Source organism: Burkholderia sp. Ac-20379 (genome assembly GCF_017104645.1).
Taxonomy (GTDB): domain Bacteria; phylum Pseudomonadota; class Gammaproteobacteria; order Burkholderiales; family Burkholderiaceae; genus Burkholderia.
In genome coordinates this window covers 1-40,755 of the sequence record NZ_JAAGPF010000029.1, presented here as the reverse complement: position 1 = coordinate 40,755, position 40,755 = coordinate 1, and the positions used below count along the sequence as shown (strand labels likewise).

General features: G+C 67.6%; 35 protein-coding genes and 1 pseudogene. 22 read left to right on the top strand and 14 right to left on the bottom strand.

Annotated features, from left to right (window positions below; genetic code table 11):
• Positions 1-39: 39 nt before the first annotated feature.
• Entirely contained in the window at positions 40-246 is a 207-nt protein-coding gene (locus G3N92_RS06410; RefSeq protein ID WP_339385823.1) for a hypothetical protein, read from the bottom strand.
• Positions 247-397: 151 nt separating this feature from the next.
• On the opposite strand from G3N92_RS06410, the gene G3N92_RS06405 reads away from it, so the two are divergent.
• Entirely contained in the window at positions 398-1,174 is a 777-nt protein-coding gene (locus G3N92_RS06405; RefSeq protein ID WP_206126615.1) for an SDR family oxidoreductase, read from the top strand.
• A gap of 484 nt (positions 1,175-1,658) precedes the next feature.
• On the opposite strand, the gene G3N92_RS06400 is transcribed toward G3N92_RS06405, so the two are convergent.
• The 4 genes from G3N92_RS06400 to G3N92_RS06385 form a co-directional block, all read right to left on the bottom strand.
• Positions 1,659-2,702: a lysozyme inhibitor LprI family protein gene (locus tag G3N92_RS06400; protein ID WP_206126614.1), complete on the bottom strand. Its 1,044-nt coding sequence runs from the start codon at positions 2,700-2,702 to the stop codon at positions 1,659-1,661.
• 111 nt (positions 2,703-2,813) lie between these two features.
• Complete coding sequence (gene bamA, locus G3N92_RS06395) at positions 2,814-5,129, bottom strand: outer membrane protein assembly factor BamA (protein ID WP_206126613.1); 2,316 nt, start codon at positions 5,127-5,129, stop codon at positions 2,814-2,816.
• A 66-nt stretch (positions 5,130-5,195) separates the two neighbouring features.
• Positions 5,196-5,594 carry a hypothetical protein gene (locus G3N92_RS06390; RefSeq protein WP_206126612.1) on the bottom strand — a complete coding sequence of 133 codons (399 nt, stop codon included), beginning with the start codon at positions 5,592-5,594 and terminating at the stop codon, positions 5,196-5,198.
• A gap of 339 nt (positions 5,595-5,933) precedes the next feature.
• Complete coding sequence (locus G3N92_RS06385) at positions 5,934-6,863, bottom strand: LysR family transcriptional regulator (RefSeq protein ID WP_206126611.1); 930 nt, start codon at positions 6,861-6,863, stop codon at positions 5,934-5,936.
• 144 nt (positions 6,864-7,007) lie between these two features.
• On the opposite strand from G3N92_RS06385, the gene G3N92_RS06380 reads away from it, so the two are divergent.
• Both G3N92_RS06380 and G3N92_RS06375 read left to right on the top strand, forming a co-directional pair.
• The gene (locus G3N92_RS06380; protein WP_206126610.1) at positions 7,008-8,273 is read left to right on the top strand and encodes an MFS transporter; all 1,266 of its coding nucleotides are present in this window, start codon (positions 7,008-7,010) and stop codon (positions 8,271-8,273) included.
• A gap of 61 nt (positions 8,274-8,334) precedes the next feature.
• Positions 8,335-9,231, top strand: a complete 897-nt coding sequence (locus G3N92_RS06375; RefSeq protein ID WP_206126609.1) for an amidohydrolase family protein — start codon at positions 8,335-8,337, stop codon at positions 9,229-9,231.
• Positions 9,232-9,241: 10 nt separating this feature from the next.
• Here the strand turns inward: G3N92_RS06375 and G3N92_RS06370 are convergent, their stop codons facing one another.
• Entirely contained in the window at positions 9,242-11,863 is a 2,622-nt protein-coding gene (locus G3N92_RS06370) for a GH92 family glycosyl hydrolase (protein WP_241014618.1), read from the bottom strand.
• Between the two features lie 411 nt (positions 11,864-12,274).
• Between G3N92_RS06370 and G3N92_RS06365 the strand changes: the two genes are divergently transcribed.
• Entirely contained in the window at positions 12,275-13,531 is a 1,257-nt protein-coding gene (locus G3N92_RS06365) for an MFS transporter (RefSeq protein WP_206126608.1), read from the top strand.
• Between the two features lie 21 nt (positions 13,532-13,552).
• Here the strand turns inward: G3N92_RS06365 and G3N92_RS06360 are convergent, their stop codons facing one another.
• Both G3N92_RS06360 and G3N92_RS06355 read right to left on the bottom strand, forming a co-directional pair.
• Positions 13,553-14,269 carry a YceH family protein gene (locus G3N92_RS06360; RefSeq protein WP_206126607.1) on the bottom strand — a complete coding sequence of 239 codons (717 nt, stop codon included), beginning with the start codon at positions 14,267-14,269 and terminating at the stop codon, positions 13,553-13,555.
• Between the two features lie 130 nt (positions 14,270-14,399).
• Positions 14,400-15,308, bottom strand: coding sequence for a LysR family transcriptional regulator (locus G3N92_RS06355; RefSeq protein WP_206126606.1), 909 nt, complete (start codon positions 15,306-15,308; stop codon positions 14,400-14,402).
• A 121-nt stretch (positions 15,309-15,429) separates the two neighbouring features.
• On the opposite strand from G3N92_RS06355, the pseudogene G3N92_RS06350 reads away from it, so the two are divergent.
• From G3N92_RS06350 to argE, 9 genes and pseudogenes are all read left to right on the top strand, one after another.
• Positions 15,430-16,341 (top strand): annotated as a pseudogene (locus tag G3N92_RS06350) (NAD(P)-dependent oxidoreductase); the annotation flags it as partial.
• A gap of 52 nt (positions 16,342-16,393) precedes the next feature.
• Positions 16,394-17,902: an aldehyde dehydrogenase family protein gene (locus tag G3N92_RS06345; protein WP_206126604.1), complete on the top strand. Its 1,509-nt coding sequence runs from the start codon at positions 16,394-16,396 to the stop codon at positions 17,900-17,902.
• A gap of 46 nt (positions 17,903-17,948) precedes the next feature.
• On the top strand, positions 17,949-19,283 hold the full coding sequence (locus G3N92_RS06340; protein WP_206126603.1) for a DUF3100 domain-containing protein: 1,335 nt from the start codon (positions 17,949-17,951) through the stop codon (positions 19,281-19,283).
• A 70-nt stretch (positions 19,284-19,353) separates the two neighbouring features.
• On the top strand, positions 19,354-20,541 hold the full coding sequence (locus G3N92_RS06335; protein WP_206126602.1) for a M20 aminoacylase family protein: 1,188 nt from the start codon (positions 19,354-19,356) through the stop codon (positions 20,539-20,541).
• Positions 20,542-20,905: 364 nt separating this feature from the next.
• A complete protein-coding gene (locus G3N92_RS06330) occupies positions 20,906-22,228 on the top strand; it encodes an NAD(P)/FAD-dependent oxidoreductase (protein ID WP_206126601.1) in 1,323 nt (440 codons plus the stop codon).
• Entirely contained in the window at positions 22,228-22,659 is a 432-nt protein-coding gene (locus G3N92_RS06325) for a RidA family protein (RefSeq protein ID WP_206126600.1), read from the top strand. The genes G3N92_RS06330 and G3N92_RS06325 overlap by 1 nt, the downstream gene beginning before the upstream one ends.
• 45 nt (positions 22,660-22,704) lie before the next feature.
• On the top strand, positions 22,705-23,142 hold the full coding sequence (locus G3N92_RS06320) for a RidA family protein (RefSeq protein ID WP_206126599.1): 438 nt from the start codon (positions 22,705-22,707) through the stop codon (positions 23,140-23,142).
• A gap of 10 nt (positions 23,143-23,152) precedes the next feature.
• On the top strand, positions 23,153-23,830 hold the full coding sequence (locus G3N92_RS06315) for a DUF1028 domain-containing protein (RefSeq protein WP_206126598.1): 678 nt from the start codon (positions 23,153-23,155) through the stop codon (positions 23,828-23,830).
• Positions 23,823-25,025, top strand: a complete 1,203-nt coding sequence (argE, locus tag G3N92_RS06310) for an acetylornithine deacetylase (RefSeq protein WP_206126597.1) — start codon at positions 23,823-23,825, stop codon at positions 25,023-25,025. The genes G3N92_RS06315 and argE overlap by 8 nt, the downstream gene beginning before the upstream one ends.
• A gap of 92 nt (positions 25,026-25,117) precedes the next feature.
• On the opposite strand, the gene G3N92_RS06305 is transcribed toward argE, so the two are convergent.
• Positions 25,118-26,041, bottom strand: a complete 924-nt coding sequence (locus tag G3N92_RS06305) for a LysR family transcriptional regulator (RefSeq protein WP_206126596.1) — start codon at positions 26,039-26,041, stop codon at positions 25,118-25,120.
• Positions 26,042-26,693: 652 nt separating this feature from the next.
• Between G3N92_RS06305 and G3N92_RS06300 the strand changes: the two genes are divergently transcribed.
• Positions 26,694-28,109 carry a cytosine permease gene (locus tag G3N92_RS06300; RefSeq protein ID WP_206126595.1) on the top strand — a complete coding sequence of 472 codons (1,416 nt, stop codon included), beginning with the start codon at positions 26,694-26,696 and terminating at the stop codon, positions 28,107-28,109.
• 56 nt (positions 28,110-28,165) lie between these two features.
• On the opposite strand, the gene G3N92_RS06295 is transcribed toward G3N92_RS06300, so the two are convergent.
• Positions 28,166-28,618: a helix-turn-helix domain-containing protein gene (locus G3N92_RS06295; RefSeq protein WP_206126594.1), complete on the bottom strand. Its 453-nt coding sequence runs from the start codon at positions 28,616-28,618 to the stop codon at positions 28,166-28,168.
• A 213-nt stretch (positions 28,619-28,831) separates the two neighbouring features.
• On the opposite strand from G3N92_RS06295, the gene G3N92_RS06290 reads away from it, so the two are divergent.
• Both G3N92_RS06290 and G3N92_RS06285 read left to right on the top strand, forming a co-directional pair.
• Entirely contained in the window at positions 28,832-29,977 is a 1,146-nt protein-coding gene (locus G3N92_RS06290) for an MFS transporter (protein WP_241014620.1), read from the top strand.
• Between the two features lie 53 nt (positions 29,978-30,030).
• Entirely contained in the window at positions 30,031-30,918 is an 888-nt protein-coding gene (locus G3N92_RS06285) for an EamA family transporter (RefSeq protein ID WP_206126592.1), read from the top strand.
• A gap of 83 nt (positions 30,919-31,001) precedes the next feature.
• Here G3N92_RS06285 and G3N92_RS06280 read toward each other — a convergent pair whose 3' ends face one another.
• Complete coding sequence (locus G3N92_RS06280; RefSeq protein WP_206126591.1) at positions 31,002-32,108, bottom strand: class I SAM-dependent methyltransferase; 1,107 nt, start codon at positions 32,106-32,108, stop codon at positions 31,002-31,004.
• A 715-nt stretch (positions 32,109-32,823) separates the two neighbouring features.
• Between G3N92_RS06280 and G3N92_RS06275 the strand changes: the two genes are divergently transcribed.
• Together G3N92_RS06275 and G3N92_RS06270 are read left to right on the top strand one after the other, a co-directional pair.
• Positions 32,824-33,996: an iron-containing alcohol dehydrogenase gene (locus tag G3N92_RS06275; RefSeq protein ID WP_206126590.1), complete on the top strand. Its 1,173-nt coding sequence runs from the start codon at positions 32,824-32,826 to the stop codon at positions 33,994-33,996.
• A 104-nt stretch (positions 33,997-34,100) separates the two neighbouring features.
• Positions 34,101-35,630, top strand: coding sequence for an aldehyde dehydrogenase family protein (locus tag G3N92_RS06270; RefSeq protein ID WP_206126589.1), 1,530 nt, complete (start codon positions 34,101-34,103; stop codon positions 35,628-35,630).
• 97 nt (positions 35,631-35,727) lie between these two features.
• Here G3N92_RS06270 and G3N92_RS06265 read toward each other — a convergent pair whose 3' ends face one another.
• The 3 genes from G3N92_RS06265 to G3N92_RS06255 form a co-directional block, all read right to left on the bottom strand.
• Positions 35,728-36,105, bottom strand: a complete 378-nt coding sequence (locus G3N92_RS06265) for a hypothetical protein (protein ID WP_206126588.1) — start codon at positions 36,103-36,105, stop codon at positions 35,728-35,730.
• A 26-nt stretch (positions 36,106-36,131) separates the two neighbouring features.
• Entirely contained in the window at positions 36,132-36,968 is an 837-nt protein-coding gene (locus tag G3N92_RS06260; RefSeq protein WP_206126587.1) for a cytochrome c, read from the bottom strand.
• 88 nt (positions 36,969-37,056) lie between these two features.
• Positions 37,057-37,941 (bottom strand): LysR substrate-binding domain-containing protein, encoded by an 885-nt coding sequence (locus G3N92_RS06255; RefSeq protein ID WP_206126617.1) that lies wholly within the window; start codon positions 37,939-37,941, stop codon positions 37,057-37,059.
• Between the two features lie 162 nt (positions 37,942-38,103).
• Between G3N92_RS06255 and G3N92_RS06250 the strand changes: the two genes are divergently transcribed.
• The 4 genes from G3N92_RS06250 to G3N92_RS06235 form a co-directional block, all read left to right on the top strand.
• The gene (locus tag G3N92_RS06250; protein ID WP_206126586.1) at positions 38,104-38,646 is read left to right on the top strand and encodes a sugar ABC transporter; all 543 of its coding nucleotides are present in this window, start codon (positions 38,104-38,106) and stop codon (positions 38,644-38,646) included.
• A 6-nt stretch (positions 38,647-38,652) separates the two neighbouring features.
• Positions 38,653-38,979, top strand: coding sequence for a hypothetical protein (locus tag G3N92_RS06245; protein WP_206126585.1), 327 nt, complete (start codon positions 38,653-38,655; stop codon positions 38,977-38,979).
• Positions 38,980-38,997: 18 nt separating this feature from the next.
• Positions 38,998-39,843, top strand: coding sequence for an MBL fold metallo-hydrolase (locus tag G3N92_RS06240; protein WP_206126584.1), 846 nt, complete (start codon positions 38,998-39,000; stop codon positions 39,841-39,843).
• Between the two features lie 153 nt (positions 39,844-39,996).
• The coding region (locus G3N92_RS06235; protein WP_206126583.1) for a GAF domain-containing protein at positions 39,997-40,755 on the top strand (759 nt) is incomplete at its 3' end.

Here is a 40,755-nt window from a genome sequence, read left to right as displayed (position 1 = left end):
CCGGGCAGTGCCCGTGGCGCGCGGCCGGCGCGCCGCGGCTCAGTGGGCCGCGAGCCACTCGTCGATCGAATCCTTGGCGCGCTGTTCGATCATGCTGATCACCATCAGCACGTCGATCTTCAGGCGCGAGATCGACAGTTCGACGTTCGGCAGCGCGACGTCGCGATGCGCGTCGTCGATGCCGTGGATCTTCGCGATGCAGTGCCACTGCGTGCCGGTATCGTCCGGCAAGGTATCCGTGGTCACGCGAAATCCACGATGCTCGAAAGACATAGCTCCTCCTGGTTCCCTACGGTATGCAAGCGTATCGAAAGCCCGTGGCGGCTCGCTCGCCATGCTGCGCGATGCCGCGGGTTGCGCCATGCTAGCACCTTCGCCACCACCAGGAGACTCGCAGATGGAATCGACAGCCAATCAAGCGGCCACGCCGCGCATCGCACTCGTGACGGGCGCCGGCAGCGGCATCGGCCGCGCCGCGGCCAACCGCCTGCTCGACGACGGCTTCACCGTGGTGGCGGCCGGCCGCCGGCCCGAGCCGCTGGCCGAATTCGTCGAGGCGGCGAAGGCGCGCGGCCGCGAGGCGCTGGCCGTGAGCGTGGACGTGCGCGACGCGGCCAGCGTCGACGCGCTCTACGCCGAGATCGAGCGCACCTACGGCCGGCTCGACGTGCTGTTCAACAACGCCGGCATCAACGCGCCGGCCGTGCCGATCGACGAACTGAGCGTGGAGCGCTGGCGCGACGTGATCGACACCAACCTGACGGGCGTGTTTCTGTGCGCGCGCGGCGCGTTCGCGCTGATGCGCCGCCAGTCGCCGCGCGGCGGCCGCATCATCAACAACGGTTCGATCTCGGCGCACACGCCGCGGCCGTTCACGTCGCCGTACACGGCCAGCAAGCATGCGGTGCTCGGCCTCACGCGCAGCATCGCGCTCGACGGCCGCGCGTTCGACATCGTCTGCAGCCAGATCGATATCGGCAACGCGCTGACGGAGTTGTCGGAGCGCATGCAGCGCGGCGTATTGCAGGCCAACGGCACGATGGCGTCCGAACCGATGTTCGACGTCAAGCATGTGGCCGATGCGGTCGGTTATATGGCGAGCCTGCCGTTGTCGGCCAATGTGCTGAACATGACGGTGATGGCGAGCAATATGCCGTTCGTCGGGCGCGGTTGAATATCGCGCAATGCGGAATTAATGCAGGCGGCGAGAATGAATGGCCGATCGACTGGCGATTCAATTTGAATTGGAACTAATTTAAACAGGTGCCTGGGTAAAAAGATCCGCGCCGCCGGCGGCGCGGATCGCCAAGGCACTGGATATTTCGGCGGAATACGGGCCGACGAAATGTCCTTGCGACGCATAGGCAGCATCGCGTCGGCGATATTCGCACGACGCAATGAAAAAAACCATGAAAGATTTAAAAGTTTACGCGTGCCGATTATGCGCAAACGATTGCGCGCCGGATGCGGTAAAAAATCCGTTATTGCGGCGCAACGCAATAAACAATCGGGATAATCGAGTCGAGATTTTATTCCAGCCGTTTACTGTCGGAATTGACGGGTTCAATGGCCGGATTTTTGTTTAGACGATATTCCAAAAAAACAGAATGACGGATTGAAACGGCGCCCGGCGCGATCGTGCCGGGCGCTGGCTGCCGTCACGGCATCATGTTCACGACGACGGTTTCGCCGGGGCAGGTCTGGGCATTCGCCTCGGCGATGGTTTTCGGCAGGCGGCCGCGATCGGCCGGCACGTTGGTGTAATAGCGCATCCGGGTGGGCGCGGGCGGCATGCCCGGATCCCACACGGCGGCCCACAGGTGGCCGCTGTCGTCGCTCATCAGCACCGATTTGGTGTCGCAGGCCAGGCCCTGCACGAACATCGCGGTCACGCGCGCGCCGTTGCGGTCGAGGTTGTCGGCGCCCGTATCCACCACGCCGGCCGTGCCGACCATGGTGGCGTAGTCGCGGCCGAGCAGCTTGTGCAGCGCCGCGTCCTCGGCCACGCTGCGTGCGACGCCGAGCGACAGCAGACTCGGCGCGGCGTTCGGATCCTTCGCGGCGGCGACGTAATCGCCGTCGTAGTAGACGCCGACGCCCGCGCCGCAGGCGAACGCGTCGCCCTTCTGGCTGACGCTCAGGCGGTTCAGCACGCGCCGGAACGTCAGCACGCAGCCCCGCGTATCCATTTTCTGGTTGCCGACGTATTGCGCCGTGTCGGGCGCCGAGAACGTGGCGGTTTCGGACAGCGCGCCCGAGTTCGCCCCGGCCGCCGCGTCGAAGCTGAACAGGAAGTGCTGGCCGGTCACGTGCGTGATGTCGATCGATGCGCCGTGCTGGCCGCTCGAATCGACGCGCTGCCAGCGCGTGCCCCAACGGAACGGCGTGTTGGCGTGGCGTAGCACGACCAGGCGGTCGGCGTAGGCGTTGCGTAGGCAGGCGTCGTCGGCGCAGGCGTCGCGGGTGGCGAGCCAGGCGCGCTGGTCGGCCCGCCAATCGGGCGTGGCGGGCGCGCGCGCGTAGAGGTCGCGCAGGGTGTCGTCCTGCTTCGAGAGCAGCGGATCGGCGCAGATGCGCTTTTCGGTGGGCGTGGATGCCTGGCGGCAATCGAAGCTGGCCGCGCGCGCGGCGCCGGGCAGGACGGCGAGGGCGGCGATCAGCAGCGCGCCGAGCCACGACGCCCGTTCGGTCGAAGTGTTCATACGTCTCCGTGGGGTAGGCGGCGCAGGCCGGCGCCGCGGGTCCGCTCGCGGACCGCCGGCTATCCTACGCGAAGCCGCGCGGCTGCGGGAGACGGATGTGGCGCCGCCGTGTCAGAACGACGTGCCGATCTGGAATTGGAACTTCTGGTACTGATCGCCGGTGTGCTTGACGATCGGGAAGCCGAGGTCGAGCTTGAGCGGGCCGATCGGCGAGATCCATTCGAGGCCCGCGCCGTAGCTGTAGCGCAGCCCGTTCGCGCCCACGCTGTTGCCCTCCGAGCCCCACACGTTGCCGCCGTCCACGAACGTGAACACGCGCAGCGTGCGGTCGTAGCCGGTGCCGGGCAGCGGCACGGTCAGCTCGATGTTGCCGACCAGCATCTTCGAGCCGCCGATCGGGTCGCCGGTGGTGGCGTCGCGCGGGCCGAGCGAACTCGATTCGTAGCCGCGCACCGAGCCGATCCCGCCCGCGTAGTAGTTCTTGAAGATCGGATACGGCTTGCCCTCGAGGCCCTTGCCGTAACCGCCCTGAAAGTTCAGGCCGAGGATGAAGCCGCGCGCGAACGAGTAGTAGTACTGCGCTTGCACGTCGCTCTTGACGTAGGTGGTGGTGGCGATCGGCGTGCCGTATTCGGCGTTCGCCTGCAGCATGTAGCCCTTGCTCGGGATCAGCGTGCTGTCGCGGTTGTCGCGCGACCAGCCCACCGTCACCGGCACGTTGTTCGACACGCGGCCGAACGAATTCACGTAATCGATATAGCTTTGCGGCGTGGTCGAATCCACGTCGAGCCGGTTCTGTTCGAGGCCCGCGCCGAAGAACACCATGTCCGTTTCGGAGAACGGAATGCCGAACTTCATCGACGCGCCGTAGGTGATCACGCGAAAGCTCGTATCGGTCGTGCTCGAATAGTAGAGCGGCTCGCTGGTGCGGTAGTACACGTCGGTGATGCGGCGGATGCCGTCGATCGTGAAGTACGGATCCACCTGTTCGACGGCCAGCGTGCGATACGTGGTGGCCGTGTTCAGCGTGACCGAGAGGCTCGTGCCCGAGCCGAACACGTTGTCCTGCGACACGCCGGCCGAGATGATCGGCCCTTCGCCCGAGCCGTAGCCGAGGCCGAGCGTGATCGAGCCGGTGGGCTTCTCGGTCACCTTCACGTTCACGTCCACCTGATCGGTGGTGCCGTCCACCGGCTCGGTCGAGACATCCACGTCGGTGAAATAGCCGAGCCGGTTCACGCGATCCTTCGACAGCGCGAGCCGGCTCGAATCGAACCACGCGCTTTCCATCTGGCGCATTTCGCGGCGGATCACCTCGTCGCGCGTGCGCGTGTTGCCCGAGATGTTGATGTGGCGGACGTACACGCGATGGCCCGGATCGACCACCAGCGTGAGGCCCACCTTGTGCGTGGCCTGATCGATCTCGGGCTGCGCGTTGACGGTGGCGAACGCATAGCCGTAGGTGCCGAGCCGGTCGACGATCGCCTTGGTGGTGGCCTGCAGCTTCGAGGCCGAGAAGCGCTGGCCGGCCTTGATGCCCACCAGCTTCTGCAGTTCGGGCTGGCGGTCGAGCAGGTTGCCGGCCAGCTTCACGCTCGAGATCGTGTACGGCTCGCCCTCGTGCAGCGTGATCGTCAGGTACATGTCCTTGCGATCGGGCGAGATCGACACCTGGGTCGAATCCACGTTGAATTCGAGGTAGCCGCGATCGAGGTAGTACGCGCGCACGTTCTCGAGGTCGCCCGTGAGCTTGTCCTTCGAATAGAGATCGTTGCGCGTGTACCAGGAGAACCAGTTCGGCGTGGACAGCTGCATCTCGTCGAGCAGCGTGCTCGACGAGAACGTGTTGTTGCCGATGAAGTTGATCTGGCGGATCTTCGCGCTCGGGCCTTCGGCCACCGAGAACAGGATCGACACGCGGTTCGCGTCGACCGGCGTGATCGTGGTGGTCACCTCGGCCGCGTAATAGCCGCGCGTGAGGTACTGGCGCTTCAGTTCCTGCTCGGCCTTGTCCACCAGCGATTTGTCGTAATAGCGGCCCTGCGACAGGCCCACGGTGCGCAGCGCCTTGGTGAGGTTGTCCTTGTCGAATTCCTTGATGCCCGCGAAATCGATCGACGAGATCGCCGGGCGCTCCTGCACCTGCACCACCACCACGCTGCCTTCGGTCGCCACGCGCACGTCGTTGAAGAAGCCGGTCGCGTAGAGCTTGCGAATGGCTTCGGAGGCCAGATCGTCGGTGAACGTGTCGCCCTGCTTGATCGGCAGATAGGCGAACACCGAGCTGGGCTCGATCCGTTTCAGGCCCTCGATGCGGATGTCGGAGACGGTAAACGGATCGGTGGCCCAGGCGGACACGGAGGTCGCGCCAAGGCCGGCGACCGTCAGGATCCGCAGGCGGCGGGACGACAGGGAAGATGCATTCATGCGGATGACGGAAAGGCGGGGAAACCGCGGGCGGGATGAAGGGCGGAAGCGCACGGCGGCGCGCGTTTATTGCAGCGCGCCGGCTGCGCGCGGCAGGGCGGAGGCGGGGCCGCTGGCGAGCGCGAGCACGTCGGCCATCTGGCCCGCGAGCGCGCGCCCGACCTGGAACGACAGCTCGGCGCCGCCGGGCAGGCGGAACGACAGGATCAGGTCCGTCGCGCCGCTCGCATCGCGGCCGACGGTCCACGCCTCGCATGGCATCACGAACTTGACGCCGCGCTGCTTGTGGCGGATGCGCTCCGACGAACCGATCGCATTCGACAGCGCCGCGAGCAGCTCGTGCATCACCGAGCAGTGCAGCGCGAGGCGATCGGGCTGGTTGCTGTTGAGCATCAGGTACTGGCCGTCTTCGGTCAGCTCGAAGCCGTGCAGCGCATCGATCGAATAAGCCTGAGGCGGCGCCATGTTCGCGCTCCGGTGGGAAAACGGAAGCGAGTATCGCGTCGGGCGCGCGGCGACGGGTTACCCCGTGTTTACTGCAAGTTTCTTTCCGGCGGCTGACTGGGCGGGGCGGCGCGCAAGCGAGACGCGACAAGGCTTGCGAGGGCATCGCGGTGCGGGCGATGTGTGCTGCCGCCCTCGAACGCGCGTTCGAGACGAAGGCAATTCGTTCGGAAGCCGAAAGGAATGTCGGCGAACGGAAACACCCGTGTTGCCGGATTTTTTCGCGGCGTTACGACGATTACGGCCGTTACGGTTATGACGGCCGCGTCAGGCGCGAGCGCGCGATGCGATGCGGCGCGGTCAGCGAGGTTTCTTGCGCGAGGCCGGCGGCGGCGTCGCATCCGCATCGCGCTCGAGCAGCGCGGCGAAGCGGTCGGCCAGCGTCGGGCGCGAACGGTTCGGCCACACGGCGCTCAGCTCGAAAAACGGCAGCGTGTCGCCGTCGCGAATCTCGCACACGCGCACGCCGCTGAACTGCAGCGCCTTGACCGAGGCTGGCAACAGCGATGCGCCGCAACCGGCCGCCACGCACGCGAGCACCGTCAGCGAGCGATTCGCGTCCTGCACGATCTCGGCCTCGCAGCCGGCCTTGCGGAATGCGCTGAGGATGCCCGCGCGCACCACCGGCAACTGTCCGTGCGGAAACCACACGAGCCCGATGCGCGCGAGATCGGCCAGCGCGAGGCGGCCGTCCGGCCCGAGCGGATGCGTGTCGTGCACCACGGCCTGCAGGCGCTCGCGCGCGATCAACTGCTCGTGCATGCGCCCGCGCACCACCACCGGCGTGTGCAGCAGGCCGATGTCGATTTCGCCCGATTCGAGCGCGCTGGCCTGCTCGGCGTTGCTCATCTCGCGCAGCGTCAGTTCGACGTTCGGCACGGCGGCGCGCAGCGCGGCGATCGCCTTGGGCAGCACCTCGAACAGCGCCGCCGACACGAAGCCGACCGTGAGCCGCCCGCCGCGCTGCGCGCCGATATCGCGCACGCGCCGCTCGGCCGCCTCGATGCGGGCCACGCTCAGGCGGATGTCGTCGACGATCGCTTCGCCGGCCGGGGTCAGTGTCGCGCCGCGGCGCGTGCGCGAGAACAGCTTCACGCCCAGTTCCCGTTCGAGCCGCGTGATGGCCTGGCTCAGCGCGGGTTGCGCGAGGCCGAGCCGGTCGGCCGCGCCGGTGACGCTGCCGGCGTCGGCCACGGCCAGGAAGTATTTGAGGATGCGCGCGGATTCCATAACGCCATGCAATGAAAGATCAACGTTTTCATAGTGTACGACGCATGCAAGGCGCGCCAGAATGCGGGCTATCAATCAATCGCGGCGCCGGAACCACCGGGCCGCCGGGCCGGCGCGACGCGCGGCCCGCATCAGGAGACGGTCATGCGCTGGTATCGGGACATCACCCCCGCCGAGAAACGAACCTTGTGGGGCTGCTTTGCCGGCTGGGCGGTGGACGCCGCCGATACGCAGATCTTTTCGCTGGTGATCCCGACGCTGCTGACCGTCTGGGGCATCAGCAAGAGCCAGGCAGGCCTGATCGGCGGCGCGACGCTGGTGGCGGGCGCGCTCGGCGGGCTGCTGGCCGGCGTGCTGTCCGATCGCGTGGGGCGCGTGCGCGCGCTGCAGATCACCGTGATCTGGTTCTCCTTCTTCACGTTCCTCAGCGCGTTCGCGCAGAACTTCGACCAGCTGCTCGCGCTGAAGGCGCTGCAGGGCATCGGCTTCGGCGGCGAATGGACGGCCGGCGCGGTGCTGCTCAGCGAAACCGTCAACGCGAAACACCGCGGCAAGGCGATGGGCATCGTGCAGAGCGCCTGGGGCTTCGGTTGGGGCGGCGCGGTGCTGCTCTATACGGCGATCTTCTCGTTCGTCTCGCAGGAATGGGCGTGGCGGCTGCTGTTCGCGATCGGCCTGGTGCCCGCGATGCTCGTGCTCTACCTGCGCCGCAACGTGGTGGAGCCGCCGCGCGAGCCGCTGCCGGTGGACGCGAACGGCCAGCGCCAGGGCGTGCTGGCGATGGCGGCCGGCATCTTTTCGCCGGCGGTGCTGCGCACCACGGCTGTCGGCGGCCTGATCGGCCTCGGCGCGCACGGCGGCTACTACGCGATCACCACCTGGCTGCCCACCTACCTGAAGACCGAGCGCCACCTGTCGGTGCTCGGCACGGGCGGCTATCTGGCGGTGGTGATCGTGGCGTTCATCGTCGGCTGCTTCGTCAGCGCGTGGCTGCAGGATCGCATCGGCCGGCGCTGGAACGTGATCGTGTTCGCCGTGTGCTGCGCCGTGATGGTCAACATCTACACGTTCCTGCCGATCGGCGACACCGCCATGCTGCTGCTGAGCTTCCCGCTCGGGCTGTTCTCGGCCGGCATTCCGGCCACGCTCGGCGCGCTGTTCAACGAACTGTATCCGCAAGGCGTGCGCGGCACCGGCGTGGGCTTCTGCTACAACTTCGGCCGCATCGTGTCGGCCGGCTTTCCGGTGCTGATCGGCCACATGAGCGGCTCGATGTCGCTCGGCGCGGCGCTTGGCATCGACGCCGGCGTGGCCTACGGGCTGGTGGTGATCGCCGCGCTGATGCTGCCCGAGACGCGCGGCCGGCGCATCGCCGCGCCTGCGCCCGCGGTGGCCGAGGCGCGCCGTTGATCCGCCGCACCGCCGACCCGCGCCTGCCCCGATTTTCTTCCTAATCCCGATCTTGCCGACGATGAGTCTTTCCCTGCCCGACGATTTCGCCCTGCGCGCCGAGGCCGGCCTGTCGGCTGCCGGCGCCGCGTGGCTTGCCGCCGACGCGCCGCCGCCAGCCGGCGTCGACACGCACGCGCACCTGTTCGTGCGCGGCCTGCCGCTGGCCGCGCAGCGCCGCCATGCGCCCGACTACGATGCGACGCTCGACGCCTACGTCGCGCATCTGTCCGCCCACGGCCTGTCGCACGGCGTGCTGGTGCAACCGAGCTTTCTCGGCACCGACAATCGCTGGCTCGCGAGCGTCGCGCGCCGCTATCCGCGGCGGTTTCGTGGCGTGGCGGTGGTCGATCCGTCGATCGGCGACGCGGAGCTGGCCGCGCTGGCGCAGTGCGGTATCGTCGGCGCGCGGCTGAACCTGATCGGCCTGCCGCTGCCCGACCTGCGCAGCGGGCCCTGGCCGCGCTTTCTCGCGCGCATCGACGCGCTCGGCTGGCATCTCGAGATCCATCGCGGCGCGGCCGATCTGCCGGTGCTGATCGACGCGTTGCTGCCGCACTGCCGCGCGCTCGTGGTCGACCATTTCGGCCGGCCCGACCCGGTGGCCGGCGCGCGCGATCCGGGCTTCCGCGGCTTGCTCGAACGGGCCGGCAGCGGGCGCGTCTGGGTCAAACTGTCGGCCGCGTATCGCAGCGTGCACGCGGGCGACGGCGCGGCGCTCGGAGCGACGCTGGCCGCCGATCTGCTGGCCGCCTTCGGGCCGCAGCGCCTGGTGTGGGGCAGCGACTGGCCGCACACCGAGCATCGCGAGCGGGCCGATTACGCGGGGGCCGCCGGCGCGTTGCGGCGCTGGGTGCCCGACGACGCGCAGCGCCGCACGATTCTGGTCGACTCGGCGCGCGAGCTGTTCCGGCTGTAACGCAGGCGCCTCAACGCGACGCCGTCGCCTTCGTATAGTCGGCCGCGGGCCCCGACGGCGGCGCGAGCGACGGATCGGCCGCCCAGTCCGTCGGCGTGGCCGACAGCGTGTAGCGCAGCGTGCCGCCACCGGCGATCGCGGCCACCGGCAGCCACGAGCCGCGGTACGTCGTGCCGTTCAACTGCACCGATTTGATATACGGCTTGTCGTTGAGCAGCGCCTCGTCGTCGGCCTCGATGCGCAGCTTCTTGCGGCCGTCGTCGAGCCACACCGTCATGCCCTTGAACTGCGGCGTGGACATCGCCAGCCCCGGCGCCGACGGCACCACCGGATACAGCCCCAGGCTCGCCCACAGATAGAACGTGGAGGTGGCGCCGACATCGTCGTTGCCCGGCAGCCCGCCCGGCGTGTCGAAGAACGTCTGCTTCATGACGATCGGGATCACGCGCTGCGCGAGCTGCGGCTTGCCGGCCCAGTTGTAGGCCCACGGCGTCTGCAGCGACGGCTCGTTGCCGATGTAGAGCGTGTTGCCGTTCTCGCCGCTGTTGAGCGTGGCCGCGCTCGGCAGCGGGCCGTTGAACGGATCGCCCTGGTTCAGCCCGAACAGCGTGTTCAGGCGCGCGACGGCCGCCGCGTTGCCGCCCAGCGCGGCGATCACCGACGCGTAATCGTGGCCGATCGTCCACAAATAATTCGGTTCCTTCGATTCGTGGAAGCCGCCGTTGTCCGGGCCGCTGAACACCCATTGGCCGCTCGCGTCCTTCGGCACCAGGCCGCTCGACTCGCCGCCGTTGTAGTTCAGGCTGGCCGGAATGTTCGCGTTGAACAGGTGCGCCCAGGCCCGAGCGCGCTGGTGCAGCGTGGTCACGCTCTGCGCATCGCCGGGCTCGCCGAGCGCGGCCAGGAAGTTGCCGATCGATTCGTCGGTGGTGCCGAGTTCGAGCGTCATCGAGCCGGGGTGATGGTTCGAGGTCGAATCAGTCGTCACATAGCCGTACTTCAGGTAGGCGTCGGCGATCGGGCTGGCGCCCACGCTGTCGTCCACGCTCGGCATGTTGTTGCAGGCGCCTTCCACGAACGCGCTGCCGGGGCCGCCGGTGCCGAACGCCGATTGCAGCATGACGCTGCGCGCCGCGCCGGTATCGAAGCCGCGCGCGCCGAACGCATAGGCCGCCGCGATCACGTTGGGCGCGTGGTCGCCTTCCATCGGCTTGGTGTCGTCGCTGCCGTCCACCCAGTGCGGGAACGCGCCGCATTGCTTCGCGTCGGCCACCAGCGATTGCATCATGTCGCTCGTCTCGGACGGGAACAGCAGGGCCTGCAACTGCGTTTCCGAACGATACGTGTCCCACAGCGAGAAGCCCGCGTAGTGCGTGCGATAGGCGCTCGGGTTGCCCGGCACTGCGTACTGCGAAACATTGGCGACGGCGCGCGCCGGGGCCGTGTCGGCCGCCGCGTTCAGATCGGTTTCGCGCATGCTGCGATAGTCGCCGTTCACGTCGCTGTACACGGTCGGGCCGGCCATCGCGTGATAGAGCGCCGTGTAGAACTGCGTGACGTAGCGTGTCGCGCGTTGGGCCGTGGCGCCGTCGAGGCGCGCGATCGCGCCGGGCTCGGCGAGGTCGAGCTGGATCGTGTTGAGGCGGCGGTTCCACACCGCCTGCTGCTCGGCTTTGACCCGATCGAACGACCAGCCGGGATTTTCCGTCGCGAGGTTCAATTGCGCGTTGGCCACGCTGACCGAGGAGATCCCGGCCTTCATCTGCACCACCGCGCCGCGATGTGCGGGCGTGCGGAACACGAGCTTCGCCACGCCGTCGGCGACCGTCGTTTGGGCCGCGTCGAGCGGCGTGTCGAACGCGATCGAGAAATACACGGGCTTGTACCAGGTGCCGCCGCAGAACGCGCCCACCACGGTTTGGCCTGTCACGACGTTGCGGGCCGTGTCGACCGACACGTTCACGAGGCCCGGCGCGACGCCGCTTTTCATGCCGTTGCTGCGCGTGGCGTCGAGCGTCAGCTCGGGCGAGGCGGCGCCCGACGGATAGCTGAGGCGGGCCATGCCGGTGCGCGTGGTGGCGGTGAATTCGTTGACGACGCCGTTGCCCGTCTTCACGCGGTAATAGCCGGGCGCGGCGCGTTCGTCGGCGTGCGAGAACGTCAGCGCGCCGCCGCCGGGGATCAGCGCCACCGCGCCCTGGCCGCGGCAGCCGGGGCCGCTCAGGTGCGTGAGGCTGAAGAAATCGATGCGGCTGTCCGAGTAGTAGTAGCCGCCCGAGCCGTTGCCCCAGGGCTGGTCGCTGCCCGGCGTGTCGGGGCCGAAGCTGACCATGCCGAACGGCGTTTGCGCGCCGGGGTTCAGGTTGCCGGGGTACAGGCCGCCCGCGTCGGGCGCGCCGGTGCCGATGAACACGTTCACGCGTTGCGTGAGGTTCGCGATGTCGATGCGGCCGCCGTGTTCGTGGCCGGGGCCGGGCCGGCCCGCCGCATCCGGGGCGGTGCCGCCGCCGGCGGCGATCTCGCTGGCGATCGAGGCCGGCGATGCGCCGCCGCTGTCGTCGTTGCAGCCGCCGAGCGCGGCGAAGGCGGCGAGGCACGCGCCCGCCAGGGCCCACTTCAGGGTCATCCGCATCCTTGTCTCCAGGGTGTTGTCGAACGCGATGCCGGTGCGGCGCGCTGCGCGGCCACGGCCGGAAGGTTTTTGTCAGCCCGAGTGTGCGCCGCGCAACGCCATGTCCGCTATTTGGAAAAATCCCTGATTTTTTGGTGATTTAGCTAAACAAATGCGATGTTTATGGATTCCGAAATGATGTCGGGAGGGGTATCGAGAAGTGGCTGAAACGCAGGCGGAGAAACGATTTTGCGTCGGGCCACGAGGCGCAATCATTGCCTGGTTGTTTTTAATTCGATTCGAAATGGCCGAATGAAAATCCGTCAATGCGAATCGGCCTGAAGCGAACCGCGCCGGTGGCGCCGATTCTGTCGCGGTATGCTTCGATCCGCGCGCGCCGCGCATCCGATCCGAACCCACTACCGAACCGCCATGTCATCGAAGTTTCCCGCCGCCGCCGAGGCCGCGTCCCCCGCCGCCGAACCTGTCACGCGCTACGCCTGGAAGGCGCTGGCCGGCGCCGCGATCGGCTATGCGATGGACGGCTTCGATCTGCTGATCCTCGGCTTCATGCTGCCGGCGATCTCGGCGTCGCTGCGGCTCGACGCGGGGCAGGCCGGCGCGCTGGTGACCTGGACGCTGATCGGCGCGGTGGCCGGCGGGCTGATCTTCGGCGCGCTGAGCGACCGTTTCGGCCGCGTGCGCGTGCTGACCTGGACGATCGCGCTGTTCGCCGTGTTCACCGGCCTGTGCGCGCTGGCGCAGGGCTTCACCGACCTGCTCGTCTATCGCACCGTGGCCGGCATCGGCCTGGGCGGCGAATTCGGCATCGGCATGGCGCTCGCGGCCGAGGCGTGGCCCGCGGCGAAACGCGCGCGCGTCTCGTCCTACGTGGCGCTCGGCTGGCAATGCGGCGTGCTGCTGGCCGCGCTGCTGACGCCCACGCTGCTGCAATGGATCGGCTGGCGCGGCATGTTCGCGGTCGGCATGCTGCCCGCGCTGGTGGCCTGGCAGTTGCGCAACCGCCTGCACGAGCCGGAGCCGTTCGTGCAATCGCGTCGTCCCGAAGCGGCCGTGCCGAGCCTCGGCGCGCGCTTCCGGATGCTGTTCGCCGACGCGCGCACGGCCCGCACCAGCACCGGCATCGTGATCCTCTGCGCGGTGCAGAACTTCGGTTACTACGGAATCATGATCTGGCTGCCGACTTTCCTCGCGAAGCGGCTCGGCTTCTCGCTGACGAAATCGGGCCTGTGGACCGCCGTGACGGTGCTCGGCATGATGGCGGGCGTCTGGATGTTCGGCCAGCTCGCCGACCGCATCGGCCGCAAGCCGACGTTCCTCGTCTACCAGGCGGGCGCGGTGGCGATGGTGATCGTCTACGCGCAGTTGAGCGATCCGGCCGCGTTGCTGTGGGCCGGCGCGCTGATGGGGATGTTCGTGAACGGGATGGTGGGCGGCTACGGCACGCTGATGTCGGAAGCCTATCCGACCGCCGCGCGCGCCACCGCGCAGAACGTGCTGTGGAACCTCGGCCGCGCGATCGGCGGCTTCGGGCCGATGGCGGTGGGCGCGCTGGCGGCGCGCTATTCGTTCACGGTGGCGATCGCGGCGCTGGCCGCGCTCTACGTGCTCGACATCGTCGCCACGCTGTGCCTGATTCCGGAGATGAAGGGGCGCGCGCTCGACTGAGACGCGCCCGGTTCACTGTCGTCAGGCAGCCGAACCGGCGTCGATGCCGAGTTCGCCGGCCATCCGCTCGACCAGCGCGCGCAGCCGCGCCACTTCCTCGGCCAGGCGGTCGTGATCCTCGCGCAGCGCCTCGAATTCGGCCGCGTTTGCGCCGCCGCCCGCCGCACCGCCTTCGCTCGACGCGCCCGATGCGGTGGCGTAGGCGGCCAGATCGACCTCGCCGCTCAGCAGATGCATCCAGCGGTTCTCGCGCGCGCCGGGCGCGCGCGGCAGCTTGACCACCAGCGGCGTCGTGCGTTCGGCCAGCTCCTCCAGGAAGCTCTCGACCGACGACACATCGGCGAAGCCATGCAGCCGCGCCGAATTCAGGCGCAGCTCGGCGGCCGTCTGCGCGCCGCGCAGCAGCAGCACCGTGAGCAGCGCGACGGCCTGGCTCGGGATGCCGAGCACGCGGTTCAGGTTGTGCTCGAAGCGCGGCACGCGGCTGCTGCTGCCTTCGAACACCAGGCTCACGCCCTTCAGTTCCTCGATCGCGTTGAGCACCTCGGCTTCGCTGACGTTCATCACGGGCGCGCGCGCCGTCTTCTGGTTGCAGCCGGCCGTCAGCGCGTTCAGCGAGAGCGGGTAGGTGTCGGGCACGGTGTGCTGCTTCTCGTTGAGCACGCCGACGATGCGGGCTTCGAGGGCGGTCAGGGCGCGCAGCGCGCGCGGGGCGGGGGCTTCGTTGGGCGTGGTCATCGGCTGGCGGTTTGGGAAGTCTGGAAATCGGATGCGGCCTGCACCGGATGATATACGCTCGCGGCGCGTGGGCGAACCGGTATCCGGATGGCGTCCCTCGCCGCGCTGTCCGGCGGGCCGGGCAGGGCGTTCACCGGAACGCGCGCATCTGCCCCGTCATCATCTGCAGCATCTTGTTGGCCGCCACCGAGAGCTTGCGGCCCACGCGCGTGACCATGTGCGCCTCGGCGTTCTCGAGGATCGGGTGGGCGATGTCGATCGCGAACAGATCCTTCGCCTGCAGTTCCGCCGCCACGGCGAACGCCGGCATCACCGCGATGCCGAGCCCCGATTTCACGAACTCCTTGAGGATCGCGAACGAATTGGTGGTGACGATCGGCCCAAGCCGCACGCGCTCGGCGTATTCGACGGCCTCCAGCATCTGCCGCGTGCCGTACGACGGATGGGTGGCCGCGAGCGGATAGGCCGCGAGCTGCTGCACCGACAGCACCTTGTTCGCGCGGCGCGGGAAATCCGGCCCGACGATCGCCATCATCGGCTGCCGCTTCGAGGCGCGCGACACCAGCTTGTGCTCGGTGGGCGGGTTGTAGACGAGGCCGATCTCGCCCTCGTCGTTCGAAATCTTGCGGATCACGTCGTTGGTGCTGCCCACGTCGAGATTGACGTGGATGCCCGGATATTGCCGGCAGAACTGCTGCATCGGCCCGGCCAGCAGGTCCGACACGAAGCCCTCGCCGAGCACCAGGCTCACCTCGCCCGTCTTCAATCCACGCAGCTCCTGCAGGCGCGAGATCAGATCGTCGCGGTGCGCCAACTGCTCGCGGAAATACTCGATCACGCAGCGCCCCGCCTCGGTGGGCGTGACGCCGCGCGCGTGCCGCTCCACCAGCGTGGCGTCCAGCTCCTTCTCCAGCAGCCCGATCTGGCGGCTCACCGCCGACGGCGCCACGTCGAGCCAGTCGGCCGCCGCGCGGATCGTGCCGCAGCGCACCGCTTCGTAGAAATAGACGATCCGGCTGTCGGTGAGGGTGTCGGTCATGGGGCGGGCATCCCGATTCGAGTGTTCGAAAAATTAGAACACTAGCAATATTGGCGGTGATTGATTATACGGCTCGCCCGGACGACTATCGAGCCAATGCAAGGCGGCCGCGAGCTGGCGTTCCGCCCCTCACCAACAGCAATCGGGAGTTCGTCGGATGAAAACGGTAGGCGTGATCGGCTTGGGCAACATGGGGCGCGGCATGGCGGGTTCGCTGCAGCGCGGCAATTACGCGGTGCTCGGTTTCGACGCCGCGCCGGGCGTGGCCGATGCGCTGGCCGGGCAGGGCGTGGTGACGGCGCGCGCCTCGGTGGCGGAAATCGCTCGCGACGCCGACGTGCTGCTGCTGTCGCTGCCGACCTCGGCGATCGTCGAGGCGGTGGTGCTCGGCGAAGGCGGCGTGCTGGCGAACGCCAAGCCCGGCACGATCGTGGTGGACACCACCACGGCCGATCCGGACAGCACGCGCCGCGTGGCGGCGGCGCTGGCCGAGCGCGGCATCGGCTTCGTCGACGGCCCCGTCAGCGGCGGCCCGAAGGGCGCGGCCACCGCCACCATGACGATGGTGCTGGGCGGCTCGGACGCCGACATCGCGGCGGTCGAGCCGATCCTCGCCGTGATCAGCGCCAAGCGCGTGCATGTGGGCCCGGTGGGCGCAGGGCACGTCACCAAGCTGCTCAACAACCTGCTGACCGGCGTGCATCTGCTGGTGGCGAGCGAAGCGGTGCGCACCGCGCGCGCGGCCGGCGTCGATCCGGAAAAGCTCGTGGAAGCGCTGAACGGCGGCTCGGGCCGCAACAGCGCCACGCTCGTCAACTACCCCACCTGGATCTTCAACGAGACGTTCGATTCGGGCTTCACCATGAAGCTGATGCGCAAGGACGTGCGCCTCGCGCTCGGCCTGCTCGACCAGTTCGACAGCGTCGCGCCGGTGGCGCGCGAGGCCGCGCGGCTGTGGGCGGCCAGCGAGGAATACGTGGGCGACGCGGAGGATTTCAACCGCATCGTCGATTTTCTCGACCCGGCTGCCTGAACCCCGCCACTTCCCCAGTCATCGCCCGACGCACCCGACACGGAATACCGACATGACCCAGCACGCAGACCAATTGCTCGCCGCCTTCGCGCACTTCTTCCCCGGCGCGACCACCATCGGCTCGTATATCGACGGCGAACTCGTCGCCGGCCAGGGCGACACCGTCCAGTTGTACGACGCCGCCACCGGCGAGGCCACGCTCGCCTACCGCGACGCGGGCGCCGATGTGGTGGCCCACGCCGCCGAGAGCGCGCGCCGCGCGCAGCGCGAATGGTGGGCGCTGACCCACGCCGCCCGCGGCCGCGTGATGAACGAGGTGGCGCGCACGATCCGCGGCGAGGCCGAGGCGATCGCCCGGCTCGAATCGCTCGGTTCGGGCAAGCCGATCCGCGATTGCCGCGGCGAGGTGGCGAAGGTTGCCGAGATGTTCGAGTACTACGCGGGCTGGACCGACAAGTTCTACGGCAACGTGATCCCGGTGCCGACCTCGCACCTGAACTACACGCGCCGCGAGCCGGCCGGCGTGGTGCTGCAGATCACTCCGTGGAACGCGCCGGTGTTCACCTGCGGCTGGCAGATCGCGCCGGCCGTGGCGATGGGCAACGGCGTGCTGCTCAAGCCGTCGGAGCTGACGCCGTTCACGTCGATCGTGGTGGGCCTGCTCGGCGAGCGCGCCGGGCTGCCGCGCGGCCTCGTCAACGTGCTGGCCGGCTTCGGTCACACCGTCGGCCAGGCGGCGATCGCGCATCGCGTGGTCAGCAAGGTGGTGTTCGTCGGCTCGCCGGCCACCGGCGCGCGCATCGCCGAGGCCGCCGCACGCCGCGTGGTGCCGTGCGTGCTGGAGCTGGGCGGCAAGTCGGCCAACATCGTGTTCGCCGACGCCGACCTCAAGCGCGCCGCGCTGACGGCCCAGGCCGCGATCTTCGCCGGTGCGGGCCAGAGCTGCGTGGCCGGTTCGCGCCTGCTGGTGCAACGTTCGGTGTACGACGAATTCGTCGCGATGGTGGCGGCCGGCGCGAAGAAGATCCGCGTGGGCGCGCCGCTCGACGACGCCACCGAAGTCGGCCCGATCAACAATCGCAAGCAGTACGAACACGTCATGCAGATGATCGCGCGCGGCGTGGAGGCCGGCGCGACGCTGGCGGCCGGCTCGGCCGAACTCGGCAACGGCGGCTATTTCGTGTCGCCCACCGTGCTGGCCGGCGTGACGAACCAAATGGACGTGGCGCGCACCGAGATCTTCGGGCCGGTGGTGGCGGCGATTCCGTTCGATACGGAGGACGAAGCGATCGCGATCGCCAACGACACCGATTTCGGCCTGGCCGGCGCGGTGTGGACCACCGACGTGGCGCGCTCGCACCGCGTGGCCGCGCAGGTCAACGCCGGCACGTTCTGGGTCAACGGCTACAAGACCATCAACGTGGCCTCGCCGTTCGGCGGCTATGGCATGAGCGGCTACGGGCGCTCCAGCGGCGTCGAGGCGCTGTACGAATACACGCAGACCAAGAGCGTGTGGGTCGAGACGGCCGAAGCGCCGCCGACCGCCTTCGGTTATCTGTAATACCGGCCCGCGTACGACGGAAGCCGGACTCAAAGGGGAGGTCGCGATGGAACACGCACTGGGAATCGAACGCCGCGAATTCGGCGGCGCGGGCGCGGCGAAGGTCATGCTGTATGCCGCCGGCATTCTGCTGATCGCGCAATGGATCGGCTCGTTCACGTTCAAGATCGGGCCGGGCAAGGTGGTGCTGCTGCCGATGATCTGGGCGCTGCTGCTCGGCGCGGCGCTCGGCCTCGCCAGCGCGCGCTGGAAGAGCAGCGCGCGGCTCGACGTGTCGAACCAGTTCTTCGCGGCGGCCGTGCTGCAGCCGGCGCTGCTGCTGTTCGTCTCGAAGCTCGGGCTGATGGTGGGCAGCGCGCTGCCGAAGCTCGCGGCGGCCGGCTGGGCGCTGGCGTTCCAGGAGTTCGGTCACTTCGTCGGCACCATCCTGCTGGGCCTGCCGCTTGCGCTGCTGCTCGGCATCAAGCGCGAGGCGATCGGCGCGACGTTCTCGGTGGGCCGCGAGCCGAGCCTCGCGATCATCGGCGAGAAGTACGGCATGGATTCCGCCGAAGGGCGCGGCGTGCTGGCCGAATACCTGACCGGCACCGTGTTCGGCGCGGTGTTCATCGCCGTGTTCGCCGGCTTCGTGTCGAGCCTCGGGATCTTCGATCCGCTCGCGCTGGCGATGGGCTCGGGCGTTGGCTCGGGCAGCATGATGGCGGCCGCATCCGGCGCGATCGCCGCGCAGCAGGATCCGGAAACCGCGAAATCGGTGATGGCGTTCGCGGCGGCCAGCAACCTGATCACCACCACGCTCGGCACCTACTTCACGCTGTTCATCTCGCTGCCGCTGGCCGTGTTCGGCTACCGCGTGCTGGAGCCGATCATCGGCCGCACCACCAAGGCCTCCGCGCAACCGGAAGCCGATCGCCCGGCGCTCGGCGACGTGCAGACCGAAGCGCCCGCGCTCGGCTACGGCGGCAAGCTGATCGCCTGGATCGTGACGGCCGCGATGGCGCTGGTGTGCGACTGGATCGCGCACGGCACCACGCCGCTGGTCGGGCTGCCCGGGATCGCGATCATGGTGGGCGCGACGATCGTCGGCGATGCGCTGGCCACGCTGACGGGCCGCCGGATTCCGGCCGTCTGCTGGGTGTCGGTGGTGGCGATGTTCCTGACCTCGCCGTGGTGCCCGCTGGCGCCGCAGATCGCCGCGTTCGGTTCGCACAACGATTTTCTCGGCGTGACCACCCCGATGCTGGTGTTCGCGGGCCTGTCGATCGCCAAGGACATCCCGGCGTTCCGCCGCCTCGGCTGGCGCATCGTGCTGGTGTCGTTCGTGGCCAACGCCGGCACGTTCATCGGCGCGACGCTGGTGGCTCAGTTGTTCCATATCTGATTTCGTTCACCTGTATCGCCGGGCCGCCTTTGCGCGGCGCCGGCGATTGTCTCGACGGCGCTCTCCCCGCATGAAACTGATCGATTCCATCGTCGCGCACGCCGACGAACTGCAGACGATTCGCCGCGATATTCACGCGCACCCCGAAGTCGGCTTCGCGGTGAACCGCACCGCCGACCTGGTGGCCGAGCGGCTCGAAGCGTGGGGCTATGCCGTCACGCGCGGCGTGGGCCAGACCGGCGTGGTCGGCACGCTCAAGCGCGGCGGCGGCACGCGCGCCATCGGCCTGCGCGCCGACATGGACGCGCTGCCGGTGCAGGAGGCCAATACCTTCGCGCACCGCTCGACCGTGCCCGGCGCGATGCACGCCTGCGGCCACGACGGCCACACCGCGATGCTGCTCGGCGCGGCGCGCCATCTGGCGCAGCACGGCGGCTTCGACGGCACCGTGCAGCTGTTCTTCCAGCCGGCCGAGGAGGCGGGCGGCGGCGCGCGCGCGATGATCGAGGACGGCCTGTTCGAGCGGTTCCCGGTGGAGGCCGTGTTCGGGCTGCACAACTGGCCCGGCATTCCGGCCGGCGATTTCGCCGTGCGGCCGGGGCCGCTGATGGCGTCCACCAGCCTGTTCAAGATCACGCTGCGCGGCGCCGGCTGCCACGCGGCCATGCCGCACCTGGGCCGCGACCCCGTGTTCGCCGCCGGACAGGTGCTGAACGCGCTGCAGGGCATCGTCACGCGCAACCGCAATCCGATCGACGGCGCGGTGCTGTCGGTCACGCAGATCCACGCCGGCGAGGCGCTCAACGTGGTGCCGACCGACGCGTGGCTCGGCGGTACCGTGCGCACCTTCTCCGACGCCACGCTCGACCTGATCGAGACGCGCATGCGCGCCGTGGCCGCCGCGACCGCGTCGGCGTTCGATTGCGAGTGCGAGGTGTGGTTCGAGCGGCAGTATCCGGCCACCGTCAACGATGCGGCGCAGACGGCGCTGGCTGTCGAGGTGATGCGCGAACTGGTGGGCGACGCGCACGTGAACGCCGCGGCCGATCCGACCATGGCCGCCGAGGATTTCTCGTTCATGCTGCGCGAGAAGCCCGGATGCTACGCATTCCTCGGCAACGGCAGCGGCGACCACCGCGTGCACGGGCACGGCGGCGGGCCGTGCCTGCTGCATAACGCCAGTTACGACTTCAACGATGCGTTGCTGCCGGTGGGGGCGAGTTATTTTGTCCGGCTGGTGGAGCGGTTTTTGGGGTGATAGCAGGCAGGGTTCACGCGACGGCCGGGTTTGTCCCGGCCGTTTCCTTTTGAGCGTTCCGCCAGAAAAAGCGCGCCAAAATTCTCCGTTTTCGCCCCTGCCGAGGCGCGCCGAAGGCCGTCCGTCGGCTTCGCGCATGGCCTTCCCGGCCAGCCTCGTTCCCCGCCGCGCCGCGCGGGGCAACGCTTCCCGCCCGCTCGCAACTTTTTCCTAACCAGCGACCACAAAAAACATCATTTCGCTAACCCCGGCCTCTGAACAGAATTCCAGGCATGCCATTCGCGGCGCGCCATGCCGCGAACCAGAAACTGAACCCGGGCGCAGTTGGCGTGCCGGGTCGAACCGCTTTTCAAAGGAACGCGCGATGACAGTCGGGAACACAGTCGTAGACACGCTGGTGGTCGGCGCCGGCCAGGCCGGCGTGGCGATGAGCGAACACCTGAGCCGCCTCGGCGTGCCGCATCTGGTGCTCGAACGCGACCGGATCGCCGAGCGCTGGCGCACCGGCCGCTGGGATTCGCTGGTCGCCAACGGCCCGGCCTGGCACGACCGCTTCCCCGGCCTCGAATTCGAAGGGCTCGACCCGGACGCGTTCGCCTCGAAGGACAGCGTGGCCGACTACTTCGAAGCCTATGCGAAGAAATACGACGCGCCGATCCGCACCGGCGTGGAAGTCACCAAGGTGGTGCGCAACGTCGGCCGCCCCGGCTTCACGGTCGACACCAGCGACGGCACGATCGAGGCGACCCGCGTGGTGGTGGCCACCGGCCCGTTCCAGACACCGGTGATCCCGCCGATCGCGCCGTCCTCGCCGGATCTGACGCAACTCCACTCGGCCGGCTACTACAACCCGCAGCAACTGCCGGCCGGTGGCGTGCTGGTGGTGGGCGCCGGCTCGTCGGGCGTGCAGATCGCCGACGAACTGCAGCGCGCAGGCCGCGACGTCTACCTGTCGGTCGGCCCGCACGACCGCCCGCCGCGCGCCTATCGCAACCGCGATTTCTGCTGGTGGCTCGGCGTGCTGGGCAAGTGGGACGCCGAGGCGGCCATGCCGGGCCGCGAGCACGTGACGATCGCCGTCAGCGGCGCGCGCGGCGGCCATACCGTCGATTTCCGCCGCCTCGCGCATCAGGGCGTGAATCTCGTCGGCCTGACCCAGTCGTTCGACGGTAACGTGGTGCGCTTCCAGGACGACCTGGCCGCCAACATCGCGCGCGGCGACGAGAACTACCTGTCGCTGCTCGACGAAGCCGACGCCTACATCGCCCGCAACGGCCTCGACCTGCCCGAGGAGCCGCAGGCGCGCGAGATCCCCGCCGATCCGGCCTGCCTCACGCAGCCGCTGCGCGAGCTGGATCTGGCCAAGGCCGGCGTCACGTCGATCATCTGGGCGACCGGCTACGCCACCGATTACCGCTGGCTGCAGGTGGACGCGTTCGACGCCAAGGGCAAGCCGAAGCATCAGCGCGGCGTGTCGGCCGAGCCGGGCGTCTATTTCCTGGGCCTGCCGTGGCAGTCGCGCCGCGGCTCCAGCTTCATCTGGGGCGTCTGGCACGACGCCAAGCACGTGGGCGACCACATCGCGATCCAGCGCCAATACCAGACCTACCGCGACAGCACGCAGCGCGAAGCGGCCGCCGCCGCCGCGCCGCAAGCGGCCCAAACCAGCGAAATCGGAGTGAACTGATGCCCACGCATACCCGTATCCGGATGTTCAACACCAAGGACACCTATCCGAACCAGTCGCTCGACAACGACCTCTGCCAGGCCGTGCGGGCGGGCAATACCGTGTACGTGCGCGGCCAGGTCGGCACCGATTTCGACGGCAACCTGGTGGGCCTCGGCGATCCGCGCGCGCAGGCCGAGCAGGCCATGAAGAACCTCAAGCAACTGCTGGAAGAGGCGGGCAGCGATCTGTCGCACGTCGTCAAGACGACCACCTACATCATCGATCCGCGCTATCGCGAGCCGGTCTATCAGGAAGTGGGCAAGTGGCTCAAGGGCGTGCATCCGATCTCGACCGGGATCGTGGTGGTGGCGCTGGGCCAGCCGCAATGGCTGATGGAAATCGACGTGATCGCCGTGGTGCCGGACGGCTGGACGCCGCCCGCCGCCTGAGCGAACCCCGCGCGCCATCTTCTTCGACCTCCTTACGACATGCCCATGAGCCAGACCACCCATACCCGTATCCGGATGTTCAACACCAAGGATACCTACCCGAACCAGACGCTCGACAACGACCTGTGCCAGGCCGTGAAGGCCGGCAACACGATCTACGTGCGCGGCCAGATCGGCACCGATTTCGCGGGCAACCTCGTCGGCCTCGGCGACCCGGCCGCGCAGACCGAGCAGGCCATGAAGAACATCAAGCAACTGCTGGAAGAAGCCGGCAGCGATCTGTCGCACATCGTCAAGACGACCACCTACATCATCGATCCGCGCTATCGCGAGCCGGTGTATCAGGTGGTCGGCAAGTGGCTGAAGGGCGTGTATCCGATCTCCACCGGCCTGGTGATCGCCGCGCTGGGCCAGCCGCAATGGCTCGTGGAAATCGACGTGATCGCCGTGATCCCCGACAACTGGACGCCGCAACAGGCCTAAGGAGGCGCACATGACTTTCTCGATCGTCGGCCGGTGTCAGGAAACCGGCCAGCTCGGCATCGCGATCAGCTCGTCGAGCATCGCCGTGGGGGCGCGCTGCCCGTGGGTGCGCGCCGGCGTGGGCGTGGTGGCCACGCAGAACGTCACGCTGCCCGCGCTCGGCCCGGAGATCCTCGATCTGCTCGAAGACGGCCAGCTCGATCCGGCCGCCGCGCTCGACCGCGCGCTGTCGGCGAACGGCTGGAGCCAGTACCGGCAGGTCACGGTGATCGACGGCCAGGGCCGCGCCGCGTTCTTCAGCGGCAAGGAAGCGCTCGGCCTGTATCACGCGGTGGCGGGCGAGCAGTGCATCGCGGCCGGCAACATGCTGGCCAGCCTGAACGTGATCGAAACCATGGTGCCCGCGTTCGAGAACGCGCCCGGCGCGCTGGCCGACCGGCTGCTGGCCGCGATGCAGGCGGCGCTGGCGGCGGGCGGCGAAGCCGGCCCGGTGCACTCGGCCGCGCTGAAGATCGCCGGCGACGTGACCTGGCCGATCGTCGACCTGCGCGTGGATTGGGCCGAGGAAGACCCGATCGGCCAGCTTGCCGGCCTGTGGCAGGCCTACAAGCCGCAGATGAACGATTACCTGACGCGCGCGATCAACCCGACCGCCGCGCCGAGCTACGGCGTGCCCGGCGATGAGTGACGCCGCGCACCGCAACGCGGCGGGCGCGCCGCTGTCCAGCCGCGATCTGCTCGAGCGGCTGATCGGCTTCGCCACCGTCAGCCGCGATTCGAACCTCGCGCTGATCGAGTTCATCCGCGATTACCTGGCCGGACACGGCGTCGAATGCGAGCTGTTCTACAACGACGCGCGCACCAAGGCCAACCTGTTCGCGACGATCGGCCCGCGCGATCGCGGCGGCGTGGTGCTGTCCGGCCACACCGACGTGGTGCCGGTGGACGGCCAGGCCTGGACGGTCGAGCCGTTCAGCCTGACCGAGCGCGACGGCAAGCTCTATGGGCGCGGCACCGCCGACATGAAGGGCTTCCTCGCCTCGGTGCTGGCCGCGGTGCCGGCGTTCGTCGCGCGCGAGCGCGAGCTGGCGCTGCCCGTGCATCTGGCGTTTTCCTACGACGAGGAAGTGGGCTGCCTCGGCGTGCGGCCGATGCTGGCGGAACTGGAGCGGCGCGCCGTGCGCCCGCGCCTGTGCCTGATCGGCGAGCCGACCGAGCTGAAGCCGGTGCTCGGCCACAAGGGCAAGCTCGCGATGCGCTGCCACGTGAAGGGCGCCGCCTGCCACTCGGCCTACGCGCCGTACGGCGTCAACGCGATCGAATACGCGGCCAAGCTGATCGGCCATCTCGGCGAGATCGGCACGCGGCTCGCCGCGCCCGAGCACCACGACGCGCGCTTCGATCCGCCGTTCTCGACCGTGCAGACGGGCGTGATCCACGGCGGCCGCGCGCTGAACATCGTGCCGGCCGAGTGCGAATTCGATTTCGAGGTGCGCGCGCTGCCCGGCTACGACGCGCAGGAAGTGGCCGACGATCTGCACCGCTACGCCGACGCCGAGCTGCTGCCGAAGATGCAGGCCGTCAAGCCCGACACCGGCATCCGCTTCCAGCCGCTCAGCGCCTATCCGGGCCTGGCCACGCCGCCCGACAGCGAAGCCGCGCAGTTGCTGGCGCTGCTGTCCGGCTCGACCGAGTTCGGCACGGTGGCATTCGGCACCGAAGGCGGCCTGTTCGAGCAGGCCGGCATGCCCACCGTGGTGTGCGGGCCGGGCAGCATGGATCAGGGGCACAAGCCCGACGAGTTCGTCAGCGTCGAGCAACTGGCCGGCTGCGACGCGATGCTGGCGCGGCTGGTGGCGCATCTGACCTCGCGCGAGGCCTGAGCCGCCGCCCAAGGCCCGGTTCGCGCCATCCCGCCGACAGGAAAAGGAAGACGGCCCGCTTTCGAGCGGGCCGTTTTGCGTTGGCGCGGGCGTCAGCCGCGCGGCGCGGCGCTCAGCGCCGTGAGCCGCTCGCGGCAGAAATCCACGAACAATTGCGCGGGCTTGGTCAACTGGCCGCGCTTCAGGCGCGCGCTGACGAGGCCCGAGCGCGCCACCGGCTCGGCGATGTCGATCGTCACGACCTTTTGCCCGTCGTAGGTGCATTCGGAGTGCGGGCGCGTGACCAGCAGCGAGAAGCCGAAGCCCTGGCCGACCATGCCGCGCACCATTTCGATGGACGGCGAGCCGAACACGATGTTCGGCGTGAGGCCGAGCGCATGGAACAGGCTGACGAAATAGGTGCGGCTCGGCTGCACGTCGAGCAGGATCATCGGCTCGACGCACAGGTCGCGCAGCGACACCTGCGCCTGGCTCGCGAAGCGGTGGTTTTCGGGCAACAGCACGTAGGGCTTCTGGGGCGGCATCAGCGGTTCGGTCTCGATGGTGCCGTCGAGTTCGTGCTCGTAGACGAACGCCACGTCGAACGTGCCGGCCGTCAGGCCCTGCACCAGTTCCTGCTGATCGCCGTCGCGGATCCGGATGTTGACGCCGGGATACAGCTCGCGAAAGCCCGCGATCAGTTGCGGCAGATAGAGCGGGGCGACCGTCTCGAAGCAGCCGATGTCGATCTGGCCGGTCACCACGTCGTTGTCGGCCAGCGCGTTCTGCTCGAATTCGTGCGCCATGCGCAGCAGTTCCTGCGCCTTGCGGTAGAAGCGCGTGCCGCTCGGCGTCAGCGAGACGCCCTGCGCGTGATGGCGGATGAACAGCTTCACGCCGAAGCTTTCCTCCAGGCCCTTGATCGCGTTCGAAATCGAGGGCTGCGCGATGAACAGCTGGCGCGAAGCTTCGGCCACGCTGCCGGCCTCGACCGTCGTCACGAAATACTTCAGTTGTCGCAATGTATAGAAAGCCACGGAAACCTCTGCTGCTCGCGCGCCGGATTGGGGCAGGCAGGGGGCTGGCGGCCCCGCGCGCGCGTGGGTGTCGGTTGGATCGGCTAGCACCTTACCGCACGCCGCGCACCCGCGCGCGGCACGCTGCCGATTTTTATCTTATGACGCGAGCATAAATTTTATTTTTGATCGGGCGCGCGAATGTGCCTTGCCACGCCCGCGCGGGCCGCCTCCTTGCAGCATGAAAGATTGTGGACGATCGGCGCCGGACGCCCGCCCGAGGCCCGATCTGGTGCGTTTTGGCACCGCTTTTGTGCTCGAAATGATTCATGTCTGGACATAGCAAAAAGCTTTGCAAGACAAACTAAAACGATAATTCTCAAATGTTATCGGCTTCGCTAAATTTTGGCTCACATCAACGGCTCACCGATGAAAACGCGCTTGCCGGACTGCTGCGAAACAGGGGTTTCGCGGCTGAACGAGCAGGTTTTCATCGGGTGGCCGCGGCGCCGGGCGAAGCCCGCCACGCATTCGCAATTGGTTCGGATTTCGAAATATGAACGGATTCGGGGCGGGCGCGATTCGCCCGGGCGCCTGCTGATGCTTGACGAGGGGCGCTGGCTGGCCCCAACCGGTTCAGCGCGGCCCGCCGCGCACGCAAGGAGACATCATCGTGACCACCCCGGAGCGCACCGCGTCCCCGTTGATTGAAAAGCATACGATCGGCTATGTGCCGCCCGAGGATCGCCACGGCAAGGTGCGCGACCTGTTTACGTTGTGGTTCGGCGGCAATATCGCGCCGCTGCCGATCGTGACCGGCGCGCTCGGCGTGCAGGTGTTCCACCTGAACCTGGTGTGGGGCATCATCGCGATCATCGTCGGCCAGGCGGTCGGCGGCGTGCTGATGGCGCTGCACTCGGCACAAGGCCCGCAAATGGGCATCCCGCAGATGATCCAGAGCCGCGCGCAGTTCGGCTCGCTCGGCGCGCTGCTCGTCACGCTGATCGCCGGCGTGATGTACGTGGCGTTCTTCGCCTCGAACATCGTGCTGGCCGGCAAATCGCTGCACGGCATCACCTCGGCCGTGCCGGTGCCGGTGGGCATCGTGATCGGCGCGGTGGGCTCGGGCCTGATCGGCATCATCGGCTACCGCTTCATCCACATCCTGAACCGCATCGGCACCTGGGTGCTCGGCATCGGCATCGTGGTGGGCTTCGGCTACATCTTCACGCACGTGCAAACGGCCGATTTCCTGACGCGCGGCGGCTTCAGCTTCGCCGGCTGGCTCGCCACGGTGTCGCTGTCGGCGCTCTGGCAGATCGCGTTCGCTCCGTATGTATCGGACTACTCGCGTTACCTGCCGGCCAACGTCAAGGTGTCCTCGACGTTCTGGGCCACGTACCTCGGTTGCGCGATCGGCTCGACGCTGGCGTTCGCGTTCGGTGCGGTGGCCGTGCTGGCCGTCGCGCCCGGCGCCGACACCATGGACGCCGTCAAGCAGGCCACCGGCCCGTTCGGCCCGCTGATGCTGGTGCTGTTCCTGCTGAGCGTGATCAGCCACAACGCGCTGAACCTGTACGGCGCGGTGCTGTCGACCATCACCTCGATCCAGACCTTCGTGTGGCGCTGGATCCCCACGGCCCGCGCCCGTGCCGTGTTCTCGATCGTGATCCTGGTGGCGTCGTGCTACGGCGCGATCGGCGTGTCGACCAACTTCATCGGCCACCTGGTGGATCTGGTGCTGGCGCTGCTGGTGGTGCTGGTGCCGTGGACGGCGATCAACCTGATCGACTTCTACGTGATTCACAAGGGCGACTACGACATCGAGTCGATCTTCCGCGTGGACGGCGGCATCTACGGCCGGTTCAACCCGCAGGCGCTGATCGCCTACGCGGTGGGCATCGCGGTGCAGATCCCGTTCATGAACACGCCGATGTATGCCGGCCCGGTGCCGGGTTACCTCGACGGCGCCGATCTGTCGTGGATCGTCGGGCTGGTGCTGACCTCGCCGCTGTACTACTGGCTGGCGACGCGCGATACGGCGTATCGCCGCCGCCAGGAAAGCGCCCGCGCCGCCATCGTGCGCTGAAGCGAACCGATGCAATGAAAAAAACCGCGCCTCGTGCGCGGTTTTTTCATGGGCATTCAGGATGCCTCGATTTTTCTGATCAGCGTATGCGCGGCCTTCAGCGGCTTGTCGTCGGCGTCGCGCAGGATCTGCTTGCGGACCGCGCGGCCGCTCTTGCGCTCGACCATCACCGAGTGCTTCTCGCCGCGTGCGAACAGGTTCGCCTCGCCCCACTGACGCAGCATCACGATCACCGGGAACAGCCCCTCGCCGCGGCTCGTCAGCACGTACTCCTGATAGGCGGTGCCGTCCGACGCCGGCACGATCTCGAAGATGCCCGCGTCCACCAGCATCTTCAGGCGCGCCGACAGGATGTTGCTGGCGACGCCCAGGCTGTCGCGGAAATCGCCGAAGCGGCTCACGCCGTCGAACGCATCGCGCACGATCAGCAACGCCCACCGGTCGCCGACGATATCGGTCGCCCGCGCCACCGGGCACGGCGAATCCGCCAGGCGCTTCTGCTTGACCATCTCCACCTCCTCGACACCCGTGCGCCGCTCGGTCGCCGCGCACAACGCGTTGCATTTTAAAACAGACTTCCCTACACTCAATCCAGTTTCAATTTGCAATCAGATTGCTGCGAGGGGGAACCGATGGCTTCACTCGATGGTGCGGCACGAACCGGCTCGCGAGACGGCGCGGCAACGGCTGCGAGCCGCTTGCCTGCCGGCGTGGTGGCCCTGATGGCGGTGTGCTGCGCGGCCAGCGTGGCGAACGTCTACTACGCGCAACCGCTGCTCGACTCGATTGCGCACGATTTCGGCATCTCGCACGCCGACGTGGGCGGCGTGATCACCGCCACGCAGCTCGGCTGCGCGCTGGCGCTGCTGTTCGTCGTGCCGCTCGGCGATTTGCTGAACCGGCGGCGGCTGATCGCCGTGCAACTGGCGCTGCTGATCGCGGCCTGCGCGGGCGTGGCGGCCGCGGCGTCGCCGCTGGCGCTGCTCGCGGGCATGGTTGGCGTGGGGCTGCTCGGCACGGCGATGACGCAGGGGCTGATTGCGTATGCGGCCACGCTGGCGGGCGACGGCGAACGCGGCCGCGTGGTGGGGGCGGCGCAGGGCGGGGTGGTGATCGGGCTGCTGATGGCGCGTTCGCTGGCCGGGCTCGTGACCGACATCGCAGGCTGGCGCGCGGTGTATTGCGTGTCGGGCCTGTTCGCGATCGCGATGCTGATCGTGCTGTGGCGATGGCTGCCGGCGCCGCCGGCATCGCGCGTGAAGCTCGGTTACGGCGCGTTGCTGCGTTCGATGGCGTCGCTGCTGCTGCACGAGCGCGTGCTGCAGGTGCGTGGCACGTTGGGGCTGCTGATGTTCGCGTCGTTCAGCGTGTTCTGGAGCGCGCTGGTGTTGCCGCTCGGCGCGCCGCCGTTCTCGATGTCGCACACGGCCATCGGCGCGTTCGGGTTGGTGGGCGCGCTCGGTGCGTTGGCCGCCGCGCGCGCCGGCCGCCTGACCGATCGCGGGCTGGGGCAGGCAACCACCGGCGTGGCCTTGCTGCTGTTGCTCGCCGCCTGGCTGCCGATTGCATGCATGACCGCGTCGATCTGGTTGCTGATCGTGGGCATCGTGCTGCTCGACATCGGCGGGCAGGCGATCCACGTCGTCAATCAAGGCCTGATTTTCAGCACGCGGCCGGAGGCGCATGCGCGGCTGGTGGGTTGCTACATGCTGTTCTATTCGGTGGGCAGCGGGCTGGGCGCGATTGCATCGACGGCGGCCTATGCGCACGCGGGATGGCCGGGCGTGTGCGGGCTGGGCGCGGCGATCAGCCTGGCGGCGCTGGCGTTCTGGGCGGCCACGCGACGTCTGATGCCGCGCGGCGCCTGATCGGTCGGCACCGATTCCTCTCTCACGTCATTGCCTTTTCATCGGACAACTCAATGAAACTCCGCGACATCCTGCTCGCCGTGTTCGTCACGGCCATCTGGGGCCTGAATTTCTCGGTCATCAAGCTCGGGCTGCAATCGGTCGACCCGTTCATTCTCGCGGGCATCCGCTTCACGCTGAGCGCGTTTCCGGCCGTGCTGCTGATTCGCCGGCCGCAGGTGGCATTCCGTTATCTGGCCGCCTACGGCCTGATCTTCGGCATCGGCTTGTGGGGCATCGTCAACCTCGGGATTCAGGCCGGCCTGTCGGCGGGGATCGCCTCGCTGGTGCTGCAATTCAGCGCGTTCTTCACGATCCTGCTCGGCGCGGCGGTATTCAAGGAGCGCGTGTCGCGCTATCAGGCCGCCGGCATCGCCATCGCGCTGCTGGGGCTGGCCTGCATCATCACCATCACCGACGGCACCGCGAAGCCGCTCGGCGTGGCGCTCGTGATCGCCGGCGCGATCGCCTGGAGCACGGCGAACGTCGTCATCAAGCAATCCGGCACGAAGGACGTGTTCGCGTTTCTCGTCTGGTCGAGCCTGTTCGCGCCGATCCCGCTGTTCGCGATCGCCTGGCTGCAACACGGCGCGGCCGGTTACGCGGCAACCTTCTCGCACATCGACGGCAAGGCCGTCTTCTCGATCCTGTTCCAGGCTTATCCCACCACGCTGTTCGGCTACTGGATCTGGAACGTGCTGCTGAAGAAGTATCCGGTGTCGACGGTGGCGCCGCTGTCGCTGCTGGTGCCGATCTTCGGCATGCTTGGCTCGGTGGCGATCTTCGGCGAGCAGGTGGGGCTGCCGAAGGTGCTGGCCACGCTGTTCATCGTGCTGGGGTTGGCGGTGGGCTTGTACGGAAAACGGATCGGCGCGCGGCTGGCGGGGCGCGCGAGCGCGTGAGCCAGGGCAGCGGCGTTTGACCGTCGATAAAAAAGGCGCGTGCCTTCGAAGCACGCGCCTTTTTCGCGTCCCGACGCCGGGCGTCAGGCGTTCCCGGCCCCCGCCGCCGAGCGCTTGTCGAACAGATAATGCGCGACGCCCCATTCCTTGCCGTGGCGATAGCCGAACAGCCCCGCCACCGCCATGTAGAACATGCGCCAGCGCTGGAACACGATCGGCGCGTTGTCCTCGCCGAACGTCTCGCGCAGCATCGGCAGGATCTGCTCGTGCGCCGCGTCGAGCGACGCGAGCCAGTGGTTCGCGGTGCGCTGGTAGTGCGTGCCGTCGAGCCACCATTGCTTCTCCACGCGCAGATGATCCTGGAAGCGCAGCAGCAAGTCCGCCGACGGCATCGTGCCGCCGCCGAAGAAATGGCGCGACATCCAATCGTTGCCGTCCTGCGCCGTGAAGTGATACGCCACCAGCCGGTGCGCGAACAGATGCACGAACAGCTTGCCGTCGTCGCTCATCCAGCGCGAGAGCTTGGCGAGCAGCGCGCGGTAGTTCTTCATGTGCTCGAAGTTCTCGATCGACAGCACGCGATCGAAGTGGGCGTCGCCCGGCGCGAACTCATAGGTGGCGATGTCGCCGGTCACGATCGTCAGGTTGGTCAGGCCGCGCGCCTTGGCGCGTTGCTCGACGAATTCGCGCTGCCGCTGCGAGACGGTCAGGCCGACGATCTGCGATTGCCGGTAGCGCTCGGCCAGCCACAGCGATTGCGCGCCCCAGCCGCAGCCGAGATCGAGCACGCGCTGGCCGTCGGCCAGCTCCGCGCGCTCGGCGTAGAGCGCCAGCATGGCGTCCTCGGCGTGCGCGAGCGTGTCCTCGCCCTGCGGGAAATAGCAGCACGACTGCTTCACGCGCGGCCCCAGATGCGCCTCGAAGAACGCGGCCGGCATGTCGTGCAGCTCGCGGCTCGTGGTTTGCGAATCGGTGGCGATCGGGCTGCGGTTCAGGTCGTCGACGAACGCGTTGAGCGCGTCGATGCGGGCCACGTCGTCGTCGACGTGCTCGGCGCGCAGCTTCTGCCACAGCAGCGCGCTGATGCCGCCCCGAATCACCGAGTCGGATACACGGCCGCGCTCGCAATAGCGGATCAGCCAGCCGTCCTGGTCAATTACGGACTTCGAATCGAGTGTGGTCGCGGTCATGATCGGGGGCTCCGTGAGTGGGGATCGTTATGGTCGGCCGCGCGGGGCGGCCTCGGGAGAAGCGCGGGCGCCGCATGATGCGACGCACCGGATGGCTGGCCCCGATTCGGCGAGGCCGGGCGCGCGCGCCGGGCGGAACACCGGAACGCGCGGCGGAAAGGAGGGGCGGCAAGCGCAGATGCAGCATCGCGCGCGAAGCCGGCTGCGCAAGGCGCGCGGCAATCGTCAGGAGAACTTGGGTTGCGGCGCACCAGCGCGGCGGGCGCGCTCGACAGCGGCGGTTGCGGTGCGGCGGGAGAGCGGTCGCGCGCGGCCGTGCCGGGCGCAGGCGTCGAGCCTGCCGCGCGATTCGCGTGATCGGAAGTGAATACGCTACGCATCGCCTCTCCCGGCGGATGAATGCTTCCATTTTCATTAACTGGCGCGGCAGGTCAATACGGGGGAACGCCCACCCGCAAACGGCAGGATTCGGGGCCGGAATTGACCGGATCGAAACGGTGCAACCCGCCGGAAAACGGGGCTGGACCGTGTTCCGGCGGCCCGTTGCACTGTTGCGGCGCTGATCCGAAACGCAACACCTGTGGTGATCGTCAACAGCGCGGGCACCCGGCCGATTTCGCGAAACCCTTGCCCCGCAAGGCTTTTCGCAATTGGTACGGTTCCTGCGAAAAGGGATGCGGGTACACCGATGCCCCCACAAAACCTTGGAGACGACATGAGCTACCTCAGCATCGCAGATCGCACCGACAGCTTCTTCATCCCCTGCGTCACCCTGATCGGCCCCGGCTGCGCCCGGGAAACCGGCACGCGCGCCCAATCGCTGGGCGCGAAGAAAGCGCTGATCGTGACGGATGCCGGCCTGCACAAGATGGGGCTGTCCGAGCAGATCGCGGGCTACATCCGCGAAGCCGGCCTGCAGGCCGTGATCTTCGCCGGCGCCGAGCCGAACCCCACCGATGTGAACGTCCACGACGGCGTGAAGCTGTACCAGCAGGAAGGCTGCGATTTCATCGTGTCGCTGGGCGGCGGCTCCTCGCACGACTGCGCGAAGGGCATCGGCCTGGTTACCGCGGGCGGCGGGCATATCCGCGATTACGAAGGCGTCGACAAATCGACGGTGCCGATGACCCCGCTCATCTCGATCAACACCACGGCCGGCACCGCCGCGGAAATGACGCGCTTCTGCATCATCACGAACTCCAGCAACCACGTGAAGATGGCGATCGTCGACTGGCGCTGCACGCCGCTGATCGCGATCGACGATCCGCGCCTGATGGTGGCGATGCCGCCGGCGCTGACCGCCGCCACCGGCATGGACGCGCTGACGCACGCCGTCGAGGCGTTCGTCTCGACCGCCGCCACGCCGATCACCGACGCGTGCGCCGAGAAGGCCATCGCGCTGATCGGCGAATGGCTGCCGAAGGCCGTGGCGAACGGCGAATCGATGGAAGCGCGCGCCGCCATGTGCTACGCGCAGTACCTGGCCGGCATGGCATTCAACAACGCGTCGCTCGGCTACGTGCACGCGATGGCCCACCAGCTCGGCGGCTTCTACAACCTGCCGCACGGCGTGTGCAACGCGATCCTGCTGCCGCACGTATCCGAGTTCAACCTGATCGCCGCGCCGGAGCGCTTCGCGCAGATCGCCGCGCTGCTCGGCGTGAACACGGCCGGTTTGTCCACCACCGACGCGGCCGCCTCGGCCGTGACGGCGATCCGCCGCCTGTCGGCCTCGGTCGGCATTCCGGCTGGCCTCGCCGGCCTCGGCGTGAAAGCAGAGGATCACGAAGTGATGGGCGTCAATGCGCAGAAGGACGCCTGCATGCTGACCAACCCGCGCAAGGCCACGCTGGCTCAGGTCATCGCGATTTTCGAAGCGGCCATGTAACGCGCGCGGCCCCTCGCCGGCGCGGCCGCGAGGGGCGCTTGCCTCCGGCAGCGGCCCGTGCCGCGCACGGGCCGCCCGAACTTCATGCAGAACAGGAATGCACCATGAACCCGTTTGACCTCAAGAGCCACGGCATCGACATCGAGTATCCGTATCGCACGCGTTACGAGAACTACATCGGCGGCAAGTGGGTCGCGCCGCTCGGCGGCGACTATTTCGACAACGTCTCGCCGATCAACGGCAAGACGTTCTGCAGCGTGCCGCGCTCGACCGGCGCCGACATCGAGCTGGCCATCGATGCCGCGCACGCCGCGCGCCGCAAGTGGGGCAAGACGTCCGCCGCCGAGCGCGCCAACCTGCTGCTGGCCGCCGCGGATCGCATGGAGAAGAACCTGCGCCTGCTGGCCGTGGCCGAAACCATCGACAACGGCAAGCCGCTGCGCGAAACCATGGTGGCCGACCTGCCGCTCGCGGTCGACCATTTCCGCTATTTCGCGGGCTGCATCCGCGCGCAGGAAGGCGGCATCTCCGAGATCGACGACAACACCGTCGCCTATCACTTCCACGAGCCGCTCGGCGTGGTCGGCCAGATCATTCCGTGGAATTTCCCGCTGCTGATGGCCGCGTGGAAGCTCGCACCCGCGCTGGCCGCCGGCTGCTGCGTGGTGATGAAACCGGCCGAGCAGACGCCCGCCTCGATCCTCGTGCTGATGGAACTGATCGGCGACCTGTTCCCGCCGGGCACCATCAACGTCGTGAGCGGTTTCGGCAAGGAAGCGGGCGAGGCGCTCGCCACCAGCACGCGCATCGCCAAGATCGCGTTCACCGGCTCGACGCCGGTTGGCAAGCGGATCCTGCACGCCGCGGCCGAGAACCTGATTCCGTCGACGGTGGAACTGGGCGGCAAGAGCCCGAACGTGTTCTTCGCCGACGTGCTCGATCAGGACGACGCGTTCCTCGACAAGGCGCTCGAAGGCCTCGCGATGTTCGCGCTGAACCAGGGCGAGATTTGCACCTGCCCGTCGCGCGTGCTGATTCAGGAATCGATCTACGAGCGCTTCATCGAGAAGGCCGTGGCGCGCGTGGAGCGCATCAAGAGCGGCAACCCGCTCGACCTCGAAACGATGATCGGCGCGCAGGCTTCACAGCAGCAGCTCGACAAGATCCTGTCGTACATCGACATCGGCCGCGAGGAGGGCGCGCAGTGTTTGACGGGCGGCAGCCGTGCAAGCCAGGCCGATGCGAGCCTCGGCAACGGCTTCTACGTGAAGCCGACGATGCTGTTCGGCAACAACAAGATGCGCGTGTTCCAGGAGGAGATTTTCGGGCCGGTGGCGTCGGTGATGACGTTCAAGAACGAGCAGGAAGCCATCGAGATCGCCAACGACACGTATTACGGGCTCGGCGCCGGCGTGTGGACGCGCGACGGCACGCGTGCCTACCGCATGGGCCGCGAGATCGAGGCCGGGCGCGTGTGGACCAATTGCTATCACCTGTATCCGGCCCATGCGGCGTTCGGCGGGTACAAGCAATCGGGCATCGGGCGCGAGACGCACAAGATGGCGCTGTCGAATTATCAGCAGACGAAGTGTCTGCTGGTCAATTACCAGCCCGATGCGTTGGGGTTCTTTTGACGGGCGGTGATCCCGTTCGTTGAGAGGCGGCGCAGGTTGTAGGGCTGTGCCGGTGATGACGGCCTGTCCGGTTATGTGCCGGCAGGCCGTTGTTGCTTCACCGAGTGCTTCCAGATATGTCTTCCAGCGTCACGTATCGATCTTCGCCTTCCCCAGTCACGACGAGGCTCAAAAAGACGGATGCCTCGTCGCCGACGGCGAGCGTGCAATCGATCGACGCGATCAAGCCAGTGTCGTTTGGCTTGAAATAGGCAAGCGCAATCGACGGGCTGCCTGCTGCGAATTCGTCGGAACCTGAAGCCACGGCCGTGTTGAAATCGGCTTCGATCGCTGCCGAAGGCGCTCGGCCGAATGCAAGCGCATAGCCGAAACGATCGGCCAAGCCCGTGAAATCGCGCCGTACAAGCATTGCGCACGCTTCCTCTCCGAGCCCGGAAAGATGGGCGTCATTCATGTATTCTGAAAGCAACTTCACGAAATGGCTCCGCTGCGCCCCGCGCCTTACTGCCCAACCTTCCGCCCCGCCATATACGCAAGATAATCGACGATCAGATCGATTTCCCGATCGCTCAATTGATCCTGCGAGAACGCGGGCATGGTTCTGCCGGGCCAGTCTCGCACCGATGCCGGGTTGCGGATGTAGCGATGCAATGCGGCGGGCTGGAAGTACTCGACCGGATTCATCGGCACGTTGAGATCGGGGCCGGTGTCCGCGCTGCCCGCGTGGTTGAGCCGATGGCAGGCGAGACACTGCGTGATGAACAGGCTCTGGCCCGCGCGGATCGGATCGGTTGCCGGCAGCGCCGGATCGACGGCGAGCGCCGGCCAGCGGGCGGAGGGCGACGGTTGCGTGGCAAGTTGCGCGATCTGGTAAGGCCATTGCTCGCTGCGCACGGATGCGGCGCCTTGGCCGATCCATACCAGGTAGAACGGGCCCGCGCTGACGGGCTTGCCTCGCAGCTTGGGCCACGGGTGCGCCGGATCCTCCACGGCGAGCCATGCGACAGCGAGTGCCGGATTGCGGTTGCGTATGAGATCCATCGGCAGTTGCGCGGCAAAGCCGTCGGTCGCGCGTGCTTCGAGCACGCTGTCCGCCGGCAATGCCGTGGCGTCGAGCAGGTCGGCAAGGGGGACGGCGCGGTAGGTTGCCGGCGCACCGTAGGCGACGTCTTGCGGGACGTGAATTTCGGCCGCGTCCGGCCGTGCCAGCAACTGCGTCTGGCTGAACGTTTGGGTCTTGCCGGCGATCGTCAGTTTGATCGAAGGGGTTGCGGCCACGCAATGCCCGATGGCGCCGAGTGTCAGCAGCAAGATCGCAAACAAGGCACGTATCGACATGGGTTCTCCAGGGAGGGTGGTTGCCGATGCATTCGGCGCCGTGAGCGGATTATGTCAGCGGCGCCGAGTCGTCGATGTTGCGAAGCGCTCAGCCTCGGGCTTCGTCGAGAATCCAGGTCGCAAATGCCTGCAGCGGCCCCGCACTCAATTCGATCGGCTCGGGCAGCACGAGGCTGAATCGTTTCGCGCTTCTTCGACCCACCGGCCAGGGCGCAACCAAGCGGCCTTGTTCAAGCTCCGCCTCGATATAAAGATGCGGCACCAACGCCACGCCCAAGCCGGCCAGCGCCGCCTCGATCAGCATGGAATGAAGATCGTAACGCGCGCCGACGGCGGAGTTGGTCAGTTCGATGCCGGCCTCCTGCGCATACAACTGCCACGCGTCCGGATTTTGCCGCCGGTGCAGGCGTGGCAGCGCATCCAACGACGCGTTGGCGCCGGCGCGCTCGAGCAACGCCGGGCTGCAGACGGGCACCAGCAACTCCTCGAGCAGGTGATGCACATGCATGCCCGCCCAGGCGGGGTGCTCGAAGTGAATCGCCGCGTCAAAGCCGCTACCGGCAAGAAGAAAGGGGGCCATCCGTTCCGCGATATGCACGGTGATATTCGGATGCATGTCCTGAAAGCGCTTCAGCCGAGGGATCAGCCAACGCGTGGCGAAGGTCGGAATGGCGGCGATATCGACGCTCGCGCCCTCGATGGGCTGCCCCATCAAGTACAGGCTGTCGCGTTCCAGCCTGTCGAGGCTCTCGCGCACCTGCACGGCGTATCGCGCGCCGTTCGGTGCAAGCCGCACGCGATTCCCCACGCGCTCGAACAGCGCAACACCCAGGAACGCTTCCAGGCGAGCGATCTGGCGGCTGATGGCGCCTTCGGTGAGCGCCAGCTCCTCGGCGGCGCGGGCGAAGCTTCCGTGTCGCGCTGCCGCCTCGAAGGCCAGGAGCGCGGTGTTGCTTGGGATCTTGCGTCGCATTGGAATTGGGGCAAGGTGGTGAATGAACGTCAGCTTGATCAAAAGTCACTGAAGGCTGACTTTATTTCGATTTTCAGGTGGAAATCACCGGGCTAGCATGACTTTACCGCAATGAACGTGACGTTTGCCGCGTGATGCGCATTCGTCGCCAAGGACAATCCGATGATCTACACCGTGGAATGCAGCTTCGCCGATCCCGTCAGCGAGGCCGAATGGAACACCTTCTACAGCCTCGAAAAACTGCCCGCCCTGATCTCCGTGGCCGGCTTTCAGACGTCGCAGCGCTTCAAGGCGATCGGCGGCGATTGCCCTGTCTACCTGGCCGTCCATACGATCGACAGTCTCGACGTTCTGACGGGGGACGAATATCGCCACAAGGGCGGCGGTAATTTCGCGAAGTGGCAGCAGCACATCACCGACTGGCATCGAAATCTCTACAGCGATATCGGCGTGGCACCCGCGGTTGGCGCCGACGAACTGCTCGCCCTGTGCGCACACGGTCCCGATCCGCTGATTCGAATGGGCCTCGTCCCGTCGGCCATGCAAGCCATTGCACTGGAAAAGTTTCCGGAACGTCGCTGGCTCGCGAAACTGCGTCTGAACGACGCCCATCGTGTCGAGGGCCTCGAGGGCGTGTTCCTTTACGCGCCGATGACGGAACAACTGACCGCGGCTCGAACGGCTTCCGCCGAGCAGGCGAGGTAGTCAGCCATGCCGAACGTCACGTTCTATGTTCACGCGGGGCGAATGCCATCCGACGAACATCTTGCCGAGCTGTCCGGCGAATGTGTCGAACTCTGCACCGGCCTCCTCGGCGCACGGCTCGAAAACGTTCACGTCGTGTATGTGGACGTTAGGCATGGATACGGGCACCCCATTTTTGTGGAAATCCAATATCGCCTCGAAACGTTTCGGACGCCGGAAGTCATGAACCCGTTCATGGACGCGCTCGAGAACGCCATCGTGCGCCACACCGGCCTCACGGCGCGCATCCGTTGTTTCGGCCATGCCGCGTCGAACGTTTATGCCCGACATTGATCGGGCTGGAGAAGCATCGTGTCTACCCTCATGTTCCCGAGCCAGCAGGTTGGCGACTTCACGGTCACCGCCATCAGCGATGGTTATCTGACGCTCAACCTCGACTTCCTTTCGAATATCGACACCGCGGAAGCCGCCAGGATGCAGGGCGACGCAGGGCAGCATGCGCCGGCTGCCGTGCATATCAACTGCTACGTGGTGCGCGGAGCGGGCCGCACCGTATTGATCGACAGTGGCGCGGGCGGGATCAAGCAATGGGGCGGTCGCCTGAAGCCCAATTTGCTGCTTGCCGGCATCGAGCCGTCCACGATCGACACCGTGCTGCTCACGCACGCCCATCCCGATCACATCGGCGGGCTGCTGGATACGGCTGGCGAGACGGCCTTTCCGGGCGCGCAGCTTGTCGTTCACGAGCGTGAACTGACGTTCTGGCAGGACGACGCCAACCTGGCGCGAGCCAGCGAACGCGCGCGCGGCAACTTCCTCGTCGCGCGCCGCGTGTTCGACGGCTATCGCGACACGCTCCGTACGTTCGACGATGGCGACGTGCTGCCCGGTATCCGGGCGATGTCGTTACCGGGGCACACCGCCGGGCATACCGGCTTTCTCGTCGATTCGGGCGGTGCCGGCCTGCTGGTTTGGGGCGACGTGGTGCACTTTCCTCACATCCAGATCGCGCGGCCGGATGTATCGATCGCGCTGGATCAGGACACGGCCCTGGCGGCGGCCACACGATCCCGGCTATTGGACCAGGTCAGTGCCGAGCGGCTTCTGATCGCCGGCATGCATCTGGGCGAAGCCGGTTTCGCGCGGATAACGCGAACGAGAGGGACATACGGACTGCTTTACGAGGCCGACGCGTGAGGCTTGCCGGCCGCTGATGGCGAGGCAGTTCGGCCGGCGTCGATCGACGCGTTCATGCGCCGCCAACGCACCTCCCACCCCCAAATTGGCACAAACCTTGCATCCAAACCCGCCAACACCCCGGCCCACGACCGGGCCGCTCTGGAGGAGACGATGCAAGACAGGTTCGACCCCGCCGCCCTGCGCGAGGCAGGGCAATCCGGCAACTGGCCGGTCACGGCGATCCGCAAGGCGCACGAGCGTTCCGAGCTGTTCGGGCTGAACGCGTCGTTGCAGCCGGACTACGACATCCTGTCCGACTCGGCGCTCGCGCTCAAGCGCGAGCAGAACCGCATCCTGTGTGCGCACGCGATGCCCGTGATGGAAACGCTGCACGACCAGATCGCCAACACCCACAGCATGATCGTGCTGACGAATGCGGACGGCCTGATCCTGCATTCGGTCGGCGACGACGATTTCCTGCGGCGCGCCGAGCGCGTCGCGCTGATGCCCGGCGCGAACTGGGCGGAGAACCGGCAGGGCACCAACGGCATCGGCACGGCGCTGGCCGAGCGCTGCGCGGTGGTGGTGCACGGCGAGCAGCATTACCTGTCGGCGAACCGGTTCCTCACGTGCTCGAGCGTGCCGATCCTCGATCCCTACGGCGAGATGGCCGGCGTGCTCGACGTGACGGGCGACCACCGCAGCTATCACCAGCACACCATGGCGCTGGCGAAGATGTCGGTGCAGATGATCGAGAACTACCTGTTCGCCACCACGTTCCAGGACATGCTGCAGGTGTCGTTCCACGGCCGCCCCGAATTCCTCGGCACGCTGATGGAGGGCATCGTCGCGTTCACGGAGGACGGGCGGATCGTGTCGGCGAACCGCAGCGCGCAGTTCCAGCTCGGTATGCAACTGCCGGCGCTGCGA

Excerpts from the sequence above, each read along its gene's own strand:
- G3N92_RS06320 (WP_206126599.1), top strand. The coding sequence starts at position 22,705 with ATGAGCCAGACCACCCATACCCGTATCCGGATGTTCAACACCAAGGAT.
- G3N92_RS06270 (WP_206126589.1), top strand. The coding sequence starts at position 34,101 with ATGAACCCGTTTGACCTCAAGAGCCACGGCATCGACATCGAGTATCCG.
- G3N92_RS06295 (WP_206126594.1), bottom strand. The coding sequence starts at position 28,618 with ATGGTCAAGCAGAAGCGCCTGGCGGATTCGCCGTGCCCGGTGGCGCGG.
- G3N92_RS06360 (WP_206126607.1), bottom strand. The coding sequence starts at position 14,269 with ATGACCACGCCCAACGAAGCCCCCGCCCCGCGCGCGCTGCGCGCCCTG.
- G3N92_RS06355 (WP_206126606.1), bottom strand. The coding sequence starts at position 15,308 with ATGACCGACACCCTCACCGACAGCCGGATCGTCTATTTCTACGAAGCG.
- G3N92_RS06315 (WP_206126598.1), top strand. The coding sequence starts at position 23,153 with ATGACTTTCTCGATCGTCGGCCGGTGTCAGGAAACCGGCCAGCTCGGC.
- G3N92_RS06405 (WP_206126615.1), top strand. The coding sequence starts at position 398 with ATGGAATCGACAGCCAATCAAGCGGCCACGCCGCGCATCGCACTCGTG.
- G3N92_RS06325 (WP_206126600.1), top strand. The coding sequence starts at position 22,228 with ATGCCCACGCATACCCGTATCCGGATGTTCAACACCAAGGACACCTAT.
- G3N92_RS06345 (WP_206126604.1), top strand. The coding sequence starts at position 16,394 with ATGACCCAGCACGCAGACCAATTGCTCGCCGCCTTCGCGCACTTCTTC.
- G3N92_RS06280 (WP_206126591.1), bottom strand. The coding sequence starts at position 32,108 with ATGACCGCGACCACACTCGATTCGAAGTCCGTAATTGACCAGGACGGC.
- bamA (WP_206126613.1), bottom strand. The coding sequence starts at position 5,129 with ATGAATGCATCTTCCCTGTCGTCCCGCCGCCTGCGGATCCTGACGGTC.
- G3N92_RS06330 (WP_206126601.1), top strand. The coding sequence starts at position 20,906 with ATGACAGTCGGGAACACAGTCGTAGACACGCTGGTGGTCGGCGCCGGC.
- G3N92_RS06340 (WP_206126603.1), top strand. The coding sequence starts at position 17,949 with ATGGAACACGCACTGGGAATCGAACGCCGCGAATTCGGCGGCGCGGGC.
- G3N92_RS06245 (WP_206126585.1), top strand. The coding sequence starts at position 38,653 with ATGCCGAACGTCACGTTCTATGTTCACGCGGGGCGAATGCCATCCGAC.
- G3N92_RS06290 (WP_241014620.1), top strand. The coding sequence starts at position 28,832 with ATGGCGGTGTGCTGCGCGGCCAGCGTGGCGAACGTCTACTACGCGCAA.
- G3N92_RS06390 (WP_206126612.1), bottom strand. The coding sequence starts at position 5,594 with ATGGCGCCGCCTCAGGCTTATTCGATCGATGCGCTGCACGGCTTCGAG.
- G3N92_RS06365 (WP_206126608.1), top strand. The coding sequence starts at position 12,275 with ATGTCATCGAAGTTTCCCGCCGCCGCCGAGGCCGCGTCCCCCGCCGCC.
- G3N92_RS06375 (WP_206126609.1), top strand. The coding sequence starts at position 8,335 with ATGAGTCTTTCCCTGCCCGACGATTTCGCCCTGCGCGCCGAGGCCGGC.
- G3N92_RS06250 (WP_206126586.1), top strand. The coding sequence starts at position 38,104 with ATGATCTACACCGTGGAATGCAGCTTCGCCGATCCCGTCAGCGAGGCC.
- argE (WP_206126597.1), top strand. The coding sequence starts at position 23,823 with ATGAGTGACGCCGCGCACCGCAACGCGGCGGGCGCGCCGCTGTCCAGC.
- G3N92_RS06285 (WP_206126592.1), top strand. The coding sequence starts at position 30,031 with ATGAAACTCCGCGACATCCTGCTCGCCGTGTTCGTCACGGCCATCTGG.
- G3N92_RS06275 (WP_206126590.1), top strand. The coding sequence starts at position 32,824 with ATGAGCTACCTCAGCATCGCAGATCGCACCGACAGCTTCTTCATCCCC.
- G3N92_RS06380 (WP_206126610.1), top strand. The coding sequence starts at position 7,008 with ATGCGCTGGTATCGGGACATCACCCCCGCCGAGAAACGAACCTTGTGG.
- G3N92_RS06370 (WP_241014618.1), bottom strand. The coding sequence starts at position 11,863 with ATGCGGATGACCCTGAAGTGGGCCCTGGCGGGCGCGTGCCTCGCCGCC.
- G3N92_RS06400 (WP_206126614.1), bottom strand. The coding sequence starts at position 2,702 with ATGAACACTTCGACCGAACGGGCGTCGTGGCTCGGCGCGCTGCTGATC.
- G3N92_RS06385 (WP_206126611.1), bottom strand. The coding sequence starts at position 6,863 with ATGGAATCCGCGCGCATCCTCAAATACTTCCTGGCCGTGGCCGACGCC.
- G3N92_RS06335 (WP_206126602.1), top strand. The coding sequence starts at position 19,354 with ATGAAACTGATCGATTCCATCGTCGCGCACGCCGACGAACTGCAGACG.
- G3N92_RS06255 (WP_206126617.1), bottom strand. The coding sequence starts at position 37,941 with ATGCGACGCAAGATCCCAAGCAACACCGCGCTCCTGGCCTTCGAGGCG.
- G3N92_RS06260 (WP_206126587.1), bottom strand. The coding sequence starts at position 36,968 with ATGTCGATACGTGCCTTGTTTGCGATCTTGCTGCTGACACTCGGCGCC.